This is a genomic window from Acetobacter pomorum, from assembly GCF_002738225.1.
GTDB lineage: Bacteria > Pseudomonadota > Alphaproteobacteria > Acetobacterales > Acetobacteraceae > Acetobacter > Acetobacter pomorum.
Map to the genome: position 1 here is coordinate 1 of NZ_PEBQ01000063.1, position 57,671 is coordinate 57,671.

Consider the following 57,671-nt stretch of genomic DNA (forward strand, 5'->3'; position numbering starts at 1 on the left):
CGCCCAATACGCCGAGGCCGGACTCTCCGCACCACACATCGTCGGAACCGCTCTAAGCGCGCTGGGCATCGATATTACCAAGCAAATGGCCTGATCTATTATGGCACGCCGTCGCGTTGACCAGCTTCTTGTAGATAAAGGGCTGGTTGAAAGCCGCACCAAAGCTCAGGCCCTTATTATGGCGGGGCTTGTGTTTTCTGGTGAAAAACGCATTGCCAAGGCTGGGGATCAGGTTCGGGAAGACGCACCCTTGCAAGTGCGTGGTCAGGAACATCCATGGGTTTCTCGCGGCGGTTGCAAGCTGGCACATGCCATTGAATATTTTGGCCTTTCACCAGAAGGACGTATTTGTCTGGATGTTGGCGCTTCAACTGGTGGGTTTACAGATGTGCTACTTACCCATGGGGCCAAGCATGTGTATGCGGTAGATGTTGGGCATGGGCAACTCGCCTGGAAATTACGGTCCGACCCACGTGTCACGGTGCTGGAAAAGTGCAACGCCCGTTATCTGGATAATGCAATTATTCCAGAAGTGCCTTCCGTTGTTGTGTGTGATGCCAGCTTTATAGGCCTGCGCACTGTGTTGCCCGCAGCGCTGGCACTTACTACGGAAGATGCGTGGGCTATTGCGTTGATCAAACCTCAGTTTGAAGCCGGGCGTGACCAAATAGGCGCCAAAGGTGTTGTGCGTGATCCTGCCGTGCATGACGCCGTTTGCGAAACCATTTTTTCTTGGTGGAACACCTTGCCTAGCTGGAAAGTACTGGGGATTGAACCCAGCCCCATTACCGGGCCAGAAGGGAATAAAGAGTTTCTCATCGCAGCGCGACGTATTTAGATCCCCTAAATTATAACACTAAATTAAATTTTCAGGTTTCCCTGCCTTTTTTGCATGGCAGCATGTCAATTTTTTTGCCACATTTCTTTGTGATCCTTCTTCACGTTATCACTAGAAAATAATGGCAAGCATCTTATGCGCAAAATTGCAGGTCTGTTTGGCGTCGCCTGCCTTGCATTTACAAGCGGTCAGGTATTGGCTGCTCCTGTTTTTCATTCTGCATCCCATAACTCCACACCTGCGCAAACCATGCAGACGACAGAGGTGAGCAATACACTTTTACGCGGATATGAGCAGGATGGCCTGATCCTGCATGACGATGTAAACGCTGGCACATTAACCATTCAGGCTGACCCGGCAACGCTACAGGCGCATGGTTCCAACACAAACAATCGCTATCGGTTGGCCATGAAAGATGTTCTGTCTGCCGCAGCTACATATGCATATCTGTATTTTGGCCAAAACCCAGACGCGCAGGAAGTTACAGTTTCTGCCAACATTCAAACAGATGGTTTTACACCAGCCAGCACAAGTTCGGCAGATACAGCAGAACCTGCCATGACCTTGGAAATTGGCCGTCCAGCTTTTCCCATTTCTGCAGATACCAAGCCGGATTCCTACTCTGCACAAACCATTGGTATGATTTTGGACGGCATAGACGCTTCTAAAATCACCATTGCGCCATGGTTGCGTTCTGCCCTGAAAGAAAGCAACTAATAAAGAACTCCACCCCATAACGAACATTAAAGCGCATAGACAAAAGAGGCTGGTATCTATCAGCCTCTTTTTTTGTTATACTTATGCCCCTTTCCTTTTTATGTAGCAGCAATCCACAATGTCTTCGTGCACGCATACCTCCACACTTGCTGGCGCTAACAGCTCAGCCCTTACCGATCTGAATGCGGAGGAACGTTCGCGCATTTTGGCCAAGGCTGCACTTTTCAGCCCGCCATCTGCCACTCTGCCTGATGGGCGGCGTGATCTTGTTGGGCTTTCTCGCGATGAGCTTACAGATATTCTGACAGAAATTGGTGAAAAGCCTTTCCGCACCAAGCAACTGTGGCACTGGATTTATCATCAGGGTGTGACTGATTTTGCGCGCATGAGCACAATTGCCAAGCCGCTTCAGCAAAAACTGGCCGAACGGTTTATTATTAGCCGACCAGAAGCTGCAACTGTCCAGACTTCATCGGATGAAACACGCAAGTTTCTATTCCGTTTTCGTGATGGGCAGGAAGCCGAAACTGTTTACATTCCCGATCGAAGAGAAGACCGCGGTGCCGTATGCATCTCTTCCCAAGTAGGGTGCACCCTGTCCTGCACCTTCTGCCATACCGGTACACAAAAGCTGGTGCGTAATCTCGGCGCGGCTGAAATTGTTGGTCAATTCATGGCTGCACGAGATTCTTATGGAGAATGGCCTAGCCCTAAAGGTGAAACCCCGCGCCTTCTCTCAACTATCGTGCTGATGGGTATGGGAGAGCCGCTTTACAATTATGAAAACATCGCCAAGGCCATGAAAATCATCATGGATGGCGAAGGTATTGGGCTTTCTCGCCGCCGCATTACACTTTCTACTTCAGGCGTGGTGCCTCTCATGGATCGGTGTGGGGATGAACTGGGTATCAACCTTGCAGTTTCCCTGCACGCAGTTCGGAATGACCTGCGTGATGAAATTGTCCCATTGAACAGAAAATATCCCATTGAAGACGTTTTGGCCGCCTGTCGTCGCTACCCGGCTGCCAGCAACGCTCGGCGCATTACGTTTGAATACATCATGCTCCGTGGGGTGAATGATAGCGAAGCCGACGCGCGTGAGCTGGTGCGCCTGATTGCCGGCATTCCGGCAAAGGTAAACCTCATCCCATTCAATCCATGGCCCGGAAGCGCTTATAAGCCCTCCACGCGTGAACAGCAGAACAAGTTTGCTGACATTATTATGAATGCAGGATTTGCGTCCCCCATTCGTACACCGCGTGGTCGGGATATTCTGGCAGCCTGTGGGCAATTGAAAACGGCAAGTGAACGTGCACGCGCCAGTGCAGACACACTTTCTGAATAATTTTTCCGCATAAACAGCCCTTACAGGGTTATGCACTCTGGTGACGCGCCTCCTGCAGTGATAGGAGGAAAGCAACCGTTACAGATTTATATATCAGGAGATCTGCTTCATGGGCCCGACTTCCGCCCGGAAAGACGTTAAAAAGGTTGTGCTGGCTTATTCTGGCGGCTTGGATACCTCTGTTATCCTCCGCTGGCTTCAGAAAACCTATGGTTGCGAGGTTGTTACCTTTACGGCTGATCTGGGCCAGGGGGAAGAACTGGAACCCGCCCGCAAAAAAGCGGAAATGTTTGGCGTAAAGGAAATCTTTGTTGAAGACCTGCGCGAAACATTTGTGAAAGACTTTGTCTTTCCCATGTTCCGGGCCAACACTCTGTACGAAGGCCAGTACCTTCTGGGCACGTCCATTGCACGCCCTCTGATTGCGCAGCGCCAGATTGAAATTGCAGAAGCTGTTGGCGCAGATGCCGTGGCACATGGCGCAACCGGCAAAGGGAATGATCAGGTTCGGTTTGAGTTGGCATATTATGCACTCAAGCCAGATATCACTGTGATTGCACCTTGGCGGGAATGGGATCTGACATCCCGCACACGTCTGCTGACTTTTGCAGAAGAAAACCAGATCCCGATTGCCAAAGACAAGCGTGGTGAAGCGCCTTTCTCTGTAGATGCCAACCTGCTCCATTCTTCTTCCGAAGGGAAAGTGCTGGAAGATCCTGCTATTCCCCCAGAAGAAATGGTTTTTCAGCGCACCATCTCCCCAGAAGCCGCGCCAGACAAGCCAACAGAAATCACCATTGATTTTGTAAGTGGTGACCCGGTTGCCATTAACGGCGTTGCCATGTCTCCCGCTACGTTGCTGACACGGCTGAATGAACTGGGCAAAGCCAATGGTATTGGCCGCCTGGATATGGTGGAAAACCGTTTTGTTGGCATGAAATCCCGCGGGATTTACGAAACACCCGGCGGCACCATTCTGCTGACGGCGCATCGGAGCATGGAATCCATCACACTGGATCGCGAAGCCATGCATCTTAAAGATAGCCTGATGCCACGCTATGCTTCCATTCTGTATAATGGTCTCTGGTTCTCCCCCGAACGGCGCATGCTTCAAGCTCTTATTGATGCTTCCCAGCATTCAGTTACGGGGCGTGTGCGTCTTAAACTTTACAAGGGCAATGTTATCTGTGTGGGACGTGAAAGCCCGAACAGCCTGTATGATGCCAGAGTTGTCACGTTTGAAGATGATGAAGGTGCTTACAACCAGCAGGATGCCCAAGGCTTTATCAAGCTGAATGCACTGCGGCTGCGCTTGGGCGCGCAGATCGGACGTAAAGGTGGTGCCCTTTAAGGCACCCTTTTCCACCATCCATCAGAAGGTGTTCAAGAAGATCATGATCCGTCGCTTTTCTCTTATTCCCTGCATGCTTGCGGCCAGCTTGGCCGTATCTCTTACGGCCTGTGGTTCTCACAAGGAAGAACAGGAACTCACGCCTGCTCAGCAGATGGAAAAGCTGCGCTCTGCACCTGGCGTAAAAGTTCTGAAGGATGGCTTGGCCTATAAAGTTCTGGAATCCGGCCCGAAGGATGGTGAGCAGCCGCGCCCCGGTGATGGCATGATGCTTATTTATGAGGGGCGTCTGCCAGATGGTTCCATCTTTGATAGTTCAGATCAGCATGGCAGTGGTGCCTATATGCAGATGCCACTTGCAGGCCTGATTCAGGGCTGGATGGAAGCTCTGCCCTTAATGCATGTGGGTGACACCTGGATGCTTTATGTTCCACCAGAACTTGGTTATGGGCATAAATCCATGGGTATTATCCCATCTGACAGCCCGCTCATTTTCCGCATCCAGCTTTTGGGTGTGGAACATGCGCATAATTCGCCCTGATCTAAACTCTTAATATTGCGGGGCTTCAGGTTTAAAAGCCCCGCTTGGGTTTTTGCTACCCATGCTTTCTTCACGCTTTGCGTTTCGTCTTGCTTGTTGTGGCATGCTGTTTTTTATGGCGGCATGTTCACCTAAAAGCGGTTCTAGCCTTTACGGTACAAACTGCGGTATCTGCCATCATGGTGGAGATGGCATGCCGGGGTCAGTTCCCCCACTTGTAAACCGTATTGACCGTATTGCTAGCACGCCAGAAGGGCGGAAATATCTGGCCGATGTGCTGATGAATGGCGTAAGTGGCCCCATAAAAGCTAATGGCACAGCTTATAGTGCAGAGATGCCGCCATTCCGCTACCTTAAAGATGAAGAAGTTGCGGCTATTCTTTCTTGGCTTTCGCAGCGTGGAAACATAAAACCAGCTCCATCAATAAGCGCGACAGAAATTGCAACCGCGCGGGCTGATCGTAAATCAGCAGGTAAAGTTGCAACCGAGCGGGAAGAACTGGACCGCACGCAGCCACTTCCGTAATCTGTCTCATAACATGTGGTGATACTCTTCTTATGCAGCGTATTTTTTCTGGTATTCAGCCTTCTGGCGTACCCCAACTTGGCAATTACCTTGGAGCAATCCGAAACTGGGTTAATTTGCAAGCAGACTATGAATGCATTTTCTGCCTTGTGGACATGCACGCCATTACCGTGTGGCAAGACCCGGAAAAACTACGTGAGCATACTCTAACCCAAACGGCTATTTTGCTTGCTGCGGGTATTGATGCAGACAAGCACATTCTTTTCAATCAATCTGCAGTTTCTGCTCATGCACGCTTAGGGTGGATTTTTAATTGTGTTTCACGCCTCGGTTGGCTGAACCGCATGACGCAATTTAAGGACAAAGCTGGAAAAGACCGAGAAAATCATTCAGCTGGCCTGTACGTTTACCCCAATCTTATGGCTGCTGATATTTTGGCTTACAAAGCCACACACGTTCCTGTTGGTGAAGACCAGAAACAACACTTGGAACTTACCAATGATATCGCTCAAAAATTCAACCATGATTACAAGGTGGATTTTTTTCCGCAGGTAAAATCACTTATTCCACCTACTGCCGCACGTATCATGAGCTTGCGCGATGGCACAAAAAAAATGTCCAAATCTGATCCATCGGCACAAAGCCGTATTGAATTGACAGACGATGCAGATGCGATTGCTTTAAAAATCCGGCGTGCAAAAACAGATCCCAATCCTTTACCTGAAAATGCATCAGACTTGGTTGATCGCCCGGAAGCAAAAAATCTTGTTTCTATTTATGCTGCATTGGCAGACATATCAGCTGATGAAGTATTAAAAAAACATGCTGGCCAAGGATTTGGCCCCTTTAAAGCTGCACTGACAGAAATTGTGGTCAACGCTATTGCTCCTATCGGGCAAGAAACCACTCGCCTCCTACAAGATGAGGCTTATCTACTAGAAACCTTACGCAAAGGTGCGCATCGGGCACAAACTATTGCTGAGCCAATTGTTTCCGAAGCTGAAAAATTGGTTGGGTTTCTAAAATAGCGAAACGGCACAACTGAGCTATTTTGTATTCTTGTTGTTTACAGGCACACGGGCATTTTCAATAATGCCCGGTGTAGCTAATGCAATTAAAATAGCTGAGATTATAAATAGAATATATTTTTGAAAATAAATATAACCCCCTCCTCCTAAAATTCCTCCAACAATAAAACAAAATACAATTTGCGCATGTAACCACAAACGCTTTTTAATAATATTCAAATGTGCAGCATCAACTTTATGATAAAAAGATTCAATCCAATCAGCTATTTCAATTCCTAGGTCTGTCAGCATTCCAGTTACATGGGTGGTACGCACAACAGAGCCAGAAATACGTGTTACAGTTGCATTTTGCAGGCCCATAACAAAACTCAAAACAAATGTAGCAACCCGATCTCGCTCTGGATTATGAGAAACACATATAAAATTCACACCTAAAGCAACAAGAATTACTGCTTCCAAAACCAGGCTAAAGGCATATACAGCCCCCCATCCTTTACGCCGCCCCATATTAACTAAAAGAGTGCAAACAATAGCCCCCAGCACAAAACTTATAATAAGCGCCAAAGATAAAAAGGCTGTTCCAAAATCCAGACTATCTACTTTTAAGGCGATACTAGAGGCATTGCCTGTCATATTGGCGCAATAATATCCAAGCTGCATGAAACCAAGCACATTTACAGCTCCTGCCACTATAGCAAGAGAACTGCCTAACTGCCGGTTCATCTGAAAACTGCGCTGACTTTTCTCTCTCAAAAGCATAAAAAGAATTTCTCTGCTTTAAGGACGCAAAGCAATGCCATTATCCTGATTTTTTTACACTTTTTGCGTGAGAAGCCTCTTGTCAAATCCTCTATGAAGAGATATTAAGCTCTCACAAACCGGGTGCGTAGCTCAGCGGTAGAGCATCGCCTTCACACGGCGGGGGTCACAGGTTCAATCCCTGTCGCACCCACCACGGTTTTTCCTAGTTCTCTGCGGGTTTTGGCGTATTTCTAGGATAAATTCTTGTTCAAAAAAGAATTATTTTTATCTCTATTAAAATAAGTAAATTACCTTAACACTTGTGCACAATGAGTACGCAAATATTTCTCTTTATCTTCACTTCGCCCACACAATATTCCAAGAAAAAACCCTTCAAAAATGAAGGGTTTTTCAATAGGTCGCATTTACATTAATGCCCGAAGATTAAACCTTAACGCACTGCTTTACCTTCAGTCAGCCAGCACTCAAACAGTTCCAGCCACTTCTGGTTCCGGGTTAAGGCGATAACCTCCACCTTCCGTTACCAGCAAAGAGGCATGAGCAGGATCGGGCTCAATCTTTTGGCGAAGACGGTAAATATGCGTTTCCAGCGTATGCGTGGTTACTGCAGCATTGTATCCCCATACCTCATTCAGCAAAACCTGCCGGGGCACAGGGCGCGTTCCTGCGCGGTAAAGAAACTTCAGAATAGCTGTTTCTTTTTCCGTCAGTCTAATACGGCGGTTCTTGGCTGGCTCCTGCAAGAGCTTGGCAGAAGGACGGAATGTATATGGCCCAATAGAAAATACAGCATCTTCACTGTTTTCAAACAGTCTTAGCTGTGCACGTAATCTGGCCAGAAGCTCTGCAATGCGGAAAGGCTTGGCAACGTAGTCATTGGCGCCAGCATCAAGTCCTTTTACAATATCAGACTCATCATCAGAACCTGTCAGCATGATAACAGGCATACGCAGGCCATCTTTGCGTAATTCTGCACAAAAATCACGCCCATCTCCATCTGGAAGAGTTACGTCCAGCAATATGGCATCACACCGTGCATCCGGTTCCTTCAGCTTCTGACGAGCCTCGGCCAACGTTGCCGCCTCCAGAACCTGAAATTCCCCATCCAACTGCAACTGCTCTGCCAGTGTTCTGCGAATGACCTGATCGTCATCTACAACCAAAATTGGGCGCGCACCCGTCATGGAACATTGTCTCCTTATGTCAGCCTTCTGGCTCGGCTGCCTTGACCTGCTTCGTATATCAATCACACAACGAATCGTATCAAAACCTATTTCAAGGCATGATACGTCAACCTCACGCGAAAGCTATAAAAGCAGGAGTAAGATTATTTATGATGATACACGTATGGCCAACAGTAAACAGCAATATGGATGCACAACTGCATTGCAGACACAAAAGCATGAGCGCCATTATTGGCAAGAAAGGCGTAACAAGCCATAAACATGAAGGTGACTTGGCAACACCCTTAGGCACTTTCCTCTTACGGCAGGTATTTTACCGCGCTGACCGGATTATAAAACCACAATCGGTTCTACCCGTTATTCCGCTAAGTAAACAGGACGGCTGGTGTGATGATCCCTCATCCCCCCATTATAACCAGCAAGTTGGGCTGCCTTTCCCTTTCCGCCATGAAGCCTTGTGGCGTGAAGATTCTGTTTATGATCTGATTGTTGTCATTGGCTATAATGATAACCCTGCAATAGCTGGCAAAGGGTCTGCCATTTTTATGCACCTACAACGCCCGAACAAAACACCAACCGAGGGATGTGTAGCGCTGACTGAGCCTGATCTACGCTTTGTTTTGGCGGCAGGTGCAACAGAAATCACCATCCATCCGCCCCGTTAAACCATAGGTTTGGCTATTTGCTCTGGCGCAACCAAACCTATCGCCACGTATCCCGGTGTTAATGAGGGCTGGGGCTCATCTTCTGCTGAAACAATGGTGATGGCAGCCCCTTTCTGTAGCACCAAAAACAGCAGAAAATGGTGATTTTCATGCAGAAGGTAATCCTGATTGCCTTCTGTAACTTCCACAGAAACAAAATGCCATCCCTGGCTTACCAGCGCCTCCAGCACCGTAAAATTCCATGCTGGTTGCCCAAGAACCTTTCCGCGCGCTTCACGGCTGAAACCCCGGTATTGATCCAGCCGTGCAATACCGGGACTGACCTGATAAACCCGCTGCCGACCAAAGTGCGGTGCAAGATGTGCACACACCAATCCATTATAAATAGCATCTGGTGTCGCTGAAATCAGATAATCGGCGGGACGTTCTTCCAGGTTTTCCGTGCCCTCTTCCGATAAAACCTCCGCACATAAAATAGGCACGCCCTTACGTTCAGCAGGTTGTAAATCGGCTAGGGAACTATCCACCAACAAAACAGGCGTCCCCACGGCATGGACCGCCGTGGCCAATTGGGTGGACCACTCATTAGCCCCCACAATGGCCAATGCTGGTTGGTTAGAAAGCGTAAGATGCAAGCGCCGCCCAAGTGGAATAAGAGAAAAACCATGCAAAATCATGGTGGAGGCAATAACAGCAAAAACAGCAGGCATAACCTGAGAAGCCCCGGGAAATCCCGCATCCTGCAAACGTAACCCAGCGGCACCGGCTACCGCAGCGGCTACAATACCACGCGGCGCAATCCACCCCATAAACAGCCGTTCTGCTCGACTCAGACTGGAACCAATGGTTGCCAGCCAGATCCCCAAAGGCCGCACAACAAACAGCACCGCCAGAGTTAAAGCACCAATAGACCAAGACAGACCCGCAAGTTCAGCGCGCGTAAGGTCTGCCGTCAGCATGATAAACAGGATGGAAACAATCAGCACCACCAGCGCTTCTTTCATCCGCTGGATTTCCGCCATGCCGGGAATACGCAGGTTGACCAGTGCCATTCCAAATACAGTGGAAGCAATCAACCCCGCACCATCCATGGTTAAGGTGCCAATAACATACAAGATCAGCGCAAGGCTGAGCAGTATCGGCATCTTCAGGATTTCAGGCATCAAATCCCGTATGCACAGCCAACGTACGCACCATGCCGCACCAATGCCCAGCGCTATCATCAAAGTGGCGCTCATCAGCATATGCGGAATGATGGAAACAAAAAACGTGCCGGATCCCTCGCCCGGCTGCATCAGCAGCACTTCCAGCACAAGTGTGGCCAGAATAGCGCCCACGGGGTCATTCAGAATAGCTTCCCAGCGCAAAAAGGCCGCTATACGTGGTTTAAGCTTGGCGTGGCGCAGCAAGGGCAACACAACAGTTGGCCCTGTAACCACAATAATGGCACCAAATAAAAAGGCAGGACCCCACCCCATGCGCCCAACATAATGGGCTGCAATACTTCCTAAAATCAGGTTGATCGGCAAAGCCACCAGTGTCAGGCGCAAAACACCTTCACCGGCTTCTTTCAACTGGCGAAAATCAAGCGCAAGGCCGCCTTCAAACACAATAATTGCCACCGCCAGAGAGACCATCTGGTGGAAAGCGCTCCCGGCAACTTCTGAAGGATGCATGATCTGCAACCCTGGGCCCAAAAGCAGACCCAGAGAAAAAAGCAGAACAATGGCAGGTAACCTAAAGCGCCAAGCCACCCATTGTGCCAGCATACCGCCGCCAAGCACGAGAAAAACAAAAAGAATTACGCTTTCGGTCATGCTGGGCCATTATTTTATTGGTCTGTTGGACCTGATGAATCAGACATCAGTATTATGCGTAAGACCAATAAAATGAACAGTTAAAAATATTTTCCTATTCTATACCTGCTTCAGGCTCTGGCACAGCACGCTCCATTACGGCGGCAAAAAAGCCGTCTGTTCCATCTCGCAGGGGTGTTAAACTGATGGAGCTTTCTTTCCGCAATGCCTGCGGCATCTCCGGGCTATCTGAAGGCACCAGCTTGAAATCTGGGTGACGTGCCAAAAATTTCTTAACCTGATCCATATTTTCTGCACGCAGCAAAGAACAGGTAGCATACACCATACGCCCTCCGGGACGCACAAGTGCGGCAGCCCGGTCCATAATGGCCGCCTGCTTTTCAAGCAGTTCTGTCAGATCTTGCTCAGTGGTACGAAAACGCGCATCCGGGTTCCGCCGCCATGTACCCGTGCCGCTACATGGCGCATCCACCAATACCCGATCAAATGATCCAGCCCGCCGTTTGGCCCATTTATCCCCCGGCACCAGCAGGTGCCTTTCCACATTATGCACACCAGCGCGCCGCAAGCGTTTTACTGCCCCTTCCAACCGCGGTGCAGAAACATCGCATGCAACAATATGGCCTTTGTTTTCCATCATCATGGCCATGGCAAGTGTTTTACCACCAGCGCCAGCGCAATAATCCAGCACACGCATCTGGGGTTTAACACCACTTATGGCCGCAACAAGCTGGCTACCTTCGTCCTGAATTTCCACCAACCCATCACGAAATGCCACGCTGGTTGTAACGGGCAGACGCGCAGGCAGGCGTAACCCCCAAGGTGAAAGTGGTGTCGGCTCGGCATGCAGGCCTTCACATGCCAAACTGCGCTGTGCTTCCTTTCGGGGGCCACGCAGAATATTCACCCGCAAATCCAGCGGTGCTGGGGTAGACATCGCTGCAAGTTCTTCTTCCAGCTTATCACCAAATGTTGCTACCAGCTGGGGTAACAGCCAATCTGGAAGCTCCAGGCGTACAGCCCGTGGCATTTCCGGGTTATCCAGAGTTTTGCCTGCAAGCGGTGTAAGGGCCGCAAGCTCCCCACGCGTTAATGCACCTGCAGCAAAGCGCCCCTGCTCAAACATTTCCTCCACTTCGGCTAGAGAGAAACCATCAAACAGCAGGCGCGCTCCAGCCCGGAGCCGGGCAGATGCCACCTGCCCTTTTTGCTCCAACCACCAGCCAAGCCGACGCCACCCACGCATAACATCCCATACAAGGGTGGAAATAGCGCGACGGTCTCCACCCCCCATATAACGCCGCTCTCTAAAAAAGCTATTGGCAACAGCATCGGCGGGTTTGCGCGGGGCGGCCTCCATTGCTGCAAGCAGATCAATGGCGGCGGCAAGCCTGGCTGAAGGAGTCATCTGTTATTATCAATCCCGACGATAATTAGGGGCTTCACGCGTGATGGACACATCATGCACATGGCTTTCACGCAGGCCCGCACCGGTAATACGGCGGAACTGAGCACCTTCCTGCAGATCCTTCAATACGTGGGAACCCGTATAGCCCATACCGGCCTTAAGACCACCCACCAGCTGATGAATAACCGCTGCCATGCTGCCTTTATACGGCACGCGCCCTTCAATACCTTCTGGCACCAGCTTGAGCGCATCCTTGACTTCCTGCTGGAAATACCGGTCAGCTGAACCACGCGCCATGGCGCCAAGACTACCCATACCGCGGTAGGATTTATAGGAACGCCCCTGATACAGGAACACCTCACCCGGTGCTTCCTCCGTGCCAGCCAGCAGTGAACCCACCATGACAACATCGGCACCGGCACCAATGGCCTTTACGATGTCACCCGATGTGCGAATACCGCCATCTGCAATGCAGGGAATACCTTTTTCCTTACATGCCAGAGAGGTTTCAAGAACGGCAGAGAACTGAGGCACGCCTACACCCGCCACAATACGTGTGGTGCAAATAGAACCCGGGCCAATGCCGATTTTCACACAATCTGCCCCTGCTTCAATGAGGGCATGTGCAGCTTCTGGCGTTGCAACGTTACCGGCCACAATCTGCACATTGGCATCAAAGGCTTTCAAGCGTTCAACTGCGCCCAGAACACCAGCGGAATGACCATGCGCTGTATCCACCACCAGCACGTCCACGCCAGCTTCAATCAGCATTTTGGCGCGGTTAAAGCCATCTTCGCCCACACCTGTTGCGGCTGCACAACGCAGGCGGCCCAAGCTATCTTTGATAGCCAGCGGATGGGCAACAGCCTTGTCCATATCCTTAACGGTAATGATACCTACGCAGCGGTCTGCATCATCAACCACCAGCAGTTTTTCAATGCGGTGCTTGTGCAGCAACTGGCGGGCCGTATCTGCATCCACACCATTTTTAACCGTGATCAACCGATCCTTGGTCATCAGTTCGGAAACAGGCTGGTTAGGATCCACTGCAAAACGGGCATCACGGTTGGTCAGAATACCCACTAGCTTCTGCGTGCCGGGTTCCACCACAGGCAGGCCACTAATGCCGTGGCGATGCATGATATCACGCACTTCTGCCAGCGTCTGATCCGGGCCAACCGTAACCGGATTCACGACCATACCGGATTCAAAACGCTTAACGCGACGAACCTGCTCGGCCTGTTCTTCCGGTTTCAGATTTTTATGGATAACGCCCAGGCCACCCTGTTGGGCCATGGCAATTGCCATCTGGTCTTCCGTAACCGTATCCATAGCGGCGGAAACCAGCGGAATATTCAGTTCAATAGAGCGTGTGAGATGCGTGCGAACGGTTGTCTGGCTGGGCACAACGTCAGATGCAGCCGGCACAACCAGCACATCGTCAAACGCCAGAGCTTCCGTAACACGGCTATAGGGGGAAGAGGTCATGCTGCGGGCACCCTTGCTGAAATACAAAAAGGCAGGTTACCCTGAAGCATACGCTACGCCGCAGGTCACCCGACCATTGGCGCTCCCTCTTATGATGATGCACGCATAAAGGCAAGTGTTACACGCACCTTCTCTGTCTTTTTTTAATGTGAGCGTAAAAAGCTGGGCCTGAAAGTTTGAAAGACGCCCCCAGAAAGGCCATAACCCGGTTGATGAAACGCGTTCTTCCTTTTCTGTGGGGCTTGATGTTACCCCCTATCACTGCACATGCGGCAGAAACGCCACAAATGGGAGGCACGCTACGCATTCTGGCTTCCAGCGCGGCAGGAACACTTGACCCGCAGATATCCTATATCAGCCTGACCAAATTTCTGGAAACACCTGTTTATGATGCTCTTTTAACCTACCCAAAATTTGCTGGAGCGGGCGCTCACCCTGTTATTGCCAATCTGGCCGAAAATGTTCCCCAACCAGAAGATAATGGACTGACGTACAGGCTTACCCTGCGCAAGGGCATTCATTTTTCCAACGGCCAGCTTTTAACCGTGGCAGATGTTGCGGCTTCCTTCCGGCGTATTTTTGCCGCTGGCAGCCCCACTGCCGGGCCATATTATAGCGCAATCAAGGGCGCTGGCGCCTGCCTGAAAGACCCTATCCACTGCACCTTATCTGAAGGTATTGAAACCAACCCGGCCACAAACACCATTACATTTCACTTAACCCACCCTGACCCGGAATTTCCAGAACATCTGGCATGGATGCACGCCTCTATTCTGCCTGCCAGCACACCACTTCATGATATGGGTAACACAGCCCCTCCGGGCACGGGGCCTTATCAAATTACGGATTATAACCCCACCACCCATATGCATTTTGAACGTAATCCGTATTTTCATGAATGGTCGCACAATGCCCAACCAGCGGGCTCTCCAGATCATATAGACGTCACATTCGGGCTGGAGCCAGAATCTGCTGTAACGGCCATAGAAAACGGTCAGGCTGATCTGATGTATGAAAATGTGCCCCTAGATCGTTTAGGTGAGGTTGGCAGCAAATATGCCGATCAGGTGCATATTTTTACCCCTTTGCTTTACTATTATGCGACGCTGAACGTAAACGAGCCCCCCTTTACATCCCTTAAAGTGCGGCAGGCGCTCAATTACGCTGTAAACAGACACGCCATGGTGATTTATGATGGCGGGAGTGCTGTGGCGTCCCCGCAATGCCAGCTTTTGCCAGAAGGTACGCCGGGGTATGAACGTTTTTGCGCCTATACGGCAGGAGCCACGCCACAAAATCCTGCGCCCCAATGGGTTAAGCCTGATATGGAAAAAGCCCGTCAGCTCGTGCAGGAAAGTGGTACACAAGGCATGCGGGTTACCATTGTAACCCCTTCTGGCGGCAAATCAGACAATACAGCGCTAGACCTGCGCAGCATATTGGAAAGCCTAGGTTATAAAGCCTCTGTTCACAGTATCAGTCCGGCTATTCACTTCAATTTTGTGCAAAATTCAGACAATCATGTCCAAATTTCCATTAGCGGATGGAATGCAGATTACCCCTCTGCCACCAGCTTTCTGGATACATTATTTGCATGTTCCAATTTCCATCCCCATTCCGATAATTCACCCAATATGTCCGGATTTTGTGATCCACATATTGATGACATGATGCACCATGCCGCCCAGCTTGCCCAAACAGACCGCACTGCCAGCAATGCGGCATGGGCACAGGTTGACAGGGCTCTTATGGCGCAAGCCCCTGCCGTGCCTTTGGTGCAAACAAAAAGGGTTGTGCTGGTCTCAAAACGCACGCGTAATGTCATCATTACGCTTAATGATGAAATCCTGCTTTCTCAGCTACAGGTTCCATGACTCATTCTACCTCCGCCTCTGCGCAGGATACCAGACCACCCGGCCCGTGGCGGATGGCGTTGCGATCTTTGCGCCGTAATCGCTCTGCAGTGTTTTCCTTGGGTGTTTTGGTGTTTCTGGCTATTGCCAGCCTACTAGCGCCCTATTACGCACGCTACGTTGCCCATACAGACCCATTTGTTTCCAATGTTGCGGGTTCTATCATGCTGAATGGGCAGGAAGTGGATATCATGCAGCCCAATGATAATCTCCTACACCTTGGCCTGAGCCCCATTGGCCCTACATGGCACGGAAGCTACTTGTTAGGGGCAGACAGTCAGGGGCGCGATGTCGCTGCACGCCTGTTATATGGAGGACGGAATTCTTTGCTGATTTCGTTCTGTTCTGCGGCCCTGTGTCTTGTTCTGGCAGCCGTTGTCGGCATAGCAGCCGGCTTTTGCGGCGGAATTGTAGATATCATTCTTTCACGCATGATGGATATCATGTGGTCTGTGCCTGTGTATCTTTTTGCGATTTCCCTTTCTATTGTCACACTCAGTGACGGACTACATCTCGGCCCGTTTATTATTGAATCTGATAACCTGATTTTACCTATCTGCATTATCGCGCTGGTTTATGTGCCCTACGCAGCCCGCCCCATTCGAGGGCGTGTGATGGCATTGCGAGAAGCCGAGTTTGTAATGGCGGCCCGTTGCCTTGGCGTGCCACGCTGGCGCATTGTGCTCCAAGATATTCTCCCCAACGTTACTTCCACCCTTGTGGTGCTTGGTCCCCTTATTATGGCCATGTCCTTGCTGGCAGAAAGTGCTCTCTCGTTTCTATCCATTGGTGTGCAGGCTCCTGCGGCATCATGGGGCACACTTATTCAGGATGGCGAGGGATTGATCTATACACGCCCTATGGTTGCCATTGCGCCGGGCCTGGCCATTGTCGCTGTGGTGCTGGCCCTGAACATTCTGGGTGATGGCCTGCGGGATGCGCTGGATGTGCGTGATGCCAGCCACCGTGAACAATAGGAGGCCCAACAGATGCTGATGGCCGCCCTCCGCCGGTTGGGGCAAACAGTTTTTGTGCTGTTTGGCATTTCCGCACTGGTATTTGCCGTATTTTTTGCCACACCGGGGGCTGATCCTACAGCCCGTATTGCGGGCAAAAATGCATCCCCCCAAACCATGCAAAAAGTGCGGCAGGAATACGGGTTTGATCGGCCTTTACCCGTTCAGTATGCCATCATGATGAAAAAGCTGTTCATCACGCAGGATCTGGCCTCTTACGCAGATAGAGGAGAGCTGGTGGTGCCCGAAATTATACGCGCCGCCCCTGTTACCGTTTCTCTGGTATGTGGTGCAGCCGTTATCTGGGTTGTGGTTTCCATTGCCATGGGCACATTGGCGGCGGCGCTGAAAGGAACATGGATTGACCGCACGCTGATGATGCTTGGCCTGATCGGCATTTCCATACCTGTTTTCTGGCTTGGACAGGTTGCCAACCTGATTACGCAGAACCGCTACCATGACACCTGGCTTTTTTCCTGGGTGCCTGCTTTGGGTTATGTCCCATTTACGCAAAGCCCTTGGGGCTGGTTCAAAGCGCTGGTTATTCCGTGGGTTGTGTTGGCCGTTTTGTTTATTGGCGTATATAGCCGCGTATTGCGGGCAGACCTTGTTGCCCTCTCTGGAGAAGATTTTATACGCACAGCACGCGCTAAAGGGCTTTCTCCCTCCCGCATTCTTATTCGGCATGGGCTACGCACGGCTATGGTAACCTTCGTCTCTCTGTTCGGCATGGATTTTGCCCAGTTGGTCGGAGGGGGCGCTTTGCTGACAGAGGTGGTTTTTGGCCTGCCCGGTGTGGGGCGCCTCACCTATCAGGCACTTACCAATCTAGATTTACCTCTCATTATGGCGACCGTCATGTATTCTGCAGTGTTTGTTGTGCTGGCAAATGCGGCTGTTGATATGATCTACCTTCTGCTTGACCCCAGAGTGCGCGATGCCCGCTAACATGCCCCCTTCTGCCCTGCTGGATGTACGCAACTTACGGGTAAGTTTTCCGGCCCGTGGGCAAATGATCCCTATTGTGGATGGCGTTTCCTTCACTTTAAACCATCAGGACATACTTGGATTGGTTGGTGAATCCGGTTCGGGCAAATCTGTTACAGCTTTGGCACTTATGGGGCTGATTGATGCCCCCGGTGTGCAGGTTACTGGCTCTGTTTGCTTTCGGGACCAAGAATTGGTTGGGATGCCACAAAAAAAACTGCGGCACTTGCGTGGCAAGGAAATTGCCATGATCTTTCAGGACCCAATGACGGCCTTTACGCCCGTTTATACAATTGGCTGGCAGATTGATGAGCAAATACGTGCGCATGAACGTGTTTCTCGCCAACAGGCCCGCGCTCGCACTGTAAAGCTGTTGGGCGATATGGGTGTGCCAGACCCGGAACGTACAGCCAACCGGTATCCGCACCAACTTTCTGGCGGTTTGCGCCAACGCGCCATGATTGCCATGGCGCTTTCATGTAACCCATCCCTCCTTATTGCAGATGAGCCCACCACGGCTTTAGATGTTACCGTGCAGGCGCAGATACTGGAACTAATACGTAGCCTGCGCGATACACACCATTCATCCATTTTACTTATCACGCACGATATGGGCGTAGTGGCAGAAACCTGTGATAACACCATGGTACTCTATTCCGGCCGGGTGGCAGAATATGGGCCAACCTCTGCCTTGTTTGCCTCCCCTTCCCACCCATACACGGCAGGGCTTCTGGCTTCCATTCCACCGTTAGATGGACCCCGGCCATTGCGCTTGCCGGCTATTGCGGGCGCTCCTCCGCTTCCACAAAATCGTCCGGCAGGATGCGCTTTTTCACCACGCTGCCCATATGCCCATACTGCCTGCACAACGGCATTACCGCCCTATATTGCAACTGGGCCAGACCATTTTGCGGCCTGTGTTCTGCCGCAGGAAGGCACGCCCTTACCTACCCGCATACGTAATGAGCTTGTGCAGGAAAGTCCTCAGCCATGAAAACGTCTGGGAAGTCTGCTCCTATTCTAGATGTGTGTGATCTGTACAAAACTTATCGCTTACCACGCAGACAGGAGCTCAAGGCCGTTGATGGTGTTTCCTTTTCCGTCATGCCGGGAGAAGTCCTTGGGATTGTAGGTGAATCCGGGTGCGGAAAATCCACTCTTGGGCGGTGTCTGCTCAAACTCACGCCGGCTACCAGCGGACAGGTTTTGTTTGAAGGTCGGGATATAACCCATTTGCCTGAGCGCACCCTGCGGCCCTTGCGCCAGCGTATGCAAATGGTTTTTCAGGATTCCTACGCCAGCTTGAACCCACGCCGAAGGATAGGAGATTTGTTGGCTGAACCCCTGAAGGTTCACCCTGATGCACAAGGCCACAAACGCTCCTCTGCGGCTATTGCAACACGTTTGCAGGAATTGATGGAACTGGTCAGCCTGCCCACTACGGCACTGGCACGGTATCCTCACGAATTTTCTGGTGGCCAACGCCAGCGCATTAACATTGCCCGTGCGATTGCCCTTTCCCCGCAACTGATTGTTGCGGATGAACCTGTTTCCGCGCTGGATGTTTCTGTGCAGGCTCAGATCATCAATCTGTTTGCTGATTTACAAAAACAGCTTGGTCTTACCTACATATTTATTGCGCATGATCTGGCAGTTGTGCGCCAGATATCAAACCGGGTTGCTGTAATGTACTTGGGCCGCATTGTTGAAATAGGTGATGCAGATGCCGTGTTGCATACACCTGCTCACCCTTATACCGCAGCCCTTACTGCGGCCATCCCCCGGCCTGTTACTGGGTTAGCACGCCCAGTGCCTTTACAGGGGGATGTTCCCAGCCCCATTAACCGCCCAAGTGGTTGCCGCTTTCATACACGTTGCCCTTACATGCAAACACGTTGCCAAGAAGAAGATCCGATTTTGCACCCCATTGACGACAGCGGGCATGAAGTTGCCTGCCACTTTCCATTATCACCCGTTGCGTCCGCAACGCATTGCAACGGATAAGGCCGCATTTACTTTTTTTATTGTTGTGTGCATCTCATCTTGTAGGGTCATTGCCAGCTCTTTGAAAGAAATATCCCGTATCAACCGCAATCCCTGCCCCGCCCAAAGTGACATATTCTCTACATCTCCATCTTGCGTAGCTTTTTTGCGCAATGCCTGTGTTAATGCGTTTTGAACAGGATAAGGCAATGGTTGGCGACCACCATATTCAGCAATAAACTGATTGTATATTCCCCGTGCCAAGCGGCCGGAAAAAACATTGGTAAGAATTGTGCTTTCAGCCGGCAAATGTTGGGCCAGTGCTGTTTTATATGCTGGCGTTAAGGCGGCATCTGCACTCCCCAGAAAAGCCGTACCCATTTGCACAGCTTCTGCGCCTAAGCTGATAGCTGCAACTATGCCGGCGCCATCCATAATACCACCCGCAGCAATAACTGGTATTGGCACATCACGCACGATTTCACGCACAAGAGGAAGCAGCCCGACACCATTTTTACCATCCGAAAGAAAACTGCCCCTGTGCCCTCCAGCCTCAATTCCTTGGGCACATACGCCATCAGCGCCAACTTCTACCCATGCCTGTGCTTCTGCAGTGGTAGTTGCAGTGCCATATACAAAAATACCTTGCGCATGAAGGCTGGAAACCTGTTCTCGCGTAAGAATACCAAATGTAAAACTTGCTACTGGCGGTTTGCCATGAAGCAGAACTTCAAATTGCTCATGAAACGATGGCGCATATTGAGCTGGCAAAACAAAATCCAGTTCTAATTTCTCGTAAATATGGCGCAGGAACAGTGTTTCCTGCGGCTCTAAATGATAATTTGGAAGATGATCAACTATAAAAAGGTTCACATTAAAAGCAGATGCCGTTGCAGATCTAATCTGGCACAAAGATGTTTCAATATCTGCAGGAGACATCATGCCCGCACCAAGAGACCCTAAAAAACCTGCCTGACTTGCTGCAATAACCACCTCCGCACTACTTATTCCAGCCATTGGCGCCTGAATAACCGGCACAGCAAGCCCAAACTGCTCAACAAGTGTATCGTCGGTCATGTAGTGGATCTTTCTATTTTTCAAAACATGATGCTGTCTTTACAAAACTATCATTCACTATCTTCATGCAATCGTCACAGTTCTAAATGCAAAATGCAGGTAACTTATGCATCAGTATGACGATTGATGTGGGAACAGATGACTATGCGTTTTCGTAACGCCTTTTTTTGCGCGGCAAGTCTTACGTTGATAAGCACTTTTTGGGGTTCCGCCGCACAAGCACAACAGTTTACATTGCCAGACGGACGCGCATTTTTACCTCCACCCCCGCAAGCCGAAGAACCCGCACAACAGGCCGATTTACGCGCATTTGAAAAGACACGCGGACTGAAAGACAAAGCGCGTTGGAAACTGGCCCAAAATGATGCCAACCTCAATCCATCTCATATCATAAAAGACTTCTCATGCGCTGCCGGGTTTACGCTAGACCCCGCAAAACTGCCCGCAATGGTCAATCTACTCACATCATTGGCGCAACCTGTTGAGCAAGACGTCTCAAACGAAAAAGACTTCTGGAAACGGCGCCGGCCTTTTGTTGGAACAGATAAAGATATCTGCACAGAACATTCGGATGGGCTGGATAACAGCTATGCCTATCCATCTGGCCATACAACGTGGGGCTGGCTTACAGCTTCCATTCTCTCCAGTGTCCTGCCTGATCGTGCCACACAGATCATGCAGCGTGGCCGCATATTTGGTGAAAGCCGTATTGTATGCGGTGTACATTGGAAAAGTGACGTACAGGCAGGTTACATGAACGGCAGCGCCATGTTTGCAGCTCTTCAGGAACAGCCCAAATTTACGCAGCAAATGACTAAAATCCGCCAAGAAATTCAGGCCCTACGTAATGACAATGTAGCGCCAGATGCAAAGACATGCGCTGTAGAGCACGAGGCGGCACAATACGTTTTTTGAGCTTGTGCGTGATGACCGACATTTTATCCCCTTCCTTATTTCAGGAATATCTCTGGAAGCAAGATAACGACGCTGCACATTTTCTTTTGCCAAGTTGGGATCATATAAAAGGAATTCTCCGTTCCACCATCGAGTCAGCGCCTTAAAATGCAAAATTCTTTTTTTAATATCACCCGCTTAAAAAACATCTATATTCGCTCTGTATTATCTGCCGGGTTTGTATTTTCCCTGTTCTCGGCTTTTCTTGGCATAGTTTCTCCCACTTCGGCACAGGCAGAAAAGCAGAAAATCCCGGTCCGCGTCGTTGTTGTAACCACTTTTGAACTTGGTGAGGATAGCGGAGATACGCCAGGAGAGTTTCAGAACTGGGTAGAAAAACTGCCTCTTGATCAGGAGATTTCGGCTCCTGCCACCAATCATGGCATCATGCGCTATAATGCACGCCTTCAGGTTTTAGGCGTTGTGGCAGGAGAAGGCCCGGAACACATGGCCTCCGCCATGACCAGCCTTGTGCTTGACCCACGATTTGACCTTCGGAAAACCTATTTCATTCTGGCTGGCATTGGCGGAATAAACCCAAATTTTGGTTCTACCGGATCAGCCGTATGGGCACGATACGCTATTAATGGCGGCTTGGCACATATGATTGATGCACGAGAAATACCTAAAAACTGGAAAGATGCATTGGTGCCAATACAGGGTGCTGGCCCAAATATTCAGCCTGTGCCAGCCCTGCATTCTCAGTGGGGTGATATGGTCTATACGCTCAACCCAAATCTGGTTGCATGGGCGTGTCAGCTTACCTGTTCTCTCCGTTTAACAGATACGCCTGCTCTCCAGAATAATCGCCGCCAGTACAAAGGCTATCCGCAGGCTCAAATGCCGCCACGGGTTATGGTGGGTGATACTTTGGCATCTGAAACTTTCTGGGTTGGCAAACGGATGAATGCTTGGGCAGAACGTTGGGTGAAATATTGGACTGAAAACCAGGCGACTTTTGCAACAACTGCAGAAGAAGAAATTGGCATGCTTCAGGCACTTTCCCTACAAGCACGCGCGGGCCGGGTTGATATGAACCGTATTCTTGTTCTGCGGGCCGGCAGTAATTTTGATATGCCGCCACCCCACCAAACCGCAGCAAGTTTGCTTCAGGCTGAAACAGAGGAATCTGGCTTTTCCGGTTTCCTACCAGCGCTGGATGCCGCGTATCTGGCCGGCAGCACAGTTGCAAAAGAAATATCCACACACTGGGATCATTACGAAAATACTCTTCCGTCTCCTTAAGGAGCGCGTGAGTATCTGACAGGATAGAAACATGACGACACGTCGTAATTTTCTGAAATATGCGTTCCTTTCCGGTGCAGCTGGTTCGGCAGGCATGCTACCCTCTGCCATCAGCCGGGCATTTGCCATTTCTCCAGATGTTGGAACCACATATCAGGATGCAGAACACATTGTTATTCTGATGCAGGAAAATCGTTCGTTCGATCATCTCTATGGAACATTACAGGGTGTACGTGGATTTAATGATCCACGAGCCATAAAACAGGCCAATGGCAACCCAGTGTTTGTACAGTCCAGCACAGAAGGACAAACCTACGTACCTTGGCGCCTGAATATTCATGATACACGGATTACCTGGATGGGCTCCATTCCCCATTCCCGCGAAAGCCAGGTTGATGCATGGAATAATGGACATCATGACCGTTGGGTTGATGTTAAAAAATCCCATTACAAGAAATACGCACACTACCCCATGACCATGGGATATTATACGCGGGAGGACTTGCCTTTTTATTATGCCTTGGCTGATGCCTTTACGGTTTGTGACCAAAATTACTGCGGTGTGATGACCAGCACCAGCCCGAACCGTCTGGTATTTTGGACCGGCACAGTACGCGACAAGCAAAGCACTGATTCATCTGTTTACATGCGTAACCCGGAAATTCTTAAATCTGGCCTGACATGGACAACGTTTCCTGAAAGATTGGAACAGATTGGTGTTTCATGGAAAGTCTATCAGAATGAAATAGAACAGGCTGGCGGCCTGGACGAGAAAGAACGTGCGTGGCTTTCAAATTTCTCCTTGAATATTTTGGAGTGTTTTGAGAATTTCAACGTATCTGCTAACCCGCGATTTCATGAATGGGTTGATGAACGTATACAGGCATGCTCCAAACATATTGAAAAGCTACAAACAGAAGAAAGACTTGTTTCAGAAAAACGGGAAGAACAATTAGCAGAAGCCAATGCCCTATTGGCCGTTCTGAAACGCCGCCGCGATAATGCAACAAAAACGGTAGAACAACTTACACCAGAAGAACGCAATCTGTTTGAACGTGCATTTGTAACCAATAAAGCAGATAAAAATTACCGCACACTTGAAACGCTTACATTTTCAGATGGCTCCAATACACGCCACATGGAGGCCCCAAAAGGAGATATTCTTTACCAGTTCCGCACAGACGTGCGCGCAGGAAAGCTTCCTACCGTTTCATGGTTGGCGGCTCCGGAACACTTTTCTGATCATCCAACCTCGCCGTGGTATGGAGCATGGTTTGTATCAGAAGTAATGGATATTCTGACAGAAAATCCTGAAGTTTGGAAAAAAACCATTTTTATCATGACCTATGATGAAAATGATGGATACTTTGACCATTGCTGCTCTTTTACGGCACCAGACCCCAAACGTCCTGAAACCGGTAAATCCTCGCCCAGCATTGGGCCAGATGGGCTGGAATATACTTACGCCAAGGATGAAGCAGCTATGGGTGTGCCCTCCGCACAGGCACGTAGTGGCCCCATTGGTTTGGGCTTTCGTGTTCCCATGATCATTGCGTCACCATGGAGCCGTGGAGGCTGGGTAAACTCTCAACTTTTCGAACACAGCTCTACACTTCAGTTTTTAGAAAAATTTGTTGAAGCCAAATTTGGCAAAAAGATTACTGAAACAAATATTTCTCCATGGAGACGCGCCATAAGTGGAGATTTAACATCCTGCTTCCGGCCATATGATGGCACAGCGCCGCATCTGCCATTTATGGACAGAAACACACATCTGGAAGCTATTGAAGATGCACGTTACAGACCTATGCCCGGTGGTTTTAAATCTCTTGAAACAACAGAAATTGCACTCCTAAAAAACAATCCAGCGCAATTACAACATTATGTAAAACAGGAACCCGGCACGCGCCCTGCCTGTGCCCTACCCTATGAACTATATTGTGATGGTGGATTAAGTGCAGATGGGCAAACACTCTCTTTACGCTTACAGGCGGCCACGCAAATACACAAACAGAAGGCTTCAGGCGCGCCTTTTAATGTCTATATCCATAATGTCCAACAAGAAGACGGTATGCGCTCCAGCACCTACGCCGTAGCTGCCGGTGACAACATGACTGTAAATGTTGATAGCCAACTATCAGATAGCAATATTTACGATATTTCAGTCCATGCGCCCAATGGTTTCTATCGGAAGTTCACAGGCCGCCACCATGGCATAAAACTTCTGGCAGAATGCAAATATGTGCCTTCTAATAAAGACAGCATTCTTTTGAGCCTTAAAAATATGAATCACGAAATATTAGAAATTCACTGCTACGTGCCGGGGCAGTCATCCCCGCATATTTTACGTATTCCTGCTCATGGAAGTGTAAAACAGGCAATATCACTTGCTCACTCCAGCATGTGGTATGATTTGACATTAACAACACCTCAAGAACCTGAATTTTCTTACATTTTCGCTGGTCATATTGATAACGGGCACCCAAGTATTACAGACCCGGCAATGGGCAATGCAGGCACAAATTTATAAAAATTCATTATAAAAATTGAGGATATTCTATTTATGCCTATCTTTATAGAATTGGCTGAGTGGGATATCCTCTTTTATAAGGTTGGTTTTGCTCACTTATCAATCAACCGTAAAATCTAACTCATAAACCGACTGATTGACTGAACGCTGCTGATGCAAGACATGCACAGCCGGATCATGCGGAAGCAAGCCATTAACCGAATAAACAGTATCAGGATCAACTCCCTGGTTTGTGTATCTTAACTGATGTAATCCAGGTTTAAGATCCAACGTTACTTTAAAATATAAACGTATTATGCCGCTTCCCGCTTGCAGTTCTGCAATAGGCGGAAAAGCGTATTCCTCCAGTTTAAGGGGAATACGTATATGATCCAGCGAGAAAGATAACCTACCTGCAACGCTCTGGGCATATTTATACTGCTCCTGCTCAGATAGACTGCCATCACCATTTGTATCCATTTGACGCAGAATACGGGGGAATTCATTCTTCCCCGGTGTCAGGCGCAATATAACATCAATATGCTGCCGCGTAATACTAACCACCGTGGCTTGCAAATACTCATCCAAGCGGTGCGCTTTTGCTGGAAACGCAAAAATAGTGAGACCACCGAGCATAAGAAATTGAAAAAATTTTGGTTTCACTGTGCAGTATACCGGTTGCCATAACTATTGGTAGGATCTCGATATACTGTATGTACATGCAGGGTTGGATCATCCCCCACACCTTGTGGTGAAAACTCTATCCATAACCGTGGCCCCTGAATGCGATAGTAGGCTGATCCGTTGTGCCCGGATATATGCGTGGTTGGTCCGCTCCATGCAAACCAGGTATCATTTAGGTCTTCCCTGATTTCTTTCAGGCGCGGTGCAGCATAGGTATCATTAATAATACCTGCCCATTCAGAAATAAGACCCATAAGCAGTTCTTTCTGCTTTGGTGAAAAAGTAGACACTTTAACACCTTCAGGAATAATTATTTCTCCATCATGCCCCGGCCCCTGGACCAGATCTTGCACTTTGTAAGGTAAAATAGCCTGCTGACGCTGTTTTGCGTCTAGGGCATCCAGTAAGGTGAAAGCACGGTCACTTTCTGCGGCAAGCACACGCACAGTTCTGCCATTGGCCTGATAAATTGCAGGCTGTGCACCTGTTAAGGTAGGTGTCATAACGCCATGCTCACCATCAATAACAATATTAAGCCCTAGATGATGGCCACCAAATTGAATCATCCAAGGTTTTGTTGCCGCTGGGTCGCCAAAAATGGCCAAAGTATAAACAGCCTTGCCAGAGGCAAATGGCGTTCCGCTATTAGCCAACGCCTGATCCGCCCCCATAATATCCAATACTTTCTGATACCCTTTGGGGCTTAATACAGTCTGTAGCAGATATAGGGCTGCAGCGTGTTGAGCTGGCGTTAATTGCCCCATTTGCAAACCGGGCCGTGGTACATCACTAACCGGAAAGTTGGACCATACAGATGCACCATAGCGTTCCCCCACAAAACCACCGGGTGGGCCCATGCCGGGTCCGCGCACTGTTGTTTTACTGGCTTGCGCATCCGTTACGGGATGAACTGATTGGTTTGGCGCATCCCGGCGAAAACGGGCAAGTGAAGCAGATTTCTGTACAACGAAAGGAAATACCACAACAGCACGTTTATGTGCATCTAAAGAGGATAAAAAAGACTGAGCTGCAATAACTGCAGCTTGTGTCTGCCGTGCAGTCGCACTCTCATCCACACGCGCCAAAACTGGTGGAGCATTTGCGGCCGAGGCTGCTATTGTCGTAGGGATGACTGCTAGGAATCCACTGATAGCCCCAAAAAATTTTCGCATATTTTCCCGTTTTACCCTTTTATTTCGGCTTAACTCTCTTTTGCTACAAACCCAGTAAGCAGGTTTTCTGATGCCCTATCGACTATCACTTTCTTTGCTTCCAACACTCACTTGGCATCGTCTCACCCTTTTGAGCCTGATGATGCCATTGACACTTATGGTGCCGCACATGGCACATGCTACAAGTTGCACAGAACTTGCACATCAGACCATTCCAGATGCCACATTTACAACAGTTGAAGTTGTACAAGCTGGCAAATGGCAATCTCCACAAAATCAGCTTAGCCATATTATGTCTGCCCCAGGCATGAACTTGGCGGGCCATCCTGCACAGGCGCCAAACGCAGCTTTTTGTCGTATTGCCATAACTTTGCACCCCTCGCATGATTCACATATCCGTACGGAAATCTGGCTGCCACTCAGCGGCTGGAATGGAAAGTTGCTGGGAGTTGGCAATTTTGGTTGGGCAGGCTCCCTTATGTATAACGGTATGGTAACAGGTGTCGGCGAAGGATACGCAGTTGCCAGCACAGATACCGGGCATGATAGCGCTACCCCTGAAGGTCAGGGTGGACGTTTTACACTGGGGCACCCTGAAAAACTGATCGACTACGCCTATCGCGCTGACCACCTGATGACCACAACAGCCAAGGCTCTTATTACAGCCTTCTACAAAAAGCCTGCAGCACATGCTTATTGGATAGGTTGTTCGCTTGGTGGGCTGGAAGGGCTGATTGAAGCAAAACGCTATCCAGAAGATTATGATGGCATTGTTGCTGGCGCGCCCCCTAACCCGATTGTAAATTTTAATGCAGAACAACTGTGGGCAGGATGGATGAGCTACCATAACTCCGCCTTGCGTGTATCACACGATAAATTTCATTTACTGAATACTGCTGTCATGAATGCTTGTGCCTCACCCGTTGGCAAAAAACAGGGGTTTTTGGATGAACCGGATAAATGCACCTTTATGCCAGATCAGCTTTTGTGCAAGGGCGCAGATACTTCATCCTGCCTCACAGCAAATGAGGTGCAGGCTGCCAAAAATATTTATCAGGGCCCTGTAAACCCGCAAACACATCAGGTTATTTTCCCTGGTCCGGCCAAAGGAAGTGAAGATGGCTTTTCTGCCGATGGCAAAGCCTTTCCTGTTGCACTGGACCTATTCAAATATGCAGCATTCCAAAACCCGGAATGGGATTGGACAACCCTGAAATGGGATACTGATATAGAGGAAGCCACACGTAAGCTTGGCCCACTTTTACATGTAGATGATAATCTCACCCCATTCTTTCAGCATGGCGGGCGGCTTCTGATGTATATTGGCTGGAATGATGGTCATAACCCTGAACAACTGGCAGGTTATTATCAGTCTCTCCAGCATAATGCAGGGCCGAATTATCAGGACAATATCAGGCTAATCACCATTCCCGGCATGGGTCATTGCTATGGTGGTGCGGGATGTGACACATTTAGCAAACTTGGCGCCATTGATAACTGGGTAACCGAAAAACAGGCGCCAGAAACGCTTGTGGCCGCCCGCGTGAGTGATGGAAAGATTATCCGTACACGCCCACTTTGTGCTTGGCCAAAAGTGGCCCGTTATGATGGACATGGCAATATGGATGATGCACGCAGTTTTACCTGTGCAACACCAGATGCCCAAGAAAAACATGATAAACCATAACAAAAGCGTTCTACATCATTCTGGATCAAAACGACTGACCTCTATCCCTGTGCCCACCGGCAATAGAACGCTGGAAATACCAGGTAATGCACGTATGGCCTGCCCATAGCGTTTAACACCTTCCGTACCGGGGCGGATCATGTTGTCCGCCACAATAATGGCGCCCCGGTTAAGACGCGGATAAAACGCTTGCAGGCACGGCACATAAAGATCTTTCCAAAGATCAACAAAAACAAAGTCTATTTTATCATCAAGCTCATCAATCATCCGTACGGCATCACCCACACGAAAATCCACCCAATCTGCCAAACCTGCCTGTTGCGACATGTGTTGGGCATAGGCAGATTTATATGCATGTAATTCCATTGTTATAAGCTTGCCTCCAGTTGCCCGTGCAGCTTCTGCAAGCCAAATGCCGGAATACCCAAAGGATGTACCCAGTTCCAGAATTGTTGGACGATTGAAGCTCTTGGCAAGGATATTCAATAACTGCCCTGTTTCCGGGCCGATGGCGCGCATGCGCTGGTCATGCCCACCATCGCGCCCGCCAGGAACTTCTACACGCGGCTGGCTGCGTTCGTGTTGGATACGTGCATGATAGAGAGTGAGAACCGCCTGAATTTTATCATCCATAATCACTTCTCCTCTCTTTTGCCCTCAATTCCTGATCTTAGACTTGCCCAACACCCCGTGCAGCTTCATCAAGCAATGCTGCAATTTTTTCTTCTGCTTCAGGGTCAAGCCCTCCGTTCCGTAAGCGAAGGCGCAGGGCCATTTTCAAATTTTCCATGGCACGCAGAACAGGCATAGGGATATTTTTACGTCCACCTCTCCCTTCAGGTTCCACTGCGGCTGCACGAGAAAGAATTTCATCCAGACCAGCACGGTTTGCTGTGAGGTATGCCTCTCCCTCTGTCGTTATCTGGTAATTTTTGCGGCTTTCCCCTTCAGATGGACGAATATAGCCTGCTTCCTCCAGCCAAGTCAGTGTGGGGTAAATAACACCGGGGCTGGGTGTGTAACTTCCACCAAATTTTTCTTCAATGTCCTTAATAAGCTCATAACCGTAAGTTGGTTTTTCTGAAATCAGATTCAGCACCAGCAATCTGATTTCTCCATAATCAAAAAGTCTGCTGCGTCCACCGCGCCGTCCTTCTTTGCGGCCATGATGATGGCGATGCTTTCCTTCAGAGCCTGTTGCACCTTCAGGAGAGAAAACCTGGCGGTTACGACCGCCTGCGTGTTTGTTTCTATGTTTCATAATTCCGATATATATTCCGATATATCTGACGTCAAGATATATCTAGATATATTTCTTATAATTCTTGCCGCGTTTACGGACACCTCCAAACAAGGCAGGCATAGGTAATCAATATTCTGCCGTATACACACAACTCTCATTTTTATGACATGCATGACGTTTTTATGAATACTTTGTTTAATATAAATGAATTTTTACAATATCACTCAAAAAGAAAAACAAACTCAGATACGTTGCGGCCGCCTTATGGGGAGATGAGACACCGCAATGAAAAAATTCCTGATCCTGAGCACTGTTTGTTTATTTGCTCAAAACACCACAACAATCGCCAAAGCGAGTAGCAATCCGGAAAAACCCAAAAAACATGCTCCCCTAGCTACAAAAAAAACGGCTGCCATGCCGAAAGCCAAGGGTGAGAACGTAGATGTCGTCTCACGCAAAACTGCAGGCGGCGGCATGATGGTAAAACAAACATCTGGCAAAACGATAAGCTCACTTTCCCATAGCTATATCGAAATGCAGTCTCCCACCTCCACGATTGAATCTCTTATCCAGACTGTCCCTGGTGTGGTTTCAGCCAGTGAAGGACCACTGACAACCTCATTTTCCACCATTCATATTCGTGGCATGGCGCAGGCGGAAATTGGTGTCACGCTAGAAGGTATGCCAGCCGCCAACCCGTTTACATACAGCACTTACACCCCTTCTCTTGTAGATAGTGAGAATATGGGCCAGGTGAATGTGATGCAGGGTTCGGTAGATATCAATTCACCAACCTATAACGCCACAGGTGCCGAAGTTTCTGCCACAGTCCGCCACCCGATGGACAAACAGAATGTACATGTTGCGGCTTCTGGTGGATCTTACGGCACCAATAAAGACTTTATTCGCTACGATACGGGCGAAATTGGCCATTCCGGCGTGCGTGGTTTTGTATCAGGTTCCTATGCACGAAGTGATATGTGGCGCGGTGCTGGGGATATCAGAAAGTGGCATGTTGATGCTGCGCTTACAAAAAGCTGGGCTCCTGGCAGCCATTCAGAAGCCATTTTTGGATTTACGGATGCCGCTCAGGGTGAATGGCTTTATCCCTCCTTAGCGAACTGGAAAACCTACGGCACAAAATATGGGCTGAACAACCAGTATTATAATGGTGATACACACTATGTGGGGCTAAACGGCAAAAATACCGGAGCCATTTACGGCACACTCAAAAACCATTTCAGCTTTGGGCACGGTCTCAGCCTGGATGCTCAAGCCTACTCTGTCGAATTTCATGGTCCCTACTATTATGGAGAAACCGTTCCTGTTGCGAATGGTTATGCTGGAGCTGAAAAATATAAATATCTCGACAATTACCAAAACCTACCGGGATATGATCCCTCTGTCAGCAAACTCACATCTGTCGAAGTTTCAGACTGGTATACTATTTCTTCCGGCTTAACACTTACCGGACATTGGAAACATAAATTCAACACGCTTAATTTTACGTATTGGTATTCTTACGCGCAGGAAGCGGCCAGCCAGAAGTTTTATCCCGTTAACGGCAGCGGGCACTGGAACTCTAATGGCGCCCCTCTTACAGCCAATGGTGGCCTTCTTATTAACGAAGATAATGAAAACGCCTTACAGCAGCTAAACAGCTTTGCTGTGGACGATAAAATGTCTTTTCTGCATGATCGTCTGACTATTGATGGCGGCATTAGAATGGTGATGGCTAACCGCCAATACACCCAAGATCTGCCAGGGGTAACAGCAAGCAAATCCATTAAAAACGTATTTATTCCCTCACCTCAGGTTCTGATTAATTACCGCTTTAATCCCAATCATCAGATTTATGTGAACGGCACCACCGGCTACCATCTTCCTTCTGGCTTAAGCTCACAGCTTGCCTCTTACAGCTATAACACTGGCAAGGCGACATCTCTCCCGATGTCAGACTACAAGCCGGAATACATGATTACGGAAGAAGTTGGATATCGTTACAGCGGCCTTTTCATGGCGAACCTGGCTGGCTTTCATTATAATGTGACAAACCATCAGGTTTCAGCCGTAAGCTATGAGCCAGGGTCCACTTCAACAATTTCACAGTTGATCAACGCTGGCGGCATGGAAGCCTATGGTATTCAGGCAGAACTTGCCACGCGCCCTTGGCATCATATTAGTGGGTATGCATCTGGCCAGTATATGCACACAAAAAACGGGAACAATATTGCCTATGCAGGAGATTACCTTGCCACAAAAGGCAAGCAGGAAGTAGGTGCGCCACAATTTTCCGGCTCACTTGGGCTTACCTATAATGATGGCAAATGGTTCGGCAACTTTACGCTGCAATATACAGGCCGCCAGTATGCAACGCTTATGAACGACCAGAGTATTCCCGGTTACGTTACAGCCAATCTTGGCTTTGGCAGACGTTTGCCGCAGATTGGGCATGTCTCTCCAAAAATCAAGCTCAACCTCGTGAACCTTGGCGATAACCATTACCTTTCTTCAATGTATGGATATACAACCAACGCTAAAACACAGCATGGGGTTCTCACCGGCAAAAGTCTATCAGGATCACAGCCCACCTATGTTATTGGTTCTCCATTTGTTGTGACAGCAACCCTTTCTGCTGATTTTTAATAACGCCTTCACGCATACCCTGCCCTCCTGTTTATGAAAAAACAGGGGGCAGAACATACAGACAGATTACGCTGGCAACAGTTCTGCTTCAGCAGAACGCTGGGGAGCAGGTGCATGCCAGCGCCCTTGGTCTACATCATTGATTTCTTTATCAATTTCCTGCACCACTTGCCGTGAAAACGGACCAAGATGTAAATAAAGAGCACTGGTCATAATCACATAGGGCAGCGCTTTTGGGTTATGCAGCCCGCAATCAATTATCATGCGCCAGAATTGTTTGGATGTTCCCGGACCCGCTGTGTGAATACGCAGCAATAACCTTACAAAACTGCGCAAATCACCACGCACCATTTTATGCGCGCGCGTGCGTTTCAACATACGCCCCATCCGGCGTACACGGCCAAAATAGGCCACAGGGTTATAAATTTCTGACAGCACTGTTCTGTAATCATTCAGTACGTCACGGCGCGGGCGTTTGGTTTCAAAGTTCAATCCGGCAGTACATTGGTCTCCAGACTGTGTTTGCTCCCCGCCGGAAAACAGGCGCCCTTCTGCCAACAGCCTGCGTGTAAGCTGTGTGGTTGGCAGGGCATATAATAACCCAACCATACAAACAGGAATGGCTGTATCTTCAATACAATCAACCATTCCTGTGGCAACACTGCCTTTTTCACTATCAAAACCAACAATAAAACCAGCGTTTACAAAAATACCGGCTTCATGAATTCTGGTAATGCTTTCTTGCAAGCTGCGCCGTGTATTCTGCTTTTTCTGTGTCATGACCAGCGTGTCTGTATCCGGGCTTTCAATTCCGATAAACACAGCAAAGAAGTTTGTTTCAGCCAGCCCCCGCAGTAAATCTGTATCATCAGCAAGATTGATGGATGCTTCAGTTGAAAATTCAAATGGAAATTTCTTTTTATTCTGCCAAAGTTTCAAATCTGGCAAAAACTTCTTGAGCGCTTTTTTATTGCCAATCAGGTTATCATCAACAAAATCCACATGCCCCCGATACCCAAGAGCATAGAGCGCGTCCAATTCTGCCAGAACCTGTGCGTTGGTCTTGGTCCGAGGCACGCGACCATAAAGTTCAATAATATCGCAGAACTCGCAACTAAACGGGCACCCGCGTGAAAACTGAATACCGACATGTAAATACTGATCCAGCTTTAGCAGATCAAAACGCGGCAATGGGCTTTTGGTCACATCGGTTTTGCCCATTGGAGCCTTAAAGACACCCTCCGCATCACCTTGATTCCAAGCGGTTACAAAGTCCGCCATGATTTCTTCAGCTTCACCAAGAACCTGAAAATTCGCCCTGCTATACAAAGCTGGGCTGGATGTGACATCTGGCCCCCCAACCACCACAGGCTTATTGCTAGCGCGACACATTTCTATAATACGCAAGGCATCATTGCGCTGTGGGAGCATTCCGCCTGTCATAACCATATCAGCCCAGGCAAAATCCTCATCTGTCAGGGATTCAGTGTTCCGGTTCACCAGTTTAACTTCCCAATTTTTGGGAAGCAGCGCTGCAACCGTAATCAAACCAAGTGGCGCGGCTGGATAGCGTGCCCCAGCCAGATCACAGGCCTCTTTGTAATTCCAGAACGAACTGGCGTTAAAAAGCGGAAAGATCATCAAGACCTTGCAGCAATCGGTTCTCACGGAGATATCCTTTGATTGAACAACTGATCACAATCAAAGTTGACGATCTCTCGCTTGCTTCGACGGCGCACAGACCCCTGAAGGGCTTGGTTTCATATGGAGGGTGAAATGCTCTGGACACCTTACCATATGGGCGTCGGATCTGAGAGCTTTGGGCGGCAAAGGCCAGTAAAAGGCCGTTATACGACCTCTCATCTGAGTGAGCGCTGCTTATACTCTGAATTGGAGCTTTATTGCAAATCGCTCATCGTTCCAGATTTGCTGCCCAGAGCTCAAAGAAAAATACAAATTTATTGCGGCAGATTTTTCGCCAATCTCAGATGTTCTTCAAGCGTGGGAACAGTCTCTGCTGCCCATTTTTTCAAAGCTGGATTATCACCATTTTTGGCATAACGCTGAAAGAGCGAGAGGGCATTTTCATGCGCTGATATTTGATCATCACGGTATTGCCGAACAAAACTTTGGCCATGCAGGGTATGCAGTGTTTCCAGTTTTTTCTGGCTTAAATCATCCGTATCCACTGGCAATGTATTGGTTATGTTATTATCACTCAAAATCTGCTTCAACTCGGCTGATGTTTTGTGATGATCTTCTATCATCTTAGAGGCAAAATCTTTAAGAGAAGGTTCTGAAAGAGCAAGCTGGCTGGATTGTATCTCAAAAAGATCACTCCATACGACACTTCGAATAAAATCATCTGTTTTAGGAGCTATGCCCATAACAGAATTGATGCCCGTGCGTTCTGGCAATGATTGCGCAAATACCGGCGTAGCCACGCACAACGCAGCAGCAAGAAAGTACATCTTTTTCATTGACATTGTCCTTTTAAAAAGCAGCTCTTTTCTTGAAAAGAAGGAATATCCGCAAAGTGACAAAGCGTTGAACGAAGTTTTTTGCGGAAAGTTGCACTTAACAAAAGAACAATCCACTTATGAATTTATTTTTATTTATATAAACCCATCACAAAATGCTGGCGATGTTTTTGGTGCCCTGCCCTTTTAAATAGCGACCAGAACAAAAAGCACCTGATATCTTATAACTTAAAGATCTACGCTAACCGAAAACTTAAAAGTTTCTGGATCTCCCATAACGAGATTGCTTTGATACACAGATGCCCAATACCGTTGATTACCAACATTATCCACTTCAAACCGGGCAGTAAGAGGCTTATTGTGCAGAAGAAAAGTATAGCGCGCCCCAAGGTCAAACCGGGACCAGGCCGGTAAATGCGCTGAATTGACGTTATTAAACTGTTGCTTGCCTGTGCTTATAACGCGGCCAACAAGCGTTAGACCTTTTACGAAAGGAACGTCATATTCCAGATTTCCGTTGATGGTATAATTTGGAATACCAATAACGGTTTTGCCATTATAAGTATCCCCCTCCGTATGTACCTGCTTTGCATCAATAAGCGTTAAACCGCCATTAAACCGCAAACCCGGCAGAACCTCGCCATTAAAGGTAAGTTCCATGCCACGGTTTCTCTGCTTGCCACTTTGGGTATAGATAGATTCGCCGCTGTCTCCATACGGTTCTGTCATCCCATATGGCATGGATGTCTGAAAAAATGCGACACCGGCAGAAAAACGCCCGACATCATACTTGGCACCGACCTCATACTGCGTGCTCTGATACGGTGCAAAGGTTTGCCCCGCATTTACATAGGTGGAACCAACAGTGGTGCCAGCAGAAAGCCCCTGAATACGATTGAAATACAGTGCGAAATTCTTAACCGGGTGCACCACAAGGCCGATAACAGGAGAAAATGCTGAAGAATTATAATGCGAGAGCAATTCTCCGCTTCCGTAATTAAAGGAATCTGACAAAATATCCTGATAACGAAAGCCGCCAGTCAGTGCGATCCGGTCATGCCAGAATGTCATCGTATCAGACAGAAACAGGCTATAAAGCTTGTTCCATGCAACACGTCCGGGGTTATGTAAATTTCCAGCGCCCCAAGTTTCATTAGGGGTAAACTGGGTGGGATGATAAATGTTCCCCGCTTGCCCAAGTAGGCTCATAGCATAAGCAGAATCTGATTCTTCCCAAATTGCGGAACCACCTGCATTGATTTCATGTTTAATAAAGCCGGTATTGATATGCGCCCGCACCCCTGCCTGGGTTGCCTCGTTCATAACATTATAAGCATCTGCCATGGCACCTACCGAACCATCTCCTGTACGGGAGTTGGTTAGTTGGGTGGTTGCATAATTACCCATTTCATTGCCACTCTGGGCACCAAATTTTGCGTATGTGGTAATATGCTCTCCAAAATCATGCTCAATATTCAACGTGCCAAACAGGTAGGAAAGATCTGTATAAGCCCAATGTTGCCCCCAGTTTTTTGAAGGAGACGTTGCCTTGGGTGCGGGCATATCTGTTGCAAGGCTGGAAACAATAATGGCACTACGCCCACCAAAAACCTGCTGTTTCTGGTAATTCATGCTCATATTGATGCGCGTATCATCATTATGCCAATCAAAGGATCCCCCAAGGGCTATATCATCATGCCGTTCACCTTTGATGGGTGTTTCACCATCCATGCCTGCCGCGTTAAAGCGAAAACCATAGGCACGGTCCTTGCCAAACCGGCGGCTTATGTCAAAAGCCCCTCCCCCTTGCCCGCTACTTGTATAATCACCTGTTACACGTGTGATATCTGTAGATGTGGCCCGCTTGGGAATGAGGTTTACGTTGCCACCAATGGCCGACCCTCCCGGTGCGGCACCATTTAAAAATGCGCTTGCACCATTTAAAACCTGAACAGAATCATAAAGTTGAGGGGAAACAAGCTGACGCGGCGTAACCCCATATAAACCATCAATTGCAATATCATCCCCATAGAGCGTAAAGCCACGGATCTGAAAAAGCTGGGCGTAATTCCCATAGCCCATTGTGGTGCGTACTGTGGGATCATTCAGCAAAACATCCCCCAGCGTTTGTGACTGCTGGTTTAAAATCAGACTGGAATTATAGCTCCGTATATTAAAGGGAACATCCAGCCCCTTTTTGTGGCCCAAGGCCCCTAGATCTCCACCATTTGTTACATACATACGATTACTGCGGGCAGCTTTTACAACCAGATCTTCCTGTTTTGCCGCAACAGGACCTTGCGTTTCCTGAGTCTGTTTTTGCGTGGTCTTTTTTACACGTGCTCCCTTCAAATGTTTTTTATCTGAAGCAGAAGCTGGTTGATGCAAAAGCACCGTACCTTCCGCTCTTACGTGAGCCGTAAAGAAAACGCCCTCTCCCAAACCTGCAAGTAGGCTGGAAACACAAAGCGTATTCAAACAAAACACACGAAAACTCATTGCAAGGCTCTCTAGATAGGAATCTTTCGCAGCTTATTAAGCAATTAAGAATAAATTGCAAGTTCAGATTTCCCTGTGCGGCCGCACACTGCCGCATGAAACGCTTCAACAAAAACCACGTTAATGAGCTTTGCGAATGTGTTTTTTGAACCCACCAAAAAACAAAAAAAGGGGTAGGAAAAGCACCTACCCCTTTGCCAGAATTGGAAGCTCTATTTTAAACTTCCAAACAATTTGCCCTAGTTACGCGGCAGGCCGCGCTGTTACCCCAAGCCGATACCCCTCCCGCTGAAGTACCTTGATGGATTCTTCGGAATATTTGGCCACAAGGGAAGAGACATCCCCCGGCGCGCTCCAAAACCCTAAAGTGATCTGAATATTTGCTGGCTTTGGCAAAAAAGAAACCGAGGCCGCAGGATCTTTTAAAACTTTTTCATCCTGCGCCAGCAGGCCCAGCAACAGCGCCCGTGCCTTGTCCATGTCATCATTGTAGTCCATCAACAAACTCACGGACCCCAGAAGCCTATCAGATTCCGAACTGTTAACAACAATATTGTTCGATAATGTTCCATTCGGGACATAAATAATCTCGTTATTCGCATCCAGCAGTACGGTCCGGAACATTTCAATTGAAGTCACCGTGCCTGAACTGCCACCAGCCGTAATGGAATCTCCTACCTTGAAAGGGCTGAACAGCAATATCAAAACACCGCCGGCAAAGTTTGCCAAGCTTCCCTGCAGTGCCATGCCAACCGCCAAGCCAGCAGCACCCAAAACAGCCACAAAGGATGTTGTGGCAATTCCCACCATAGAAGCCACACTGATCAGCAAAAGAGCCTTTAGAAACAGGCCAACAACGCTGAGCAAAAATCCACGCAGTGTTGGCTCTATATGGCTGGCAGCCATCATGCGGCCCATTGCCCGCGTTACGGCGTTAACAACTTTCCAACCAACAAAAAGTACAATTAGAGCCAGAACAAACTGGCTTACATACCCCAATAATACAGGCAACAACCCACTTAATTGTGACCAAATTGAATGAACCTGATTTTCCATAATCCCCTCTAAATTAGCCTTCGCGTATGTCACACACCAAAATGCAACATACGCATCTTCCCATTAGCGTAGGATATTTCACGGATATTCGTCATCATTAAGGCCAAATGAAAATTATTCACAAAGTTGCGTAATAATTAACTGGAATCAGCACTAAGCAAAGTGGATGCGCAGAAAACCCAAGATTATCTTTATTTTATGGTTTTATATCACTTTGCATGGTCAATTTCACGCTTCAACTTGGCACTTTATAGATCAGGCACGTTGCCCGATGTAAAACGCACAGAAAAACGTGCAATCTGGCCAGATATTAATGGGCCATGTACACGCCCCTGCACGTGCATATCAACGCCACGGGCATTTTCCATATCTGCCACAAAACTGCCATTCGTAATGCTAGCAGCACCGCCAATCGTCCAATATGTTCCCGCCAGATCACGCACCCTGCCAAGATTTGTTACGCAAGCTGTGGCTTTTATTGTTGCGCTGCCAAATGTCAGAATACCGCCACCTTTGATTTCTACCGTGTAATGACGTGTTCCATATGTAAAAATGCCGTGCCCGGTGCCATAATTCACAACAACACCTGTCTCATGCAATATCAGATCAAGGCTTCCATCTGCATGTTTACACTTGGGTTGTGCGTACACAACAGAAGGGATCATCCCAGCAAGTATCGCTGATGCCAGCCACCGAATCTGCAAAAATCTGGAATAACAGAATGTCACGGGAATATTTCTTCCTTAATACAATATGCGTTCATTTTTGAATAATACCATACAAGACCAATTACAATGGATATAAAAATATAGATATTTACTTATAGAATAAAAGCATACAAGCACACCAACCTTATTTCACGTCAGATTTTGCGCGCCTACTGACCGATGCATGCGCAATGTTTATGATTGTGCATTTCCAGCATCACAATGCAAAGTAACATTTCTTGAAAAGATGCTGGTCTTGGCTTTAAACCAAAAATAAGAACAAAACATCACATTTCCATAAACTAAAATTTTATAACCTTCTCTACCATCTTAAAAATCAATAAAAATCGAATTATCAATCCTGGGAAGAAACAAGACTTTTATATTCTGGATGTTTTTCAATAAAGTTCTGTAAAAAATCACATTTGATACTTACTTTTACTTTCCTGCTTCGCGCTGCATCCAACACTGCACGTGCCAATCGGCTGCCTGCACCCTGCCCTCTCAGAGAGGCAGGAACTTCTGTATGCAACAGAACCAGAACACCATCCTTATTGGCATAATCCACAAAAGTTTTCTGACCATTCTGCATCAGTTCAAACCGATGCTCAGACGTATTGTCAACAAGGTCGGTCATCTACTTTTTCTCTTAATTGGTGTCATACCGGGAATGACGCAGATCATAGACAGTTAGAAGGAGCACAACAATGGGCAGCAAAAGCCCAAAACGTGAGACATGTTCAATAACAGCCCCAAGCATTGCCGAAAGAAAATAGCAAAGCCACGCAGCCCCGGGCAGGACAACTTCCTTAAGAGCGGGCCGCTTGGCCTCAAAACGATCTTGATCAAGCCAGACAGCCACATAACGCCCTATGAACGCATCCGAGAACTTGACCATGTTGTTTGTTACAACAAGTGTTTGCAGGGAAACACCTCCAAAACGTGCCAGTGTTTCTCCCTGCATTCCCAAGGCCAATGCCACCAGTGGAAGTTCAACAACATGATGCAACGCGGGTGAAAGACGCGCAAAGGTGACCACAACAAGCACTGCGGCCATCAACATCAATTCCCAGTACGGCCATTTCATGTAGCGTCGAATCAGGCTGGCGCACATGCATCCGCAAAAAAACAAGCCAATGGCTGTTCCGGTAAGGGCTGCATTCTCCCATTGATGCAACGCAACAGACCGCCCGAACTGCACGGTGTTTCCGGTCATGATACCGGGATATATTCTCCCGACGTCCATATAGACCGTGACCTCTACAAACGCGACAACGAATGTCAGCCCCACCACCCGCCGAAGCAGGACTGACAATGGTGCTGCCGGACGCACCGGCTGCGTGGGAGAATGTATTACATCAGGCGTCATTTTGCCTCTGGTGCGGCAAATTCCTTACGCAACGCCGCGCCCTGCTCATCCAGCTTAGGGGCGCCGGGCCGTTCATGTGGGTCATCATACCCACTGATTTTCACCGGGTTACCGGGCATCATCACCCCGCCAGATTTGATCAGCATATTCCGCGCGGCTGTTTGTGGCAGATTTGCCGCCTCTGCTACGTCCAGCAACGGCCCAACAGGCACACCGGCTTTGTGAATAACATCCAGCCAATGCGCCGCTGGCTGTTTGGAAAGTGCTTTTTCCAATGCAGCTTTCAGCGCATCATTATTGGCCATTCTATCATGATTTTCGACAAAACGCGGGTCTGTCGCCAGTTCAGGCGCACCAATCACATCGCAAAGCGCCTTAAAAAGATGGTCATTCCCACAACAGATGACAAAAGGCTTGTCCTGCGCCTGAAACACATCAAAAGGCGCCATATAAGGATGGCGATTGCCAATACGCGCAGGGGCTTTGCCTGTAGCAGACCAGCACATCAGAGCATGCTGCAAAAATGCCAAGGTGCCATCAAACATTGAAACATCAATGTGTGCCCCTTTCCCTGTGCGCTCACGCGCATAAAGCGCACTGGCAATGCCGCAGAACATGAAAACCCCACCACACAGATCAGAAAGCGATGTGCCCCCTACCCGCGTTGGCGGACCATCGGGAAAGCCCGTGGCCATCATGATGCCGCTCATGGCCTGCACAATAGTATCGTAGGCAGGATAATGTGCGAGCGGGCCTGTCTGACCGAACCCTGATGAAGATGCATAAATCAACCGTGGATTGATCTTTGCCAGTTCCTCATAATTGAAACCCAAACGGTCCATCACGCCGGGGCGGAAGTTCTCCGCCAGCACATCGGCCTTACGCACCATTTCCAGAAAAATCGCTCGATCGCCCTCATCCTTAAGGTTAAGGACAATGCTTTCCTTTCCCCTGTTTACAAAAGAGAAGTAAAGCGATTGGTCTCCAACATATGGGCCATAGGTACGCGTATCATCCCCATGCCCCGGTGGCTCGATCTTGATTGTACGGGCACCCAGATCTGTCAGAATTGTTGTGCCGAACGGACCATTCAGCACATGTGTCAGATCAATAACGAGGAGCCCATCAAAGGGCCCCTTCGGTTTTGCTGGCGTGGTTTCAGTCATAATGCCCCCTTATTTTCCGGCTTTTGCAGCAGATGGGGCTGCGGGGGCCTTAACAGCGCTTTGGGGGTTAAGCTTGCTTAGATGCCCGCTTTCTGTTCCTACATGCGGGTCAATAACACAGTTGATCATGGCCGGCTTGCCAGATGCCAGAGCCGTTTCCAGAGCCTGCTTCAGATCTTCCGGCTTTTGCGCATCGTAACCTGCGCCACCAAAGGCCTCGATAATTTTTTCATAATGCGCAGAAGCATCCAATCGGGTCACACCCGGATCTGTGCCGTTTCCGCGGTTTACATCATCCCCACGGTAAATTCCGCCATTATTGAACACAATAACAACAACAGGCAGCTTGTAACGGCAGATTGTCTCCATTTCCATGCCGCTAAAGCCAAAGGCGCTATCCCCTTCAATCGCCACAATAGGCTTGCCTGTGGTTACAGCCGCACCAATGGCATAACCAAGCCCAACCCCCATTGTGCCCCAGCTTCCTGGATCAAGGCGGCGGCGGGGCAACTTCATGTCAATGACATTACGCGTCACATCCAGTGTGTTTGCCCCTTCATTGACCAGATAATAATCACGACCTTCCAGAACACCCTTGATGACATTCAACGCCGTGAAGAAGTTCATCGGGTCTGTCACCTTTTCCAGACGCGCGGTCATCTTGGCAACATTCTGCTCACGTTTTGCGTTCAGTTCCGCAAGCCAAGCCGGATCTGCCTTTACACCCTTGCTGGCCACAGCGGCATTCAGAGCCTTTACGGCCTCTCCAATATCGCCAGGCACTGGCGCAGAAATGGGTCTGTTACTGTCAAACTCACTTGGGTTGGCTTCAATCTGAATAAATTTTGCCGTGGGAGACCACTGTGGTGCCTTGCCATGTGCCAGCATCCAGTTCAGCCGCGCGCCGATCAGCAGCACCACGTCAGCCTGAGCAAGCGCCAAAGACCGCGCAGATGCTGCGGACAACGGATGTCCGTCAGGCAAAAGCCCCTTTGCCATGGACATTGGCAGGAATGGAATACCGGTCTTTTCAATCAGATCACGGATGGCGGAATCTGCCTGTGCATAAGCAGCGCCTTTGCCCAGCAGAATGAGCGGATGCTTTGCCGTGGCTAGTAGGCTGACGGCACGCTCAATGGCTTCATCGGTCGGACGTTGTGGCGCTGCGGCATCCACAACCTTAATCAAAGACGCCTGACCAACCTGCGCATCTACTGTTGCACTGAGCACAGCTGCGGGCAGATCAAGATAGACAACACCGGGCCGGCCAGATACTGCCGTACGGATAGCGCGAGCAACACCTGTGCCAATATCTTCCGGACGATCAATGCGGTAAGCAGCTTTTACAAAGGGCTTGGCCGCATTCATCTGGTCCAGCTCTTCGTAATCCCCCTGTTGCAGATCAACAATGGCACGATTGCTAGAGCCACTGATCAAAATCATGGGGAAGCCGTTTGTATTGGCATTTGCTGCCGCCACCAGACCATTTAGAAAACCCGGCGCAGATGTTGTCAGGCACACACCGGGTGTTTTTGTAAGATACCCGGTAATGGCCGCGGCATAACCCGCCGGCTGCTCATGCCGAAAACTAATAAAGCGCATGCCTTCAGCCTGGCTCAGGCGCGCCAGATCCGTAATGGGAATACCAACAACACCGAACATTGTGGAAATGTTGTTGAGCTTGAGGGCTTCAATAACAAGATGGAAACCATCCGTCAGAGTGCTCGGCGCTGTCTGGTCAGTCATAATACTCTCTCCAACCCTGCACGGGATGCAATGGGAAAACCGTGCAGGGTGTTCTTTCTGGTAAACTTAGTCTCTCAAGATGCAGTCAATTTTCGCAACTGCTGTCTCAGGCGCAGGTAATTTTCTTATCGCGCAGGCTTTTAATTTCTTCGGCCGAATAACCCAGTTCCGCCAGCACTTCATCCGTATGCTGCCCAAGCAAGGGCGCGGCCTTGATTTCGGGCGTGAAGCCGCTGAATTTAATGGGGTTGATTGTCAGGAAAGTGCCACGCTTGGGCTGCTGCACTTCAACAATCGTGCCAGATTCCCGCAGGTCCGGCGCTTCGGCAATTTCCTTCATGGACAGCACGGGAGAACAAGGCACACGATATTTGGCCAGATGCGCAACTGCTTCATATTTTGTTTTGTCTGCAATTGCTTTTTCAATCGCGGCAAAAATTTCAAACATATGCGTTTCGCGCGCTTTGGCCGTATTGTATTTGGGGTCTGTTGCCCATTCCGGCTTACCAATGGCTTCGCAGGTCGGGCCCCAGTCCTGCTCCTGCACCGTGCAGTAAATATAGGCGTTATCGTCGGTTTCCCAGCCTTTGCACTTCAAAATCCAGCCGGGCTGACCACCACCGCCAGCATTGCCGCCACGCGGCACCGTATCGCCAAACTTTCCGTTCGGATACTGCGGATATTCTTCCAGATACCCTACACGTTCCAGTCTTTGCTGATCACGCAGCTTGACGCGACAGAGATTGAGCACGGCATCCTGCATGGAAACACTGATTTTCTGCCCCTTGCCGGTCCGTTCGCGCCCAAACAGTGCTGCCAGAACGCCAATCAGCAAATGGTTGCCGGTATTGCTATCACCAAGTGCTGCGGCACTCACCAGTGGCCCGTTATTGTTGCCGGGGGCCTGACCATCCACCAGTGGCGCGCCATTCCAGTAACCCGTTGTGGATGTTGCCCCACCCGCGCATTGCGCAACATTTTCATAAGCGCTCACACCAGCCCATGGGGAGTTTTCACCGAACCCCTTAACGGTGCCGTAAATCAGGCGCGGGTTAAGCTGCTGCAAATATTACCAGGTAAAACCCATGCGCTCCATTGCACCGGGGCGAAAATTTTCAAGAAGAATATCAGCCCATTTGATGCATTTTTCAAATACAGCCTTGCCTTCCGGTGTCTTGGTGTTCAGTTCAACGGAACGCTTGTTACAATTGAGCATTGTAAAATATAGCGCATCTGCATCCGGAATATCCCGCAGCTGGTTACGCGTAATATCGCCCACCCCAACACGCTCAATCTTGATCACATCAGCACCGTACCATGCCAACAGCTGCGCCGCTGAAGGAACAGACTGCACCCCTCCAAAATCAATGACTTTAATACCATCAAGAGGTTTGGAATTTTCTGATGTCGTGCCCATGGTTCTACCTTTCTTTCAACCTGTTATCTTCTAGGCTGATAGTTTTAATGCGAGAACTAGCATCTCTTACTCTCGTGTCATAATTATCTTGAAATAACACCGCATAACTTTGATACACATCAAAACCTCCATTAAATTATTTATTATATTTAATAAACGTATAGTTATTATTCTTATTTTATTTATTATCGTATCGAAATAAAAAGAACTTAATATTATATTAATATCTCATTATTACATTTAAATATAAATAAAAATATGGTATGTGATTATTTTATTTTATTTTTTACTATATAATTTACTTCAATCACTTTTATCTTCTTTTTTGCCAACATATTCAAAAATGTTTCCAAAACACAAAATAATGTATTTCAAACAGATTTTAGGCTGACAAACCTGTACAATTCGTTTGGCTGACCGACTATTAAAACACTGCCTCTTCTGACCAATCTCCTGCACCAAAATAAGGTTGTAAAAAACCTAAGGTCTTTTGGAACTTTAAGCAGTAATGGTCATTCTGCGTTACCCTACTCGTTATAACAGGGGATACGCGCTACGGGCTTTTTTCAACTGATGGCATTTGACCTTAATGCAAATGTTGCAATTTCGCAACGTCATGCAAAATATACACAATAGGCATGTTTTTTATGTCGTTCCCTTACCGGAATGGTTTACGGCTAACAAAGCAATAACGCTTTACAAGTGGGACATGAAACATGCGATTAGCCCGCCGCTTTTCCCTTCTTGCCACCACACTCTGCACCGTTTTGCCTTCATTTGCTGTTGCAGAAACAACGGAAACAACCACCACACACCGCAAGATTTCACATGAACGTTCCGGTCACGTAACTGGAAAATCTTCCGCTCAAAGCACAGCGGCGCCTACTGTATCTGCTGGCCATAAAAAGGATACAACCAAAGCCCTGTATGCTTCGGATGTAGAAACCGTAAACGTTTCAACCGGCACCCATTCAACAAACCGCAAGGCACGACAGAGCACATCGCCCGTCACTGTCGTATCCGCAGCAACGTTGCGCCGTTCTGGTCAAGTCAATCTGGCAGATTCACTGGTTCGCACCTACGCTTCCATTAACGTGCAGGCTATGGCAGCAGACAGTGCTGCTCTTACCTCCTCCATTCAGATGCGTGGGCTTAACCCGAACGAAGTGCTCGTGCTGGTTGATGGCAAACGCCGCCACTCTACAGCAAATATTGTTGCCGATGCCGGGCCACAGTTTGGTTCCACCGGCGTTGATCTGAACATGATTCCGGCAAATGCCATTGACCATATTGAAGTATTGGAAGATGGCGCAGCCGCCATGTACGGTTCAGACGCCATTGCTGGTGTTGTGAACATCATTACAAAAAAAGAAGATCATGGTTTGCATATGTCTGCCCAAACGGGCGCCAACGCCTATAATGGTGATGGCTGGCAATACCAATTGAATGCAGATGGTGGCCTGAAACTGGGGCCGGATGGATACATTCACATATCCGGGCAAATCACACACACAGATCATTACGTTGTCAAAACAAAAGATCACCGTCTTCTAGGATCTTGGCCTGATGGTGCCACAACCACAGGTTACTACAATGGCTTGGTACCTAATGCCATGAATGTGCCATTGGATTCCAACAAGATCATGAGTACGCCAGAAGAAACGCGAGAAAACCTTGCGATTGATTTTGGCAAGAAAATTACCGATGGCATCGACTTTTATGGTTTGATTACCTACGCGCACCGCTATGGCGAAGCTTACGAAAACTACCGTATTCCAACAATTGCCCCCAGCTATTATCCATATGGTTTTTCTCCGCTTGAAACCATTCGGGAAGATGACTACGCCGCAACCATTGGCCTTAAAGGCGATAACTTTTTTGGTTTTGACTGGGATCTGAGCACCACCTACGGTGCAGATGAAACGAAAATTGGCAATAAAAATACAGCCAATACCGGTATGCTGTCCTCCGATTGCTCTTTAGATCCAACATCTGCCAGCTATTCATCCCTTGGTTGTGGCTGGACCCCCACAACAGTCCGTGCCGAAACATACAGATTGGCGCAGTGGACCAATAACCTGGATTTCCGTCGGCACTTTAATATTGCGCAAAAAGTTCCCATGCTGCTGGCATTCGGTGGTGAACACCGATTGGAAACGTATGACCTGACAGCAGGGAATGCAGCCTCCTATATTCTTGGTGGCACACAGGGATATGCCGGTATTGGCCCGCAAAGCGCAGGGAGCTGGAGCCGTGATATATGGGCCGCTTATGTGGATGGGGACTTCCACCCACTTAAAAACTGGGATCTGGATTTTGCTGGTCGTTTCGAACACTATACAGATGTTGGAAATACCGAAAACGGCAAGGTTTCTACCCGATACGATGTAACACGGCGTATTGGCCTGCGAGGCACCATCAGCACCGGCTTTCGCGCCCCTACCCTGCCCGAACAACATTATTCTGCTATGAACGTGGACCCTAACGGTGCCTCTGGTCTGTTACCGGTTGATTCCGAAGCAGCCCGTACTCTTGGCGCCAGCAAACTCAAGCCGGAACGTTCCGTCAGCGCCAGCGGCGGCATTGTTGTTGAACCGGTTAATGGTTTGCATGTTGAAGCGGATGTCTACCAGATCAATCTGCGTGACCGTATTGTTGGTGGCGGCACAGTTAAGGGCGCTTCGGCCATTTCAGCCATCGAACAACTCGGTTACCTCCTGCCTTCCAATGGCCTGATTGCAGATAACGTGTCTGCATACTTCATGACCAATGGCGCCAGCACGCGCACACAAGGGTTGGACATCAAGGCTGACTATACTTTCCGTTTCCGCAAAGCGGGCACTCTCGCTCTGAGCGTGGCAATAGACCTCAACCGCACGCGCCTGCACCACAATGCAATGGATGCAAATGGCAACTCTTTGCTGAATGCCCAGAATATTGCCTATATCACCACGGCCTATCCACGTAGCAAAATTATTCTAAACGCGTTCTACCATTACCAGAACTGGGACTTTAACGTGCGTGAAACCCGGTATGGTGAAACAACCTCCATGCTGACCTATTATGACTGGCAAAACCAGAATACGCCCTGCGCAGGGGGTGGAAATCTGGCCTACTCCAATGTGTGCTTCAACCAGTTCAAGAACACGCCACGTTGGATGACTGATATTGAAATTGGTTATCGCTTTAACAAAAACTGGCACATGGCTGTTGGCGTCAACAACATTGCCAACGTCAGACCACGCATGGTTGCGCAAATCAACAACTCTCGCGGGGCACAGCCATATGACCAGTTCTCTCTGCAGGTGCCCATCACCGGGGCCTATTACTATGGCCGCCTGAACGCAGATTTCTAAAATAAACTGTGCAGAACATTCTGTTTTGAATGTTCTGCATTTTTACTGGTTCTTTTTGTACGGGACCATGAGTAAAAAATAGGGATACTCAATGGCAAGTTCATCACACGCCCGTTCACAAACACGACGGCAGCTTTTAAGTCGTATTGGCATGGTGGCAGGAAGTGCCGCACTTTATCAGGCCATGACCAGTATGGGCCATGCCATGGGAACAGATTTTTCCGGCCCACCCAAACTGTCCGGAGCGAAGAAGGGTACATCGGTTCTGGTTCTGGGGGCTGGTCTTGCAGGCATGCTTAGCGCCTATGAACTACGAAAAGCTGGATACATTGTAAAAATCATTGAGTTTCAATCACGTAGTGGTGGACGCAATATCAGCCTACGTGGGGGAGATACGGTTACGGAACTCGGGGGGGCAACACAAAAAGTTGGCTTTGCTCCTGGCAACTATATTAACCCAGGACCTTGGCGTATTCCCTATCATCATCAAGGGCTTTTACATTACTGCCGCGCATTTGGCGTACAACTCGAACCGTTTATTGAACTCAACCATAATAGCTGGCTCCACTCAACCGGATCCTTTGGTGGCAAAGCCATACGCTATCGGGAACTGGCAGCCGATTTTAATGGATTTACGGCAGAACTTCTGGCCAAAGCCGTCAATCAGCACAAACTGGATGATCTGGTTAGCCCCGATGAAGTGGCTCATCTTAAAGATGCCATGCGCGGCTGGGGCGCCCTTACGCCAGAACTGGCCTATATCAAAGGCAATATCAGCTCCCTCCGCCGTGGATTTGAAAAAGCACAGGGTGGTGGTTTGAATGGTGCACCAGTGCCATCTGAGCTGATGAATAGAAATGAAATTTGGAAATCTGGCCTATGGAACTGGATGGCGTTTCATGAACGGCTGGATATGCAAACAACTATGTTCCAGCCTGTTGGCGGAATGGACAATATCGGCAAGGCCTTTACAAAACAGATCCGGGATCTGCTGCAACTTAACTGCAAGGTAACAGCCATTCATCAAGATAATGCAGGTGTTACCGTAACGTATAATGACATGCAGCACGGTGGCGCTGTTCGGCAGGCCAAAGCCGATTATTGTGTGTGCACCATTCCTCTTTCCATTCTGTCTCAACTGGATGTGCAGGTCAGTGACGGTATGAAGGCCGCTATAGGCGCTGTGCCCTATGCCTCTTCGGTTAAACTTGGTCTGGAATTCAAGCGTCGTTTTTGGGAAGAAGATGATCAGATTTATGGCGGCATCAGCTTTACCGATCAACCCATCAGCCAGGTTTCCTACCCCAGCCACGGTATTTTTTCCAAAGGCCCAGCAGTGCTGTTAGGCGGATACATGTTTGGCCCTGCCGCGTATGATTTTGCTGGCATGACACCGCAGGAACGGCTGGAGGAAGGGATAAAGCAAGGCTTGGCTTTTCACCCGCAATATCGCAAGGAATTTCTGAACGGTGTCAGTTTTGCATGGAGCCGCGTGCCCTGGACATTGGGGTGCTGTTCCATGTGGAGCGAGGAAGCACGGAAAACCCATTACAAAACATTGTGCTCCATTGATCAGAGGATCGTGCTGGCCGGGGAACACGCATCTTACGTAGGATGCTGGCAGGAAGGGGCCATTCTTTCCGCGCTGGATGCTGTCACCCGTTTGCACCAACGAGCACTGGGAGCTGCCTGATGCGTAAATTCCTCCTTTTTGCAGCACTTATGGGTGTTCTTGTACCTGTTGGCTGGGCACATGCAGACAGTGCAAGCGCTATATCAGGAAAAATGGAAGACCTCCCATCGGGTGAAGCCATTTATCGGCATATCTGCCAGAGTTGCCATATGGCAGATGGACAGGGTGCAGTTGGCGCTGGCGCACAAATTCCCGCATTGGCCCATAATCCGCGTTTGCAGGTTGCCAGCTACCCCGCCACGGTTATCCTTAAAGGCTATGGTGCCATGCCGTGGTTTGCTGGTTTGTTAAATGACAAACAGATTGCAGATGTGGTGGATTATATTCGCACACATTTTGGCAATACTTACACAGATAAACTCAATCCATCAGAAGTGGCGCTCATGCGCCCGCATCTGACAGCCGAGGAGCAATAAGATTATGCATATTTCCAAAGTTTTTGGAGTTTCAGCGCTGCTTGCCACAATTGGATCATTTGGTCCGGCATATGCCCAAAATGATATTGTAAGGCATAATGAGGCCAAATTTCCCATTGCATCAGCAATTGAAGTGCCAGCCGGATATTCCACCATCTACCTAAGCGGTATGGGAGCACCCGTCATCAACCCGCAGGCACCTGCAAAAAGCCTGGAAGCCTATGGTGACATGGCTACACAGACTGAAGGCTCTCTGAAACGAATAGAAGAAACGCTTAAGGGTATGGGGCTAACCATGGGTGACATTGTGCAGATGCACATTTTTATGGTGGCAGATTCTCAAACCCAAAAACTGGATTTTGCCGGAATGATGAAAGGTTACACAAAATTTTTTGGCACCAAAACACAACCCAACCTGCCTGTTCGCTCCGCTTTTGCGGTTGCGCAGCTAGCTAACCCCGGCTGGTTGATTGAAATTGAGGTTGTCGCCGTACGGCCCGCACAACACTAAGATGTATCACCAGTTAAACCCTATAATTGCAAAGAGAAACTGATCTTCATATTTCCCCTTGAAATCAGGGAGAAAACATCACAGAACAAGCCGCAGTACATGCCCCGTGCTGCAAAACATTATGATGGCATGACACGATTGAAGTGCAAACCGAATGGAGTGCAGATCATTTCATGCCAGCAATTATGTTACAGGGCACGGGGTCTAATGTTGGTAAATCTATTCTGACAGCAGGCCTATGTAGAGTATTTGCCAATCGGGGGCTAAAGACAAATCCGTTCAAACCTCAAAACATGTCAAACAATGCCGCCGTAACAAAAGATGGAGGTGAAATTGGCAGGGCACAGGCGCTTCAGGCACAGGCCTGCCGTGTTGCGCCTTCAACCTTGATGAACCCTGTCCTTCTGAAACCTGAAAGTGATTGTCTGGCACAGGTTATTGTACGCGGGCAGGTTAAAGGCCATCTGCATGCAGCCAACTTCGTTAATGGCCGTGTAGCGTTTCTGCCTGATGTGCTTGCAGCCTTTGAAACATTGCGTGCCCAATCTGATATTGTCATTGTTGAAGGAGCAGGCAGCCCGGCAGAAATTAATTTGCGCCAAGGCGATATAGCCAATATGGGCTTTGCCCAAGCTGCCAATGTGCCTGTTATTATGATAGGCGACATTGATCGTGGCGGCGTTATAGCCGCACTTGCAGGCACTTATGCCGTGCTTGCTCCAGAAGATCGTGATCTTATTAAAGGTTTCATCATTAACCGTTTGCGAGGCAACGCCAGTATTTTCCAGTCTGGTTATGAATTCATAGAAACATTCACCGGCTGGAAAGGTTTGGGTATCCTGCCTTGGATTGATGATGTCCGTAAGCTCCCATCCGAAGATAGCATTCCCCATGATATAGAAAATACCTCATCATCCCTTGAAATCGCTGTACCTCTTATGCCGCGTATTGCCAATTTTGATGACCTTGATGCGCTGGAGAGCGAAACATGTCTGAAAATAACACGTGTCAGACCCGGTCAGCCTCTTCCTGCAACAGCACGTGTCGTGTTTCTCCCCGGTAGCAAGGCAACAATTGCCGATTTACAATTTTTCAGACAACAGGGATGGGATATTGATTTGGCTGCGCACATCAGACGAGGTGGATTTGTATTTGGTATTTGTGGCGGCTACCAGATGCTAGGCCACACCATAGAAGATCCAGATGGCGTGGAAGGGATTCCAACCACTGTACAAGGATTAGGCTTACTCCCGATCAACACCATTCTGAGGCATGACAAACAGGTCCATAATACTTCAGGAACAACGCTTGCCGATAATGCGCCCTTCACGGGCTATGAAATCCATTGCGGCGAAACAATTCCCGACCATTCCCCTTCCCTTCCTCTCATAAAACGCCAGGATGGAACGTTAGATGGTGCGATCAGTCCTGACGGGCGCATTGCAGGCTGTTACATACATCGTCTATTTGATGTGACCGCACAACGGGCAGCATGGCTAAAAAGATGGGGAACCCGTTCTGATGGAATGGATTACGCATTACGCGTAGATCAGGCGCTTGAAACATTAGCAGCAACCATGGAAAGTAGGCTGGATATTGAAAGCCTTCTAGCCATTGCAGGATAGCTCCGCTTTATTTCTATCTGCGTATTCTTTACTTACCCCCTCCAAACAATTGGGGCAAAGGCAACCTGCGTAATCATCTGTTGGAACAGGTAAACCACGGGGCTTTTCCATGCACCAACAGGCACCATCTGGCTGGCATGGAAATTCGGTGTCACATTTCTTGCATCTGGTCATGCTGAACCTTCTTTCATAACCCTGCTCAGATCAATAAAATTATTTGTTTTAACAACAATATATCGCTCTCAAATTTCAGGCGCTGCCTCCCGCACATTCGGAGCTGAGGGTAATAGACCTGCTGCTGCAAATGTATCCGCAATATATTGTTGGCTGGCTAAAACAGGGTTTGTTATGGGGTGATACCCATAATGTATTTTGGCAATGGAGCGCTCCACCACCTCCAACTCCAGCCCAGTACTCCGCGCCAGAATGGCAGCAACTTCTGCTTTATGAGCTTCCATCCAAATATCGCATTGCGCTATGGCATGTGTAATGGCATGCAAAAGCTCAGTATTGTTTTGATAAAATGCTTTTCCAGCAAGATAAAATTCTGTGCCTCCCTGAACATCATCTCCTGTCGCCAACACGCGTACTGGGCTGCTGACACCAGAAAGATATGGATCCCATATTGCCCATGCATCCACCTTTCCACCTTCAAATGCAGGGCGTGCAGCGGCAGGCAACAGGTAAGAAACTTTTACATCGTTAAGACTTAAACCATTGTTTTTAAGTGCCGCCAGCAAAAGCCAATGCGCATCTGAACCACGAGTAACCGCGATAGTTTTACCTTGTAAGTCTTTTACGGTGGTAATCGCACTGGACTGAGGCACAATAATTGCCTCACTTGCTCCTGCCGGTGTTTCATGCCCAACATATACCATAGATCCTGGAGAACTGGTCTGAGCAAAAATAGGCGGAAGATCCCCTGCACTTCCAAAATCCAATGCACCGGCAATAAGAGCCTGCAAAAGAGGAGGACCAGCAGGAAACAAAGCCCACTGTACAGAAATGCCTTTTGGTTCCAGTGATTTTTCTAAAATTTTCTGATCTTTTAATAACGCAAGTGTGCCGTATTTTTGGTAGCCAATACGCACACTCTGCTGTTGTGCGAATGCGCGGTTGCCGATTGCAGAAACAAGCGATATTCCCACCAATTGAGATAAAATACTTTTCCCAAACTTACGACGTGAAAGCATTTTTTTTTCCTTTTATTGATATTTAACAGGGGAATTGGTGATTTTTCTTGATTATTCTGGCGTTACACCCAAGGCAGATAATAAAATGCGCCGAAGATCTTCAAATACAGGATTGGCATGGCGCCGAGGCCGTTCCAATGGCACAGATATATCTGTATGAATACGACCGGCCTCTAACACAACAACACGGTCTGCCAGCATTAAGGCTTCATCCACGTCATGCGTCACCAATAACACAGCACTTTTATGTTTCTCCCATAAACGGGCAACCAGTTGCTGCATACGTATACGTGTTAGGGCATCTAAAGCGGCAAAAGGCTCATCCAACATAAGAAAACTTGGATTACGCACCAACGCCCGTGCGAGAGCAGCACGCTGTGCCTCCCCCCCGGAAAGAGTAAGCGGCCATGCGGCAACACGATGCGAAAGCCCTACCTCTTGCAGCACTTTATGGGCATCTACTTCACACACTGCATCTGGGCCCATACCCAACAAAACATTCTGCCAAACACGTTTCCAGGGAAGCAGGCGACTTTCCTGAAAAACAACGGCAACTTCTTTGGGGCGTGTTACTGTACCTTCTGTTACCGGGTCCAACCCCGCCAAGGTGCGCAGTAAAGTCGATTTACCTGAGCCACTCCGGCCAAGAAGTGCAATAAATTCTCCCGCGCCTATTTCCAAATCAAGATGATCCAGAATAACCGGCCCTTTTCCGTATCTTCGGCTTAAACCACACACCTGTACAACAGGCGCACTTTTTTTTGTGGAAAATGCTTGTGCAGGTGCCATGACATTCATGATATTTCTCTATTTCTATCGAGAGACCAGATCAGAAAAAATCTTTCTACATAACGAACAATCTGATCAGACATCAGGCCCAGAAAGCCATATACCGCAAGCCCTACAAGAATAACATCTGTTCTCAGAAAATCCTCTGCATCCATCATCATATGGCCAATGCCGCTTTCAGCGTTAACCTGCTCAGCCACCACCAACATTAACCATGAAATGCCTACAGCAAACCGTAACCCCACTATAAAATCTGGCAGCGCACTTGGCAGAATAATGTCACGCACAAGCCTAGAATGCGAAAGGCCAAGCGTTTTACCCATTTCTAACAAGCGCACATCTACCCCCCGAATACCCTTGTGCAAATTAAGATAAATTGGAAAAGCAGATCCAAATGCTACCAGAAGAATCTTGGGGGTTTCTCCAATACCAAACCAGAGGATAAATAAAGGCACGAGCGCAAGAGCTGGCAATGTACGAAAAATCTGCATAGGGCCATCAACAACCTCCTCTCCCATACGGGACAGGCCAGAGATCAAAGCAAGAACAACACCTATAATAACAGCCAAAGAAAGACCGCTGGCCGCCCGCACCAAGGAAACCAAAAGGTTTTTAGGTAAAGTTCCATCTCTTACAAGCGTTTCCGCCGTATGCACCACAGCAAAAGGTGAAGCCAGAACATGGGGAGAAATAAGACCGGCTGAACATACACCCTGCCATATCACCACTAAAAGTATGAGAGAAAAATAACGCGAAGAATATTCCATTATTTTTCTTATCATTTCATATATCCTCTTTTTATTTCATATATTTTACGAATTTTTTCTTTTTACTTAAGTCGGGAGTGAGGTACATGAGGATACAATTTTTTCACCTTTCAGAAGGTGATTGGCAAACTTTAGGGCATCTAGGTTAGAGATCAGCCATGTTTCAATATGCCCTGTATGCGGATAAATATGATCTTCCACCACAGTGCCTGCTGCACAGCTATCGCGCACCAAAGTTTGCTGTGTGGCTGGGTTCACATCTTTGTCCTTTAAACCCGTGCCTACAAATAACGGAGCAGATAATTGAAGATGTGGGTAGATGTAATATGGCATCATCACAGCAAGCACACGCTGTATTGCGCCAGGTAACAGTGTATTGGCATCGGTCAGGCCAGCGGCAGAAACCTTGGCCATCAGATCATCTATACAGATATGTGCGGTTTGTGCATAAACTGGTAATGCACGTACAGTAAAAAGACTTTCTGGTTTTAAGCTTGCATCAAATTGTTGTGCTACACGCGCCACATAAAACATATAAGCAATACTTGGGTTCACAGTATCAGCACGAAGTGTTGGGGTATTTAACACCATGTGTGGTGAAAAATACGGAAGCCCCGTTGCAATAATCCCTTTTACGTGCAGTTCCGGCGCATATGTTACAGCTTCTGCCCCAGCGGCAAATGCTGCACCACCCCCTTGAGATTGACCATCAATAATTATCTTGTTGTCGATCTGATAATTTTTCCCAATAACAGCGCGCGCTATATCCAGCGTATTATAGGCTTCTGTTGTATGCACAAGATAGGCATGCAACCCCGGAGTGCCCAATCCTGCGTAATCGCTGGATGCTACGGCAAAGCCACTTTGCAACCATTTAGCAATATAAGCCGGAAAATTTGTGCTCTTTATACGCCATGAAAGTGCACAATGGTCTGCCAAGCCTACAGTGCCATGAGCCCAAAGCAAAAGCGGCCATCCCTGTTTGGGTGGTTTTCCTTTAGGGAGCCAGACTTGACCGGAAACAGCAACTTTATGATGAGTAATGCTATCCGTAGAAATATAAAGAATACGGTAATGGCTTTTTGCATTAGGAAAACGGTTAGCTTCCGCCACTGGCTCTGTACGCAAAATAGTTCCTGGAACAGCATCTAAAGGGCCTTGCCAAACATAAAAGCTGGAAACACCCCCATCCCCTACATCCAAGCCTTGCTGAGGCAACGCAATTTCTGCAGAAAATGCGCATGATACGGTTATTACATTTGCATAAAATATTGTTATTACCGCAGCATGCCGTGCAAAATATTTCTGCTTGTATGTGAATTTCTTTATATACCAGGACACAGCACCATTACCTTATTTATGAATGTTTTTGCTGTTGTGTGATAGCCGGGCCAAATGGGCGATCGCCCAAAATCGTTGCGCGATGCATGATACGATGATGTGGACGATAATCATTCACCGCATAATGCTGCGTGGCGCGATTATCCCAAAAAGCAACATCCCCTTCCTGCCATGTCCAACGCACACTAAACTCTGGCTTACTGACGTGTTGAAATAAAAAACGCAGTAAAGCGGCACTTTCTTCTGCTTCTAGGCCGCATATTTCTGTGGTGAAGCCTTCATTTACAAAAATGGCCCGCTTATTTGTTTCGGGGTGAACACGGATAACAGGATGTTCTACCGGAGGCAGTTGCTCACGCGCACGCAACCATTTCTGTTTCTCTGTTTCAGTACGTCCAAAGCGAGAAAGAGGAAAGGAATGTGTAAAGTCATGCAAGGCGGTAAGATGTTCCAACCGCTGCTTCATTCCCTCTGAAAGAGCATCATATGCAGCTGTTGCACTCGCCCATAAAGTATCTCCACCGGAAGATGGAAGATGACGTGCTGCCAATACGGCACCCAAAGGCGGCGTTTGGCTAAACGTTACATCTGTATGCCAAAGAGCGTTGTCCTTAAGGTCATTTTGCTCTGTATCCAAAACTATAATTTCCGGCACATCCGCAACGGTAGGGTAAATGGGATGCAAATGTAACGGGCCAAAATGTTGGGCAAAAGCACGTTGCTCATGAGGTGTTATGGTCTGGTTTCTGAAAAA

48 protein-coding genes, 1 tRNA gene and 1 pseudogene (1 of these 50 running past the window's edge) are annotated in these 57,671 nt (G+C 48.5%); 25 read left to right on the forward strand and 25 right to left on the reverse strand.

Going from position 1 to position 57,671, the window contains the following annotated elements:
* Positions 1 to 100 precede the first annotated feature (100 nt).
* From CSR02_RS04170 to trpS, 7 genes are all read left to right on the forward strand, one after another.
* Complete coding sequence (locus tag CSR02_RS04170) at positions 101 to 838, forward strand: TlyA family RNA methyltransferase (RefSeq protein WP_099540672.1); 738 nt, start codon at positions 101 to 103, stop codon at positions 836 to 838.
* 135 nt (positions 839 to 973) lie between these two features.
* Complete coding sequence (locus tag CSR02_RS04175; protein ID WP_099540673.1) at positions 974 to 1,555, forward strand: hypothetical protein; 582 nt, start codon at positions 974 to 976, stop codon at positions 1,553 to 1,555.
* Between the two features lie 118 nt (positions 1,556 to 1,673).
* The gene (gene rlmN / locus CSR02_RS04180) at positions 1,674 to 2,900 is read left to right on the forward strand and encodes a 23S rRNA (adenine(2503)-C(2))-methyltransferase RlmN (protein ID WP_099540674.1); all 1,227 of its coding nucleotides are present in this window, start codon (positions 1,674 to 1,676) and stop codon (positions 2,898 to 2,900) included.
* Positions 2,901 to 3,009: 109 nt separating this feature from the next.
* The gene (locus tag CSR02_RS04185; RefSeq protein WP_042787373.1) at positions 3,010 to 4,251 is read left to right on the forward strand and encodes an argininosuccinate synthase; all 1,242 of its coding nucleotides are present in this window, start codon (positions 3,010 to 3,012) and stop codon (positions 4,249 to 4,251) included.
* 43 nt (positions 4,252 to 4,294) lie between these two features.
* Positions 4,295 to 4,792, forward strand: a complete 498-nt coding sequence (locus CSR02_RS04190) for an FKBP-type peptidyl-prolyl cis-trans isomerase (RefSeq protein ID WP_042787374.1) — start codon at positions 4,295 to 4,297, stop codon at positions 4,790 to 4,792.
* A 61-nt stretch (positions 4,793 to 4,853) separates the two neighbouring features.
* Complete coding sequence (locus tag CSR02_RS04195) at positions 4,854 to 5,318, forward strand: c-type cytochrome (RefSeq protein WP_099540675.1); 465 nt, start codon at positions 4,854 to 4,856, stop codon at positions 5,316 to 5,318.
* Between the two features lie 32 nt (positions 5,319 to 5,350).
* Positions 5,351 to 6,346 (forward strand): tryptophan--tRNA ligase, encoded by a 996-nt coding sequence (trpS, locus tag CSR02_RS04200; protein ID WP_099540676.1) that lies wholly within the window; start codon positions 5,351 to 5,353, stop codon positions 6,344 to 6,346.
* Between the two features lie 18 nt (positions 6,347 to 6,364).
* Here the strand turns inward: trpS and CSR02_RS04205 are convergent, their stop codons facing one another.
* A complete protein-coding gene (locus CSR02_RS04205; RefSeq protein WP_244176770.1) occupies positions 6,365 to 7,069 on the reverse strand; it encodes a YoaK family protein in 705 nt (234 codons plus the stop codon).
* A gap of 157 nt (positions 7,070 to 7,226) precedes the next feature.
* On the opposite strand from CSR02_RS04205, the gene CSR02_RS04210 reads away from it, so the two are divergent.
* A tRNA-Val gene (locus CSR02_RS04210) sits at positions 7,227 to 7,301 on the forward strand.
* 271 nt (positions 7,302 to 7,572) lie between these two features.
* On the opposite strand, the gene CSR02_RS04215 is transcribed toward CSR02_RS04210, so the two are convergent.
* Complete coding sequence (locus CSR02_RS04215; RefSeq protein WP_042787379.1) at positions 7,573 to 8,292, reverse strand: response regulator transcription factor; 720 nt, start codon at positions 8,290 to 8,292, stop codon at positions 7,573 to 7,575.
* 149 nt (positions 8,293 to 8,441) lie between these two features.
* On the opposite strand from CSR02_RS04215, the gene CSR02_RS04220 reads away from it, so the two are divergent.
* Positions 8,442 to 8,957 (forward strand): L,D-transpeptidase family protein, encoded by a 516-nt coding sequence (locus CSR02_RS04220; RefSeq protein WP_183172672.1) that lies wholly within the window; start codon positions 8,442 to 8,444, stop codon positions 8,955 to 8,957.
* Here the strand turns inward: CSR02_RS04220 and CSR02_RS04225 are convergent.
* The 3 genes from CSR02_RS04225 to guaB all read right to left on the reverse strand — a co-directional run bounded on the left by CSR02_RS04225 (position 8,954) and on the right by guaB (position 13,670).
* Entirely contained in the window at positions 8,954 to 10,774 is a 1,821-nt protein-coding gene (locus CSR02_RS04225) for a cation:proton antiporter (protein ID WP_099540678.1), read from the reverse strand. The two genes, CSR02_RS04220 and CSR02_RS04225, sit on opposite strands and share 4 nt — an antisense overlap.
* Positions 10,775 to 10,868: 94 nt before the next feature.
* Positions 10,869 to 12,182, reverse strand: coding sequence for an RsmB/NOP family class I SAM-dependent RNA methyltransferase (locus tag CSR02_RS04230; protein ID WP_099540679.1), 1,314 nt, complete (start codon positions 12,180 to 12,182; stop codon positions 10,869 to 10,871).
* 9 nt (positions 12,183 to 12,191) lie between these two features.
* Positions 12,192 to 13,670: an IMP dehydrogenase gene (gene guaB, locus CSR02_RS04235; RefSeq protein ID WP_042787382.1), complete on the reverse strand. Its 1,479-nt coding sequence runs from the start codon at positions 13,668 to 13,670 to the stop codon at positions 12,192 to 12,194.
* A 212-nt stretch (positions 13,671 to 13,882) separates the two neighbouring features.
* Between guaB and CSR02_RS04240 the strand changes: the two genes are divergently transcribed.
* The 5 genes from CSR02_RS04240 to CSR02_RS04260 are packed head-to-tail and all read left to right on the forward strand — an operon-like array spanning position 13,883 to position 19,590.
* A complete protein-coding gene (locus CSR02_RS04240; RefSeq protein ID WP_099540680.1) occupies positions 13,883 to 15,544 on the forward strand; it encodes an ABC transporter substrate-binding protein in 1,662 nt (553 codons plus the stop codon).
* Positions 15,541 to 16,560, forward strand: coding sequence for an ABC transporter permease (locus CSR02_RS04245; RefSeq protein ID WP_099540681.1), 1,020 nt, complete (start codon positions 15,541 to 15,543; stop codon positions 16,558 to 16,560). Before CSR02_RS04240 ends, CSR02_RS04245 begins: the two co-directional genes overlap by 4 nt.
* A gap of 12 nt (positions 16,561 to 16,572) precedes the next feature.
* A complete protein-coding gene (locus tag CSR02_RS04250) occupies positions 16,573 to 17,547 on the forward strand; it encodes an ABC transporter permease (RefSeq protein ID WP_099540682.1) in 975 nt (324 codons plus the stop codon).
* Between the two features lies 1 nt (position 17,548).
* The gene (locus CSR02_RS04255; protein ID WP_099540683.1) at positions 17,549 to 18,580 is read left to right on the forward strand and encodes an ABC transporter ATP-binding protein; all 1,032 of its coding nucleotides are present in this window, start codon (positions 17,549 to 17,551) and stop codon (positions 18,578 to 18,580) included.
* The gene (locus tag CSR02_RS04260) at positions 18,577 to 19,590 is read left to right on the forward strand and encodes an ABC transporter ATP-binding protein (RefSeq protein ID WP_099540684.1); all 1,014 of its coding nucleotides are present in this window, start codon (positions 18,577 to 18,579) and stop codon (positions 19,588 to 19,590) included. The genes CSR02_RS04255 and CSR02_RS04260 overlap by 4 nt, the downstream gene beginning before the upstream one ends.
* Here the strand turns inward: CSR02_RS04260 and CSR02_RS04265 are convergent.
* Positions 19,555 to 20,646 (reverse strand): NAD(P)H-dependent flavin oxidoreductase, encoded by a 1,092-nt coding sequence (locus CSR02_RS04265; protein WP_099540685.1) that lies wholly within the window; start codon positions 20,644 to 20,646, stop codon positions 19,555 to 19,557. The genes CSR02_RS04260 and CSR02_RS04265 overlap by 36 nt on opposite strands.
* A gap of 144 nt (positions 20,647 to 20,790) precedes the next feature.
* On the opposite strand from CSR02_RS04265, the gene CSR02_RS04270 reads away from it, so the two are divergent.
* The 3 genes from CSR02_RS04270 (at position 20,791) to CSR02_RS04280 (ending at position 25,375) form a co-directional block, all read left to right on the forward strand.
* Positions 20,791 to 21,561 carry an acid phosphatase gene (locus tag CSR02_RS04270; RefSeq protein ID WP_042787453.1) on the forward strand — a complete coding sequence of 257 codons (771 nt, stop codon included), beginning with the start codon at positions 20,791 to 20,793 and terminating at the stop codon, positions 21,559 to 21,561.
* A gap of 147 nt (positions 21,562 to 21,708) precedes the next feature.
* Positions 21,709 to 22,845: a purine nucleoside permease gene (locus CSR02_RS04275; protein ID WP_099540686.1), complete on the forward strand. Its 1,137-nt coding sequence runs from the start codon at positions 21,709 to 21,711 to the stop codon at positions 22,843 to 22,845.
* A 31-nt stretch (positions 22,846 to 22,876) separates the two neighbouring features.
* On the forward strand, positions 22,877 to 25,375 hold the full coding sequence (locus tag CSR02_RS04280; RefSeq protein WP_099540687.1) for a phosphocholine-specific phospholipase C: 2,499 nt from the start codon (positions 22,877 to 22,879) through the stop codon (positions 25,373 to 25,375).
* A 99-nt stretch (positions 25,376 to 25,474) separates the two neighbouring features.
* Here the strand turns inward: CSR02_RS04280 and CSR02_RS04285 are convergent, their stop codons facing one another.
* Both CSR02_RS04285 and CSR02_RS04290 read right to left on the reverse strand, forming a co-directional pair.
* Complete coding sequence (locus CSR02_RS04285; protein ID WP_099540718.1) at positions 25,475 to 25,990, reverse strand: hypothetical protein; 516 nt, start codon at positions 25,988 to 25,990, stop codon at positions 25,475 to 25,477.
* Positions 25,991 to 26,013: 23 nt separating this feature from the next.
* Entirely contained in the window at positions 26,014 to 27,210 is a 1,197-nt protein-coding gene (locus CSR02_RS04290; RefSeq protein ID WP_099540688.1) for a DUF3500 domain-containing protein, read from the reverse strand.
* Positions 27,211 to 27,280: 70 nt separating this feature from the next.
* Between CSR02_RS04290 and CSR02_RS04295 the strand changes: the two genes are divergently transcribed.
* On the forward strand, positions 27,281 to 28,897 hold the full coding sequence (locus CSR02_RS04295) for a tannase/feruloyl esterase family alpha/beta hydrolase (protein WP_099540689.1): 1,617 nt from the start codon (positions 27,281 to 27,283) through the stop codon (positions 28,895 to 28,897).
* 15 nt (positions 28,898 to 28,912) lie between these two features.
* Here CSR02_RS04295 and CSR02_RS04300 read toward each other — a convergent pair whose 3' ends face one another.
* Together CSR02_RS04300 and CSR02_RS04305 are read right to left on the reverse strand one after the other, a co-directional pair.
* On the reverse strand, positions 28,913 to 29,536 hold the full coding sequence (locus tag CSR02_RS04300) for an O-methyltransferase (protein WP_208616802.1): 624 nt from the start codon (positions 29,534 to 29,536) through the stop codon (positions 28,913 to 28,915).
* Between the two features lie 31 nt (positions 29,537 to 29,567).
* On the reverse strand, positions 29,568 to 30,158 hold the full coding sequence (locus CSR02_RS04305) for a PadR family transcriptional regulator (RefSeq protein ID WP_099540691.1): 591 nt from the start codon (positions 30,156 to 30,158) through the stop codon (positions 29,568 to 29,570).
* Positions 30,159 to 30,425: 267 nt separating this feature from the next.
* Here CSR02_RS04305 and CSR02_RS04310 point away from each other — a divergent pair, with 267 nt between their 5' ends.
* Entirely contained in the window at positions 30,426 to 32,786 is a 2,361-nt protein-coding gene (locus CSR02_RS04310) for a TonB-dependent receptor (protein ID WP_099540692.1), read from the forward strand.
* Positions 32,787 to 32,852: 66 nt separating this feature from the next.
* On the opposite strand, the gene CSR02_RS04315 is transcribed toward CSR02_RS04310, so the two are convergent.
* Both CSR02_RS04315 and CSR02_RS04320 read right to left on the reverse strand, forming a co-directional pair.
* Positions 32,853 to 34,454 carry a B12-binding domain-containing radical SAM protein gene (locus tag CSR02_RS04315; RefSeq protein WP_183172673.1) on the reverse strand — a complete coding sequence of 534 codons (1,602 nt, stop codon included), beginning with the start codon at positions 34,452 to 34,454 and terminating at the stop codon, positions 32,853 to 32,855.
* A gap of 290 nt (positions 34,455 to 34,744) precedes the next feature.
* The gene (locus CSR02_RS04320; RefSeq protein ID WP_099540694.1) at positions 34,745 to 35,266 is read right to left on the reverse strand and encodes a DUF4142 domain-containing protein; all 522 of its coding nucleotides are present in this window, start codon (positions 35,264 to 35,266) and stop codon (positions 34,745 to 34,747) included.
* Between CSR02_RS04320 and CSR02_RS16515 the strand changes: the two genes are divergently transcribed.
* Positions 35,166 to 35,456, forward strand: a complete 291-nt coding sequence (locus CSR02_RS16515; protein ID WP_183172675.1) for a hypothetical protein — start codon at positions 35,166 to 35,168, stop codon at positions 35,454 to 35,456. The genes CSR02_RS04320 and CSR02_RS16515 overlap by 101 nt on opposite strands.
* Positions 35,457 to 35,494: 38 nt before the next feature.
* On the opposite strand, the gene CSR02_RS04325 is transcribed toward CSR02_RS16515, so the two are convergent.
* From CSR02_RS04325 to frc, 8 genes and pseudogenes are all read right to left on the reverse strand, one after another.
* Positions 35,495 to 37,765: a TonB-dependent receptor gene (locus CSR02_RS04325; RefSeq protein ID WP_042787396.1), complete on the reverse strand. Its 2,271-nt coding sequence runs from the start codon at positions 37,763 to 37,765 to the stop codon at positions 35,495 to 35,497.
* A gap of 243 nt (positions 37,766 to 38,008) precedes the next feature.
* On the reverse strand, positions 38,009 to 38,821 hold the full coding sequence (locus CSR02_RS04330) for a mechanosensitive ion channel family protein (RefSeq protein WP_042787397.1): 813 nt from the start codon (positions 38,819 to 38,821) through the stop codon (positions 38,009 to 38,011).
* A gap of 248 nt (positions 38,822 to 39,069) precedes the next feature.
* Positions 39,070 to 39,549 (reverse strand): hypothetical protein, encoded by a 480-nt coding sequence (locus tag CSR02_RS04335; protein ID WP_099540695.1) that lies wholly within the window; start codon positions 39,547 to 39,549, stop codon positions 39,070 to 39,072.
* Between the two features lie 334 nt (positions 39,550 to 39,883).
* The gene (locus tag CSR02_RS04340; RefSeq protein WP_099540696.1) at positions 39,884 to 40,165 is read right to left on the reverse strand and encodes a GNAT family N-acetyltransferase; all 282 of its coding nucleotides are present in this window, start codon (positions 40,163 to 40,165) and stop codon (positions 39,884 to 39,886) included.
* Positions 40,166 to 40,177: 12 nt separating this feature from the next.
* Positions 40,178 to 40,897, reverse strand: a complete 720-nt coding sequence (locus tag CSR02_RS04345; protein WP_099540697.1) for a YoaK family protein — start codon at positions 40,895 to 40,897, stop codon at positions 40,178 to 40,180.
* Positions 40,894 to 42,063 carry a CoA:oxalate CoA-transferase gene (gene yfdE, locus CSR02_RS04350; RefSeq protein WP_244176772.1) on the reverse strand — a complete coding sequence of 390 codons (1,170 nt, stop codon included), beginning with the start codon at positions 42,061 to 42,063 and terminating at the stop codon, positions 40,894 to 40,896. The genes CSR02_RS04345 and yfdE overlap by 4 nt, the downstream gene beginning before the upstream one ends.
* A gap of 9 nt (positions 42,064 to 42,072) precedes the next feature.
* A complete protein-coding gene (oxc, locus tag CSR02_RS04355) occupies positions 42,073 to 43,809 on the reverse strand; it encodes an oxalyl-CoA decarboxylase (protein ID WP_099540698.1) in 1,737 nt (578 codons plus the stop codon).
* Positions 43,810 to 43,915: 106 nt separating this feature from the next.
* Positions 43,916 to 45,226, reverse strand: a pseudogene (frc, locus tag CSR02_RS04360) (formyl-CoA transferase).
* 716 nt (positions 45,227 to 45,942) lie between these two features.
* Here frc and CSR02_RS04365 point away from each other — a divergent pair.
* The 5 genes from CSR02_RS04365 (at position 45,943) to CSR02_RS04385 (ending at position 52,827) form a co-directional block, all read left to right on the forward strand.
* On the forward strand, positions 45,943 to 48,582 hold the full coding sequence (locus tag CSR02_RS04365) for a TonB-dependent receptor plug domain-containing protein (RefSeq protein WP_099540699.1): 2,640 nt from the start codon (positions 45,943 to 45,945) through the stop codon (positions 48,580 to 48,582).
* A gap of 91 nt (positions 48,583 to 48,673) precedes the next feature.
* Positions 48,674 to 50,275 carry a flavin monoamine oxidase family protein gene (locus tag CSR02_RS04370; RefSeq protein WP_099540700.1) on the forward strand — a complete coding sequence of 534 codons (1,602 nt, stop codon included), beginning with the start codon at positions 48,674 to 48,676 and terminating at the stop codon, positions 50,273 to 50,275.
* A complete protein-coding gene (locus CSR02_RS04375; RefSeq protein WP_099540701.1) occupies positions 50,275 to 50,691 on the forward strand; it encodes a c-type cytochrome in 417 nt (138 codons plus the stop codon). Before CSR02_RS04370 ends, CSR02_RS04375 begins: the two co-directional genes overlap by 1 nt.
* A gap of 4 nt (positions 50,692 to 50,695) precedes the next feature.
* The gene (locus tag CSR02_RS04380) at positions 50,696 to 51,202 is read left to right on the forward strand and encodes a RidA family protein (protein WP_099540702.1); all 507 of its coding nucleotides are present in this window, start codon (positions 50,696 to 50,698) and stop codon (positions 51,200 to 51,202) included.
* A 173-nt stretch (positions 51,203 to 51,375) separates the two neighbouring features.
* Positions 51,376 to 52,827 (forward strand): cobyric acid synthase, encoded by a 1,452-nt coding sequence (locus CSR02_RS04385; RefSeq protein ID WP_099540719.1) that lies wholly within the window; start codon positions 51,376 to 51,378, stop codon positions 52,825 to 52,827.
* Between the two features lie 242 nt (positions 52,828 to 53,069).
* Here the strand turns inward: CSR02_RS04385 and CSR02_RS04395 are convergent, their stop codons facing one another.
* The 5 genes in view from CSR02_RS04395 to tauD are tightly spaced (at most 51 nt apart) and all read right to left on the reverse strand, a layout consistent with a single transcriptional unit that may run on beyond the window.
* Complete coding sequence (locus CSR02_RS04395; protein WP_099540704.1) at positions 53,070 to 54,020, reverse strand: aliphatic sulfonate ABC transporter substrate-binding protein; 951 nt, start codon at positions 54,018 to 54,020, stop codon at positions 53,070 to 53,072.
* A gap of 51 nt (positions 54,021 to 54,071) precedes the next feature.
* Positions 54,072 to 54,818 (reverse strand): ABC transporter ATP-binding protein, encoded by a 747-nt coding sequence (locus tag CSR02_RS04400; RefSeq protein ID WP_099540705.1) that lies wholly within the window; start codon positions 54,816 to 54,818, stop codon positions 54,072 to 54,074.
* A complete protein-coding gene (locus CSR02_RS04405; protein ID WP_095045849.1) occupies positions 54,815 to 55,591 on the reverse strand; it encodes an ABC transporter permease in 777 nt (258 codons plus the stop codon). The genes CSR02_RS04400 and CSR02_RS04405 overlap by 4 nt, the downstream gene beginning before the upstream one ends.
* A gap of 51 nt (positions 55,592 to 55,642) precedes the next feature.
* Complete coding sequence (locus tag CSR02_RS04410) at positions 55,643 to 56,917, reverse strand: lipase family protein (protein WP_099540706.1); 1,275 nt, start codon at positions 56,915 to 56,917, stop codon at positions 55,643 to 55,645.
* A gap of 16 nt (positions 56,918 to 56,933) precedes the next feature.
* Positions 56,934 to 57,671, reverse strand: partial view of a taurine dioxygenase gene (tauD, locus tag CSR02_RS04415; protein WP_099540707.1) — the 3' portion only. 198 nt of this gene lie beyond the right edge of the window; the window shows 738 of its 936 coding nt (coding positions 199-936); its start codon lies beyond the right edge, outside the window; its stop codon occupies positions 56,934 to 56,936.

Coding starts and splice junctions, on each gene's coding strand:
- CSR02_RS04170 (WP_099540672.1), top strand. CDS start 101: ATGGCACGCCGTCGCGTTGACCAGCTTCTTGTAGATAAAGGGCTGGTT.
- CSR02_RS04175 (WP_099540673.1), top strand. CDS start 974: ATGCGCAAAATTGCAGGTCTGTTTGGCGTCGCCTGCCTTGCATTTACA.
- rlmN (WP_099540674.1), top strand. CDS start 1,674: ATGTCTTCGTGCACGCATACCTCCACACTTGCTGGCGCTAACAGCTCA.
- CSR02_RS04185 (WP_042787373.1), top strand. CDS start 3,010: ATGGGCCCGACTTCCGCCCGGAAAGACGTTAAAAAGGTTGTGCTGGCT.
- CSR02_RS04190 (WP_042787374.1), top strand. CDS start 4,295: ATGATCCGTCGCTTTTCTCTTATTCCCTGCATGCTTGCGGCCAGCTTG.
- CSR02_RS04195 (WP_099540675.1), top strand. CDS start 4,854: ATGCTTTCTTCACGCTTTGCGTTTCGTCTTGCTTGTTGTGGCATGCTG.
- trpS (WP_099540676.1), top strand. CDS start 5,351: ATGCAGCGTATTTTTTCTGGTATTCAGCCTTCTGGCGTACCCCAACTT.
- CSR02_RS04205 (WP_244176770.1), bottom strand. CDS start 7,069: ATGAACCGGCAGTTAGGCAGTTCTCTTGCTATAGTGGCAGGAGCTGTA.
- CSR02_RS04215 (WP_042787379.1), bottom strand. CDS start 8,292: ATGACGGGTGCGCGCCCAATTTTGGTTGTAGATGACGATCAGGTCATT.
- CSR02_RS04220 (WP_183172672.1), top strand. CDS start 8,442: ATGATGATACACGTATGGCCAACAGTAAACAGCAATATGGATGCACAA.
- CSR02_RS04225 (WP_099540678.1), bottom strand. CDS start 10,774: ATGACCGAAAGCGTAATTCTTTTTGTTTTTCTCGTGCTTGGCGGCGGT.
- CSR02_RS04230 (WP_099540679.1), bottom strand. CDS start 12,182: ATGACTCCTTCAGCCAGGCTTGCCGCCGCCATTGATCTGCTTGCAGCA.
- guaB (WP_042787382.1), bottom strand. CDS start 13,670: ATGACCTCTTCCCCCTATAGCCGTGTTACGGAAGCTCTGGCGTTTGAC.
- CSR02_RS04240 (WP_099540680.1), top strand. CDS start 13,883: ATGAAACGCGTTCTTCCTTTTCTGTGGGGCTTGATGTTACCCCCTATC.
- CSR02_RS04245 (WP_099540681.1), top strand. CDS start 15,541: ATGACTCATTCTACCTCCGCCTCTGCGCAGGATACCAGACCACCCGGC.
- CSR02_RS04250 (WP_099540682.1), top strand. CDS start 16,573: ATGCTGATGGCCGCCCTCCGCCGGTTGGGGCAAACAGTTTTTGTGCTG.
- CSR02_RS04255 (WP_099540683.1), top strand. CDS start 17,549: ATGCCCCCTTCTGCCCTGCTGGATGTACGCAACTTACGGGTAAGTTTT.
- CSR02_RS04260 (WP_099540684.1), top strand. CDS start 18,577: ATGAAAACGTCTGGGAAGTCTGCTCCTATTCTAGATGTGTGTGATCTG.
- CSR02_RS04265 (WP_099540685.1), bottom strand. CDS start 20,646: ATGACCGACGATACACTTGTTGAGCAGTTTGGGCTTGCTGTGCCGGTT.
- CSR02_RS04270 (WP_042787453.1), top strand. CDS start 20,791: ATGCGTTTTCGTAACGCCTTTTTTTGCGCGGCAAGTCTTACGTTGATA.
- CSR02_RS04275 (WP_099540686.1), top strand. CDS start 21,709: ATGCAAAATTCTTTTTTTAATATCACCCGCTTAAAAAACATCTATATT.
- CSR02_RS04280 (WP_099540687.1), top strand. CDS start 22,877: ATGACGACACGTCGTAATTTTCTGAAATATGCGTTCCTTTCCGGTGCA.
- CSR02_RS04285 (WP_099540718.1), bottom strand. CDS start 25,990: ATGCTCGGTGGTCTCACTATTTTTGCGTTTCCAGCAAAAGCGCACCGC.
- CSR02_RS04290 (WP_099540688.1), bottom strand. CDS start 27,210: ATGCGAAAATTTTTTGGGGCTATCAGTGGATTCCTAGCAGTCATCCCT.
- CSR02_RS04295 (WP_099540689.1), top strand. CDS start 27,281: ATGCCCTATCGACTATCACTTTCTTTGCTTCCAACACTCACTTGGCAT.
- CSR02_RS04305 (WP_099540691.1), bottom strand. CDS start 30,158: ATGAAACATAGAAACAAACACGCAGGCGGTCGTAACCGCCAGGTTTTC.
- CSR02_RS04310 (WP_099540692.1), top strand. CDS start 30,426: ATGAAAAAATTCCTGATCCTGAGCACTGTTTGTTTATTTGCTCAAAAC.
- CSR02_RS16515 (WP_183172675.1), top strand. CDS start 35,166: ATGCCCATAACAGAATTGATGCCCGTGCGTTCTGGCAATGATTGCGCA.
- CSR02_RS04320 (WP_099540694.1), bottom strand. CDS start 35,266: ATGAAAAAGATGTACTTTCTTGCTGCTGCGTTGTGCGTGGCTACGCCG.
- CSR02_RS04325 (WP_042787396.1), bottom strand. CDS start 37,765: ATGAGTTTTCGTGTGTTTTGTTTGAATACGCTTTGTGTTTCCAGCCTA.
- CSR02_RS04330 (WP_042787397.1), bottom strand. CDS start 38,821: ATGGAAAATCAGGTTCATTCAATTTGGTCACAATTAAGTGGGTTGTTG.
- CSR02_RS04340 (WP_099540696.1), bottom strand. CDS start 40,165: ATGACCGACCTTGTTGACAATACGTCTGAGCATCGGTTTGAACTGATG.
- CSR02_RS04345 (WP_099540697.1), bottom strand. CDS start 40,897: ATGACGCCTGATGTAATACATTCTCCCACGCAGCCGGTGCGTCCGGCA.
- yfdE (WP_244176772.1), bottom strand. CDS start 42,063: ATGACTGAAACCACGCCAGCAAAACCGAAGGGGCCCTTTGATGGGCTC.
- oxc (WP_099540698.1), bottom strand. CDS start 43,809: ATGACTGACCAGACAGCGCCGAGCACTCTGACGGATGGTTTCCATCTT.
- CSR02_RS04365 (WP_099540699.1), top strand. CDS start 45,943: ATGCGATTAGCCCGCCGCTTTTCCCTTCTTGCCACCACACTCTGCACC.
- CSR02_RS04370 (WP_099540700.1), top strand. CDS start 48,674: ATGGCAAGTTCATCACACGCCCGTTCACAAACACGACGGCAGCTTTTA.
- CSR02_RS04375 (WP_099540701.1), top strand. CDS start 50,275: ATGCGTAAATTCCTCCTTTTTGCAGCACTTATGGGTGTTCTTGTACCT.
- CSR02_RS04380 (WP_099540702.1), top strand. CDS start 50,696: ATGCATATTTCCAAAGTTTTTGGAGTTTCAGCGCTGCTTGCCACAATT.
- CSR02_RS04385 (WP_099540719.1), top strand. CDS start 51,376: ATGCCAGCAATTATGTTACAGGGCACGGGGTCTAATGTTGGTAAATCT.
- CSR02_RS04395 (WP_099540704.1), bottom strand. CDS start 54,020: ATGCTTTCACGTCGTAAGTTTGGGAAAAGTATTTTATCTCAATTGGTG.
- CSR02_RS04400 (WP_099540705.1), bottom strand. CDS start 54,818: ATGAATGTCATGGCACCTGCACAAGCATTTTCCACAAAAAAAAGTGCG.
- CSR02_RS04405 (WP_095045849.1), bottom strand. CDS start 55,591: ATGATAAGAAAAATAATGGAATATTCTTCGCGTTATTTTTCTCTCATA.